This window comes from Actinomycetospora sp., from assembly GCF_036497245.1.
GTDB lineage: Bacteria > Actinomycetota > Actinomycetes > Mycobacteriales > Pseudonocardiaceae > Actinomycetospora.
In genome coordinates this window covers 1-46,285 of sequence record NZ_DASXJS010000138.1, presented here as the reverse complement: position 1 = coordinate 46,285, position 46,285 = coordinate 1, and the positions used below count along the sequence as shown (strand labels likewise).

Genomic DNA, 46,285 nt, shown 5'->3' with positions numbered 1-46,285 from the left:
CGTGCCGGTGCTGCTCCTGCCCGGGAACCACGACCCGGCGGACGCCGCCCTGGTGATGCGGCGGGCGGATTTCGCGCGCCGGGTCCCGTCGCACGTCACCGTCCTCGACCACGCGGGGGTCCACGAGATCGCTCCCGGCATCGAGGTGGTCGCGGCGCCGTGGAGCTCGAAGCGCCCGCTCTCGGACCTCGTGGCCGACCAGCTGCGGGCCCTCGAGCCCGCCCCGCCCGGCGTCGTCCGGGTGCTCGCGGGGCACGGCGCGGTCGACGTCCTCTCCCCCGACGCGCACGACCCGGCGGTGATCCACACCGACGCGTGCCGCGCGGCGCTCGCGGACGGCCGGGTGCACTACGTGGCGCTGGGCGACCGGCACTCCACCTGGGCGCTGCCGGGCGAGTCGCGCATCGGCTACTCCGGCGCGCCGGAGGTCACCGCGCACGACGAGACCGATCCCGGCAACGTGCTCGTCGTCGACGCCGACGCGGGCGGGGCCGCCGTCCGGCCGGTGCGCGTCGGGCGGTGGGCGTTCACCCGGGAGCGCGCGGTCCTCGACACCGACGACGACCTCGAGGCGCTCGACACCCGCCTCGGTGGGCTCCCCGCCCCGGAACGCACCGCGCTGCGCCTGGCGTGCGAGGGCACGCTCACGCTGCGGCAGCGGGCCCGCCTCGACGACCTGCTCGCCGGCCACGCGCCGGTGCTCGCCGCCCTTGAGGTCGACACCGCCGAGCTGGTCACCCGCCCGGACGACGCGGACGTCGAGGCCCTGGGCCTGTCGGGGTTCGCCGCCTCCGCCGCGGCCGACCTGGCCGCCGAGGCCGAGGACCCCGAGGCGCTCGACGCGCTCGCGCTGCTGCACCGGCTCGCCGCCGTCGGGGGTGAGCGGTGAGGCTGCTGCGCATCCGCCTGACGAACTTCCGCGGCGTGCACGACCGCGAGGTCCACCTCGCCGAGCAGGGCGTCACGGTGCTCGAGGGCGACAACGAGGTCGGCAAGACCTCCACCGTCTCGGCGCTCGACCTGCTCGTCGACTTCCGGGACAGCTCGACGGCGGCCGAGGTCCGCGCCGCGGCACCCGCGGGCCGCGACGCGGGCCCCGAGGTCGAGGCCGAGATCGTCACCGGGTCGTACCGCGTCGTCTACCGCAAGCGCTGGGTCCGCCGGAAGCTCACCGAGCTGACCGTCCTCGCGCCCACCGCCGAGCAGCTGACCGGGCGCGAGGCGCACGAGCGGATGCTCGCGATCCTCGACGAGACGATGGACCGCAGCCTGTGGCGGGCGCTGCGCGTGGAGCAGCACACCCCGCTGGGGCAGGCGGATCTCGGTGGCCAGGACGCGCTCACCCGCGCGCTGGACCGCGCGGCGTCCGGGGCGTCGGGCGCGGGTGGCCCGGTGGTCCCCGGCGCCGATGCCGCGGCCGAGGACCTCGTCGAGCGGGCCCTCGCCGAGGTCCGGCGCTACCACGGTGGCCACCACCGCCCGGTCGGCCCGCTGCGCGAGGCCACCGAGCGGCTGACGAACGCCCGGACGGAGGCCGAGGCGGCCGAGGCGTCGGTCGCCGAGGTGGAGCGCGACGTCACCCTGCGCGCCGACCTCGACCGGGAGGCGTCCTCGCTCGCCGTGGAGCGCCGCGGCCAGTCCGATCGGGCGCACGAGCTGGAGGACCGCTGGTCGGCGTTCGAGGCCCGCAGGCTCGAGGTCGCGGCGGCGGCCGAGCGGGCGGAGGCCTCGCGCGAGCGGGCCCGGCGGTCCACCGACCGGCAGGCCGAGCGCGCCCGGCTGATCGAGCGGGCCGACGGCGCCGCGCGCACCGCCGACGCCGCGGACACCGCGATCGCGACGCACGAGGAGCGCGACACGGCCCGCCGGTCCGACCGCGACGAGCAGCGGGCGGCCTGGGAGGCTGCACGCGCCGCCGCGACCGGAGCCGACACCGCGTCCCGCACCGCGGACGACGCGCTGGCCACCGCACGCGATCGCGCAGAGCTCGCGGACCTCTCCGAGCGCCTCCGCCGGGCCGAGGCGGCCGACACGGCCCGCCGCGAGGTGGAGCGCGCAGCCGCCGGGGGCCGGGTCGACGCCGCGGCGGTGGAGTCGCTCGAAGATCTCGACCGACAGGTGGTGCGGGCGGAGGCCGAGCTCGCCGCGGGCGCGGGCACCGTCGAGGTCGTCGGCCTCGACGGCGCGCACGGGGTGACCGCCGACGGCGAGCCGGTGGCGCCGGGCGAGACCCGCAACGTCCCCGTGGCCGGGCCCGTGACGATCGGCGTGTCGGGCGTGGTCGAGGTGCGGGTCCGCCCCGGGCTCGACGGCGCGGAGGCCCGACGCCGTGTGGAGCAGGCCCGCGAGGCACGCGACCGCGCCTGCGCCGACCTCGGGGTCACCGACGTGCCGGCCGCCCGAGCCGCCCGCCACGCCGCCGAGGACGCGGCCGGACGGACCCGCGAGCTCGCGGCGGTGCTCGAGCGCGAGCTGGGTGGGCGCACCACCGCCGAGGTCCGCGCCGAGGTCGACCGGCTCGCCGAGCGGTTGCGCCCGGAGCCCGTCGAGGAGCCACGGTCAGCCCGGCGCAAGGGCCGCCGGGAGCCCGCGGGTCCCGCCCTCTTCGACGACCCGGCCCGCGTCGACGATCCCGACGGCCCCGATGACGCGGCCCGGGCGGCGCGCACCGCCGAGCTGGACGGACTGCGCCGCGACGCGGCAGACGCCCGGGACGCGGCCGGGGACGCCCGCCGCGCGGCCGAGGAGGCCGAGCAGGCGTGGCGGCGCTACGACGATGCGGTCCGCGCCGCCGAGTCCGAGGTCGCCGCGGCCCGGACCACCGGCGCCGTCGCGCGCAGCGACGCCGACCGGCTGGCCGCCGAGCTCGCCGACGCCCGCGCCGCGCAGCCCGACGACGCGCTCGACGCCGAGGCCACCGACACCCTCGCCCGCGCGCGCCGCATGGAGGCCGACCACGAGCAGCGGGCCGCCGCGCTCGCCGCGGACGACCCGGACACCGTCGAGGCCCTCGTCGTGTCCGCCCGCCGGGCCACCGATGCGCTCACCGAGCGCAGCGCCGAGGTCGAGCGCCGGCGCGCCGAGGTCACCGGGCGGCTCCAGATGGCCGGGGGCGAAGGCAGGCACGACCGACTCACCGCCGCCCGCGACGAGCTCGCCGCCGCCGAGCGGGAGCACGCCTCCGTGGCCCGGCGCGCGGCCGCGGCGGCTCGCCTGCACACCACGCTCGCGCGCCACCGCGAGGAGGTCCGGCAGGCCTACGTCGCACCGTTCCGCCGCGAGGTCGAGCGCCTCGCGCGGATCGTGTTCGGCTCCTCGCTGGCCCTCGAGGTCGACCCCGGGCTGCGGATCGTCGCCCGCACGCTGAAAGGGGTGACGGTGCCGTTCGAGGCGCTCTCCAGCGGCGCGAAGGAGCAGCTCGGGCTGTGCGCGCGGCTGGCGGTCGCCGCGCTGGTCGACGCCGAGGACGGCGTGCCGGTGATGATCGACGACGCGCTCGGGCACTCCGACCCCGCGCGCCTCGAACGACTCGCGGCCGTGTTCACCGCCGCGACCACGGGGACCACCCACCAGGTCGTGGTGCTCACGTGCAGCCCGGCGCGCTACCGCGGGATCGGTGCCGCGCGGACCGTGGCGCTCTCCCCCTCGCTCCCGCCGCCCGCGGCGGTGCCGTCCCACGAGCCTGCGTCGTCCGCGGAGGTCGGGGCCGGTGAGGCGACCGGGTCGGCCGAGGACCCGCTGCGCGACACCGGCTGAGCTGCTTCCGCCTGCCCCTCCTTGATCACGAGCACACCAGGCACCCCACGAGCCCACTTCGCGTGCCTGATGTGCCCCTCGCTGCAGCGGGGTCGCGCCAGCCGACCACGCAGCACGCCCGGCCTTGATCACGAGCACTCCAGGCACCCCACGACCCCACTTCGCGTGCCTGATGCGCCCCTCACCGCCCGCCAGCTCCGGCCGGGGCCCGCGTGCCGGCACACCCCTTGATCACGAGCACTCCAGGCACCCCACGAGCCCAATTCGCGTGCCTGCTGTGCCCCTCGCGAGGCCTGATGTGCCCCTCGCGAGGCCACCGCGCCCCGCCCCGCCCACACCCACTCAGCGCGCGGGCAGCGCGATCGCCGTCACCAGGATCCCGCCGTCGACGGCCCACCGCCCGTGGAACGACGACACCACTGCCCCGTCCACGGTCGGCCCCTCGACGAGCAGGCGAGCCAGGAACGTCCCGTCCGGCGCCGGCTCGAGCTCGGCATCCTCGAACCCCAGCCACCGGCCGGTCAGCGGGAACCAGGTCTTGTAGACCGACTCCTTCGCCGAGAACAGCACCCGGTCCCAGGACACCTCCGGCCGGGCCGCCGACAAGCGCGCCAGCCCCGCCCGCTCGGACTCCGAGGACACCGCCTCGAGGACGCCGTCGGGGAGGGCGTCGTGGGCCTCGGCGTCGATCCCCACCGAGCGCACCGACGCGCGCCACGCCACCGCGGCGCCGCGGAACCCGCGGGTGTGCGTGATCGACCCGACCACCCCCTCGGGCCAGACCGGCGCCCGCTTCTCCCCCACCGGCACCGCCGCGGTCGGCGCCCCGAGCGAAGCCAGAGCCTCACGCGCGCAGGCCCGACCCGTCGTGAACTCCGCGCGCCGCGACTCGACGGCCCGCTCGACGGCGGGCGCCTCGCTCGGGTGCAGCGGGCCGGCATCGTCGTCGGAGACGCAGGCCACCGCGACGACGGGCGCGGGGAGCACCGACGACAGCAGCTCTACCGCCCCCACGGCGCACCCTTGGAGATGGCCCAGGCCGTGAACGGGTCGTGCTCCTGCTCCGGCGGCGCCGGGAGGATCTGGCGCAGCGGTCCGCGGACGAGGCCGTGGTTCTGCCACTCCCGCGGGTAGCCGACCGAGACTTCCTCGAAGCGCACCCCGTCCTCCCAGGTGGTCCGCGGGAGGTGCAGGTGCCCGTAGACGACGGCGGCCGCCTCGTACTCGAGGTGCCAGCGCGCCGTCTCGGCCGAGCCGCACCACAGCGCGAACTCGGGGTGGCGCAGGATGCGCAGCGGCAGCTCGGTGAGCGGCCAGTGGTTGATCAGCACCGTCGGCATCCCTGCCGGCCGCGCAGCCAGCCGGGCCCGCGAGATCCCGAGCCGCTCGGCGCACCAGGCCGGCGGACCCGGGTGCGGGTCGCTGGACATGAGGAACTCGTCGGTGCACACCACACCGGCCTCGCGGGCCACGTCGAGCGCCGCCCGGTCGTCGAGCCCGACCATGTCCGGACGCACGCGCCACGAATAGTCGTAGAGCAGGAACAGCGGGCACACGAGCGCGGGCCCGCCCTCGCCCTCCCACACCGGCCACTCGTCCTCGGGCGTGAGCACCCCGAGCGAGCGGCAGACCTCGACGAGGTGGGTGTAGCGCGCGGGCCCGACCGCGTCGACCTCCTCGTCCGACGGGGTCCACAGCTCATGGTTGCCCGGCACCCAGATCACGCGGGCGAAGCGTGCGGCGAGGATCGACATCGTCCGGCGCAGGTGCTCCACGCGGTCTCCGACGTCGCCGGCGACGATGAGCCAGTCCCCGGGGTCGGTGGGGTACAGGTCCTCGACGACCGCCTCGTTCTCGGTGCGGTTGACGTGGAGGTCGCTGGTCGCGAGCAGGCGTGGTGCCATCAGGTGATCACGATAGTCCGCCGGGATGGTGACCACCGAGTCCTGACCGAGACGTCCCCCGCCGACTTTGTCACGATGTGGCAGTGCCGCCGCGCCCCACGACCTCGCTCCCGATCCCGCAACGTCTGCGTTCGGCGATGGCGGAGACCGAGTACGACCGCGCCGGGCTCCTCGAGGGTCTGTCGGGCGATCAGCGGCGCATCCGGGTCGACGTGCTGCACGCGCTGTCCGGGGACGGGGTCGGTCTCGAGACGATGCGCGACGCCATCGACCGCGACCGGCTGGGCCTGCTGCTGCTCGAGCGCACGCTCAACCCCGAGGACGGCTGGTCGATGACCTCGATCTGCGCCCACACCGGCCAGGACCCCGAGGTCGTCTCGAAGTGGTTCCGCGCGCTCGGTCGCCCGGTGTCCACCGACTCCGACGAGGCGATCTACACCGACGAGGACGCCGAGATCGCGCAGCGGATCGAGCACTACCGCACCCTCGGCTTCGGCGACGAGGACATGATGCCGGTGGTCCGGGCGATCGGGCGCGGCGTGCTCAACATGGCCGATGCCCTCGGCTCGATGATCGGGGAGGCGCTGCTCGCGGCGGGCGAGCCCGACCCGGAGTCCGCGCTGCGCTACGCGATCGAGGCGCGCCGGTTCGCCGAGGAGGACGCGCTGCACCTCACCCATCTCGTGGCGGTCGCGCTCGCCGACCGCATCCGCTCGCACGCCATCGCGGTCGAGGAGTCCTCGGCGGGCCGGATGCAGGGCGCGCAGGAGGTCGCGGTGTGTTTCGCCGACCTGGTGGGCTTCACCGACCTCGGCGAGAACATCTCGGCGACCGAGCTCTCGGAGGTCGCCGAGGAGCTCGCGGCCTGCGCGACCGAGATCGTCGCCCGGCCGGTGCGGCTGGCGAAGACCATCGGCGACGCCGTCATGCTGGTCTCCTCGGACAGCGTCGCGCTGGTCCGGACGGCGGTGGAGCTGGCCCGACGCTGGGCCGACGCCGAGGACGGGCGCCCGGACGTCCGCGTCGGGATCGCGACGGGGATCGGTGTGCCGCACGCGGGCGACTGGTTCGGCCCGCCGGTCAACCTCGCCTCACGGGTGACGGCGACGGCGCGGCCGGGTCAGGTCGTGGTGACGGCGGCGGTGCACGACGCGGTGGTCGCCCAGATCGGTGAGGACGCCGAGTTCCGGTGGCGGGTCGCGGCGCCGCGGCGGTTCAAGGGCATCCGGGGGGCTCAGCGCCTCTACCGGGTGTCCGCCACGCCATGAGAGGAGCCGAGATCGACGGCGGTCCGCTCCCCAGCGACCGCCGCCGACCTCGGCAATCGGTATTCCCCGAACACCGATACCAACCGTCCGTCGGTAGGGACAACGGTGAGGCACAGAACACGTCCGCGTCCAGTGAGTACCCTCGATCACCACACGAGTTCACCCGGTGGAGTGCTATTCGGGCTGCTTCGCCGCCTGTTCGGCCGCTCGGAGACGCAAGAGGTTGACGGCGACGGTCATCGACGTGATCACGCCGAGCAGGAACACGACCGCGCCCGAGATCGTCGCGCCATTGAGGACGAGCAGGAGGCCCACCACCAGCAGCACGGCGGCGAGGGCCCAGCCACCGAGCAACAAACGCATCTGCGAGATTCCGAGCCTCGCCGCGAGGCGCTCCACCATGGGAGCACCCTACGTCAGACGGGGCTCCGGCCGTGCGCGGCGAGCCTGCGCTCCAGGTTCTCGAGCACCCCGCCGTGGATCCGGGCGAGGCCCTTCGGCGCGAACATCCGCTCGAAGAACCCGCCGATCCCGCTCGCCCCGTCCCAGTGCGTGTCGACCTCGACGGTCGCGGCGCCCGGTCCCTCGGGACGGACCCGCCAGGTGGTGACCATGCTGGAGTTGCGGTCGGTCTCGATGACGCCGCCGGACGGGTCGGCGGACACGTCGACGACCTGGTCCCGCTGCCGCTTCGAGGTCGCCTGCAGCACCCAGCCGACGACGCTCCCCGCGCCGCCGCCGCCGGACTCCACCCGGTAGTCGCGGTAGTGCTCGGTGAGGATCGCCGGGCGGGTCTCGCGGTAGTCCGAGAGCGCGCCCAGCACCTTCTCCGGGTCGGCGGCGATCGTGCGACTGACGGTGGCCCTCACCTGCGCCATGGCGGCTCCTCCCTCGGGGGCGCCCCGCTGGGCCCCGTGGTGATGCCCTGCCTACTCCCCCGACGCACCCCGCGCACCGGCCCCCGTCGTTTCGACCCAAGGGGCCCCTCGCTCGAGAGAACCGCCCAGGGGTGCCCCTCGCCGGAACGCCACGGCGGCCGAGCCCGCTGCGGTCAGCCCACGACGATCCCGGCCGGGCGCGGGCTCAGCCCCACCAGCCGGTGCCGGCCGCGCCGGGTCGCCGCCCCGACCGCGCCCGAGCCGGCATCGGCCGACGCCGCCGGAGCCGCGACAGGCGCCGGGGCCGCGATCGGCGCCGGACCGCCCGCCGGGTCCAGGGCGCGGACGAGGTCGGCGAACCGGGCCACCCGCACGGTGCGCCCGTCGGGCTCGGTGAGCACGGTGTCGTCGTAGCGGCGTCCCGGGTCCCCGTCGAGCCGCTCCCGGACGGCGTCCCGGACCCGCGTCGTCGTCGGGCGCAGCGTCGGCTCGTCGGCGAGCCGGGCCGCGCTGCGGTGGGCGAACACCGCCCGGCCGTAGGGCCCGGCGATCGTCAGCAGGAACCGGTTCCGGTCCACGTAGCCGGTCGGGCGGCCCTCCACGTCCACGAGCACCACGCCCGCGCAGTCCTGATCGTCGGCGAGCGCGGCGCGGACCTCGTCGCCGGTGGCGGTGTCCGCCACGACGGTGGCGGGGCGGGCGACGTCGCCGAGGGTCAGCTCGCGGTCGGGGCCGGCCGGAGTCGGCTCGGCGACCTCGACCTCCGGCTCGGTGGCCCGCAGCCGCGACCACAGGCCCGGGGCCAGCGTGGCCTCGACGGGCCGGGCCGACGGCTGGTCGGCAGCCAGGATCGGGCCGGAGGCGACCTGCACGCCCCGGCGGCGGAGCTCGCGCAGCAACGCCTCGTCGCGCACGCCGTCGGCCACGAGCACCGCGGCGCCCGCCCGGGCGAGCGTCGTCGCGGCCTCGAGGGTCGCCAGCGCGCAGGGGTCGCCCGCCCCGACGCCGACGAGGCAGGCCGGGTCGAGCACCAGCTGGTCGGGTGCCAACCGGACGATCTCGGGAGGGGCGAATCCGGACGCGGGCAGGGCGATCCCGAACCCGTCCCGTCGCGCCTGCCCGATCCCCTGCTCGAGCGCGGCCGTGGACGCGGAGCGGACACGCGGGCGCAGCAGCAACGACACCCCGGCGCCGCGGCCCGCACCGTGCAGCATCGCGGGCCGGACGGCGCGGAGCCGGTGCGGTGCCCACGCGACGGCGTCGGCGGCCACCGGCAGATGCACGGTCGCCGGCGAGGTGCCCGCCGCCCGGGCCGCCACGAGGACGTCGGCGATCTCCCGGTCGATGCGATCCTCGAACGGCTCCAGGCCGTCCTCGCCGGTGCCGCGGCCGGGCCGCAGCTCGCCGAGGGTGGCCACGAATCCGACGATGCGCGCCGAGGTGAGGTCGATCCTGGGGACGAAGGAGCTCCTCGCTCCGGTGGACGTGTGCGGCAGCGCCGCCGGCATGGGACCCGCCGTCACGGTGCCCTCCCCCGAGTGGTCGGTTCGGATGCACCGGAGTGGACCGTTCGCCCCAACACGTGTCACCCGACGTGGCGTGAACAGCGGTGAACGGTCATCGAGACGCGACCGATGGTGGGATGCCGCTCACGAACGCCGGTGGTGTCACCCGCCGTAGGTGTTGAGGACACGCAGCGCAGCCGGCCCGTCAACTGCCGGGACCACCACGGTCCGTGCCGCCGGTTCCAGCCGGGGAAGCACCGACCGGTACTGATCGAGGGGGATCCGGAGCAGGTCACACAGGAGCAGTCGCAGCAGGGTCTGGTGGGCGACGACGAGCACGCGCCCGTCGGGACGGTCCCGACACGCCTCGTCGAGCACCGGGCGGGCCCGGGCGATCGCGGCCGCCCCGGTCTCGCCGCCCGGCAGCGGACACGACGCGGGCGCGGCGAGGAAGGCCGTCAGCGCCTCCGGGAACTGGGCGGCCATCTCGTCGCGGGTGAGCCCGTCGCCCTTCCCGAAGTCGACCTCGACCAGCCGCTCGTCGACGACCGGGTCGAGACCCGCAGCTGCGGCGGCGGGGCCGGCGGTGCCCCGCGCGCGGGTCAGCGGCGAGGTGAGCACGGCGTCGAGTCCAGCTCCGGACGCCCAGCGGGCGAGCTCCTCGGCCTGGTCGTGACCCCGGCGGGTCAGCGCGACGTCGGAGCGTCCGGCGTAGCGGTTGTCGGCGTGCCACTCGGTCTGCCCGTGGCGGACCAGGACCAGTTCGGTCACACCCATCCCTTCCCCACGAGTGCCGCCTCGAAGCGGCCGTAGCGGTCCTCGACGGCCGGGTCCGGGGCCGGCTCGTAGGTCTCCGCGACGTGCACCATGGTGTCGCGGGCCGCAACGAGGTCGGGCTCGGCACCCCCGGCGTCCGCCGCGGCCCGGGCGAGCAGCGCCATCCCGACGGCCGGCTCGGCGGCCCGCGGGCGGACCAGCGGCACCCCCAGGACCGCGGCGCGGCGGCGGTTCCACCAGCCGTTGGCCGTCGCTCCGCCGCTGATCACCCGCCTCCCCGAGACCTCGGCCCCGATCGCGGCGAGGTGGGAGAACGCGAGCCGTTCGACGAACGCCACTCCCTCGGCGAGCCCGGCGAACGCCGCCGTCTCCCCGACCGCGTCGACCAGCGAGTCCAGCCCGCGGGGCCGTTCGCCGTCGAGCCAGAAGCCGACCGCTTCCGGCGCGTCGAACGGGAACCGCTCGCCCCGACCGCGCAGCGGCAGGACGACCGGGACGTCAGCGGGTGGGTCGGCCTCCAGGGCGGCGGTGACCGGGTCGAACCGCGCCGGGTCGACGACGTCGGCGAGTACCGCGGCCCCGACGTTGGACGCGCCGCCCGGGAGCCACCACCCGCCCTGCGGGCCGCGGTGGCAGTAGACGGTGCCACCCGGGTCGCGCAGCAGCTCCGCCGTCACGCCCTTCACGACGAGGGTGGTGCCCAGCACGGCGTTCCACTCACCCGGCGCGACCGCCCCGGCGCCGAGCTGGGCGGCGCACCCGTCGGTCATCCCGGCCAGGACGGGCGTGCCCACCGCGAGCCCGCAGCGCTCGGACGCCTCCGGCCCGACCCGTCCGAGCTCGGCGCCCGGGGCCACCACCTCGGGCAGCCGCCCCGGGTCGAGCCCGAGGGCGTCGAGGACGTCGGCGGGCCACCGGTCGCGACGCAGGTCGTAGCCGGTCTTGAGGGCGGTGGAGGTGTCGGTTGCCGTCGGGTGCCCGACGAGGTGCGCGGTGACGTGGTCGGTCTGGTGACGGACGCGGGCGTCGGGGTGGTCGGCGAGCAGCGCGAGCGCCGTGGGCAGCGCCCAGCTGTCCCCGACCCGGTAGCCCAGCTCCGCCCAGAGCGCCGCGCCCGCCTGGCGGACCGTGCCCGCATGCGCGCGGCCCCGGGCGTCGTCGTACATGACGCCCGGTGTCAGCGGGGTGCCGTCCGGCGTCGTGAGCACGACGGTGCCCGACGTGCCGTCGACGGCGACGCCGGCCACATCGGCCGCCCCGACGCCGGACCCCACCTCCGCGAGGACCTGATCGGCACCCGCACACCACGCCGCGGGGTCCTGCTCGTGGCGGGCGGAGCCGTCGTCACCACGCCACCGACGGCTCGAGAGCCGCTGGGACGCCGAGGCCCGGACCGTGCCGACGTCGTCGACGGCCACGGCCCGGACCCCCTGCGTGCCGAGGTCGACCCCGATCCAGATCCTGCTCACGCGGCGGCGGCCTCCCGGCGTCGCACGACCCCCGGGTCGATCCCGGAGCGGATCACGAGCGAGACCCCGGCGACGACCAGGTACATCAGGCAGTAGGCGATCGCGACGCCACCGCCGCCGAAGAGCGGGAACAACGCGGTGACGGTGAGCGGGCCGAGCAGGGCCGCGCCGCCGGCGCCGGTGTTGAGGATCGCCAAGGCAGCGCCCTTGTCCTTCACCGCCACCATCGAGGGCATCAGGGCCGAGAGCGGCACGAAGCCCGCGAGGACGATGCCGTACACGGCGCCCAGGATCGCGGTGAACAGGAAGTTCTGCGAGGCGACGGCCCCGAAGTACCAGAGCGGGGTGGCCACCGCGCAGCCCAGGCAGCCGAACACGGTGACCGTGCGCCGCCAACCGAAGTAGTCACCGAAGACGCCGAAGAACAGGTTGGCGCCGATGTTCGCCGCGTACGCGACGGTCGAGAGGACGGCGACCTCCGCGGTCGTCAGGAACCCGCCGCCCGGGGTGTCGGGGCCGAACACGAACGGGAACATCGCGAAGAACCCGTACTGCGGTGCGGTGTTGACCAGCCGGACGAAGAAGCCGGCGATCGTGCGCTTGTCGCGCCACAGGATGTCGATGCCCTCGGTCAACCGGGCGAGGCTACGGGGGTGCGCGACGGTCTCGTCGGCAATGGGCGCCAGGCCGTGCGGCTCGGTGACCGCGAAGCAGCCGATGGCCGCGCCGATGGCGACCAGCACCAGCGAGGCCACCAGCGTCGCGTACTCGCTGATCCCCAGCGGGCCCACGCAGATCGCGGCGAACGCGGCGCCCAGGGTCGGCAGCCCACCGGTGAACGCGAACCAGAACCAGCCGGCCGCCGACCCGCGCATCCGGGGCTCGGCGATCGTCTGGATCCAGACCAGGAACGAGAACGCGAACAGCGGGTAGGCCAGGCCGCGGACCGCGTAGACGGTGACGATCAGGGCGGCGTTCTGGGCGGGGATCGCGACGAACAGGAACACCACCTCCAGGACCACCCAGATCGCGGCGCCCAGCCACATCACCCGACGTGGACCCCAGATCGCGGACAGCGTGCCGGAGAACCACGAGGCCACGAGCGCGGCGACGCCGTAGAGCGTCACGGTCGCGAACGAGGCCTGGCTGCCCGAGAGGCCGCCGCCGGTGGGGTCGGCGAGGAAGGAGGACAGGAAGCTCGTCTCGACCCCGTCACCGATCATGAAGATCAGGACGCCGACGAAGCCCCAGCGCAGGGCGTGCGGGATGCCCCAGCGCTCGATGCCGACCAGCGGCCGCTCCGCCGCGGTTCCGGCAGGTGATGTCGTGCTCATGTCAGCGCCCCTCTACTTCGGTGTGCGGCGCCTCACATGTACCAATAGATCTGTGAACTTCACAAGCCCTGAGTGTTAGTTCGCGGACTTCGCCACCGTGACCCGCGCGTGCTCGCGCATCTCGAGGAGCAGGTCGTCGGACACCCCGGTGTCGATGACGAGCTCGTCGAACGCGGACAGCGGGCGCAGCTGGTGCAGGGCCCGTCGGGGCGCCTTCCCGGAGTCCATGAGCAGCACGCGGCGGGCCGCGGCGTCGAGCATGGCCCGCTTGACCATGACGATCTCCTGCTCCTGGTGATAGGTCATCGAGCCCGTCATCGACGAGGTCGACACGAAGGTCACGTCCACCGACATCGCCGCGACGGCCTCCACGCAGCCGATGCCGCCGAAGGAGTCGTGGGTGCGTGAGTAGTCGCCGCCGAGGGCGATCAGCCGGACCTCCGCCATGTCCTTGAGCAGCGCGATCGCCGGCAGATAGTTCGTCACGACGGTCAGCGGACTGACCGTGTGCAGGCGTTCGACCAGCATCAACGCCGTCGACGAGTCGTCGACCATGATCGACGATCCCGGCTCGACCATCGCCAGCGCGGCCTCGGCGATGGCGTTCTTCTCGCCCAGCCGGACCGCCCGGCGGTACTCCGAGTGCGCCTCGAACACCGAGGTCGGCTGGGCCGAGACCCCGCCGCGGTACTTGCGCACGAGCCCGCGGCGCACCAGCTCGTCCACGTCGCGGTGCACGGTCATGAGGCTGACGCCGGTGAGCTCCACGAGCTCGGCCGCGCTCGCCGACCCGTTGGCCAGCACGTGGTCGACGATGCGCTGCTGCCTCGTGGTGCGGGCGTGCACCGCGCGGGGCTGCGTCTGGTCGGCACTCACGGCCCCAGCATCGCGGACGGCCGGGCGCACCGGCGAGCGGCCGCGCCCGGCCGGCGTGAACTGGTTCACCATCGACGCTTCCGTGATCACAATTGCGATGTTAACTTCTCATCGATGCTGGGAGGCGATCGACGATGACTGTCCACCCACCCCCGGGCCCCACCGCGGTGGTCTTCGACCTCGACGGCGTGCTCATCGAGAGCGAGCACCTGTGGGAGGAGATGTGGACCCGGTACGCCGCGAACCACGGCGTCACCTGGACCGCCGAGGACACCACGCACGTGCAGGGCATGAGCGCGCCCGAATGGTCGGCCTACCTGGCCGAGCGCGCGGGCGGGCACGACGACGCCGCCACCTGCGAGCGGGCCGTCGTCGACAACATGGTCGAAGCGCTGGGCGGCGGCCGGATGGAGCCCTACGACGGCGCCGTGGCGATGGTCCGCGAGGTCGCGGACCGGGTCCCGGTCGCGCTCGCCACCTCCGCCCCGAGACGGCTCATCGACGCCGTGCTCGCCCGCAACGACCTGACCTCGTCGTTCCGCGCGACGGTCTCCTCCGCGGAGGTCGCGCGCGGCAAGCCCGGCCCGGACGTCTACCTCGAGGCCGCCCGCCGGCTCGCGGCCGATCCGGGCGGCTGTGTGGCGGTCGAGGACTCCAGCAACGGCATCCGGGCCGCGGCGGCCGCGGGGATGACCGTCGTCGCGATCCCGAATCCCACCTACCCGCCCAAGCCGGACGCGATCGCGCTGGCCCGCCGGATCGCCGACGGCGTCGGGGGCGCGCGCGACGAGATCGCGGCGCTCCTCGACGGCGCGACCACAGGAGCCGCCCGATGACCGCCACCGCCACCTCCGTGACCGCCACCTCCGCCGCCACGCCGACCACCCTGTCCGACCCCGCGACCTTCAAGCAGCGCTGGGTCGACGGGATGTGTGCGGCCTACTCGCGCACCGTCCGCAAGGCGCCCGACGCGTTCGGCGTGCTCTCCAACGCCGCCCCGCGCCGGGGCAAGGTCGCCGTGATCGTCGGCGGCGGCTGCGGGCACTACCCGGCGTTCGCGGGCCTCGTCGGCCCCGGGCTGGCCGACGCGGCCGTCGTCGGGGACGTGTTCACCAGCCCGTCGGCCGAGCAGGCCTACCGCGTCGCACGCGCCGTCGACGGCGGGGCCGGCGTGATCTTCTCGTACGGGAACTACGCCGGGGACGTCATGCACTTCGGCCTCGCCGGGCGCCGCCTGGCCGCCGACGGCATCGAGGCGCGCCAGATGATCGTCACCGACGACGTCGCGAGCGCGCCGCCGGAACGGGCGTCCGAGCGACGCGGCGTGGCGGGCGACTTCTTCGTCTTCAAGGTCCTGGGGGCCGCGGCCGAGCGGGGCGACGACCTGGCGACGGTCATGGCGATGGGTGAGCGCGCCAACGAGGTCACCCGGACCTTCGGCGCCGCGTTCGACGGCTGCACCCTGCCCGGCCAGTCCGATCCGTTGTTCACGGTCGCGCCCGGCTCCGTCGAGCTCGGTCTCGGCATCCACGGCGAGCCGGGGATGCGCACCGCCGACGCGATGGACGCCTACGAGCTCGCCGACGCCCTCGTCGACCAGCTCCTCCCCCAGGTCCCGCAGCTCGGGGACGGTCGCGTCGCGGTGCTGCTCAACGGACTCGGCTCGACCACCTACGAGGACCTGTTCGTCACCTACGGCCGCGTGCACGCCCGACTGCGGGAGGCCGGCCTGACGCCGCACCGTCCGGAGGTCGGCGAGTTCGTCACCAGCATGGACATGGCGGGGCTCTCGCTGACGCTGATGCCGCTGGACGACGAGCTCGCGAGCCTCTACGACGCGCCGTGCGAGACGCCGGGCTTCCGCCTCCCCGCGGGCGGGACTCTGGCCTCCGGCGGTGTCAGCGATGCGGCGTCGCTGACGCTGGACGTGTGTAGCTCCGCATCCTCGATCCGCGAGCTCGACGACACCGACCCCGACGCGGGCGGGATCGCCGCCGCCGCGCTCACCGCCGCCCTGGGTGCGGTGACCGAGCACGAGGACGAGCTCGGCCGCCTCGACGCCGTGGCCGCCGACGGGGACCACGGCCAGGGCATCGTCCGCGGCATGCGCGCCGCCGTGGCCGCCGCCCGCACCTCGGGCGCCGCCGGAGACACGGCAGGCGACGTCGGCACCGCCCTGCTCGCCGCGGGCACCGCTCTCGCGGACGCGGCGGGCGGCGCCTCGGGAGCGCTCTTCGGCGTCCTGCTCACCGAGACCGGTGGCCGGCTCCAGCCCCATGGGGACCGGGCCGTCACCACGAGCGACCTCGCCGACGCGGTCACCGCCGCCCAGGGCGCCGTCACCGGCCTCGGCGGCGCGCACCCCGGCGACAAGACCATGGTCGACGCGCTCGACTCCTTCACCCGGAGCCTGCGCGACCACGCCGAGAGCACCGACAGCACCAGTCGCGACGTCGCCGCCGCCTGGCGACAGGCGGCCGAGCAGGCCCGCACCGCGGCGGAACGGACCGCCGACCTCACCCCGGCCGTCGGGCGCGCCGCCCGGCTCGGCGACCGCGGTCGCGGCAGCCCCGACCCCGGGGCGACCTCGTTCGCCCTGATGGCCGTGGCCGCCGGTGGGGAGATCACCGCGCGATGTGGGGAGGAGAACCGATGACGGACAGAACGCTGCGCATCGCCGTCGCCGCCGACAACGCGGGCGTCGCCCTCAAGGACGCGCTCGCGGAGATGCTGCGCGACGACGAACGCGTCGCCCAGGTCACCGACCTCGGCGTCCCGGACGCCGAGGACGACCGTGCCTACCCGCTGCTCGGTCTCGCGGCCGCCCGGGCCGTCGCGGACGGGGACGCCGACCGCGCGGTCCTCGTCTGCGGCACCGGGATCGGCATGCAGATCTCGGCGAACAAGGTCGAGGGCATCCGCGCCACCGTGGCGCACGACAGCTACTCCGCCGAGCGGTCCATCACGTCCAACGACTGCCAGGTCCTGTGCCTGGGCGGACGCGTGATCGGCGCGGAGCTCGCGAAGAAGATCGTCGGGGAGTGGCTCGGCTACGAGTTCGACCCGACGTCGGCCAGTGCCACCAAGCTGGGCCACATCACCGCCTTCGAGCACGACCACCAGCTGCCGACGACGGCCGACGCGGCCTGCTGACCCCCGAGAGGAGCCACCCGACGATGCGTGTGCTCGCCGCCGGTGACCATTTCGTCGCCCCCGAACTGTTCGTCGAGGCCCTGCGCGACGAGCAGGATCTCGATGACTTCGACGCCACGACCCTCACCGCCGCCTGGCCGACCGAGCCGTTCGGGCCGGTCGGCTCCGGCGACTCGGTCGTCGACGAGGCCTCGGGCACCGAGGAGGACCTGATCGCCGCGCTCGACGGCGCCCGGGTGTGCCTGACCCAGATGGCCCCGTTCACCGCGCGGGTCCTCGAGGCCCACCCCGATCTGGAGATGGTCGCGGTGTGCCGCGGCGGGCCGGTCAACGTCGACCTCGCCGCCGCGGACCGCGCCGGGGTCGCCGTCGCGCAGGCCCCGGGGCGCAACGCCGCGGCCGCCGCCGAGTTCGCCGTCGGGATGATGCTCGCCGCGCTGCGACGCATCCCGATCGCCGACACCGAGCTGCGCGCCGGGCGCTGGCGGGGCGATTTCTACGCCTACGACGAGGCCGGGCTCGAGCTCGACGGCGCGACCGTCGGGCTCGTCGGCTACGGCGCCATCGGCCGGATCGTCGCGCGGGTGCTGAGGGCGTTCGGGGCGACCGTGCTGGTCGCGGACCCGTACACGGACCGCGCGACCGCCGCGGCCGACGGCATCGCGCTCGTGGACCTCGACGATCTGCTCGTGCGTTCGTCCGTGGTCTCCCTGCACGCCCGCCTGACCGACGAGACCCGCGGCATCATCGGCGCCCGCGAGATCGACCTGATGCCCCGCGGTGCGGTGCTGGTCAACTCCGCCCGCGGCGGGTTGCTCGACTATGCCCCGCTGCCCGAGGCGCTGCGCAGCGGGCGGCTCGGCGGACTCGCCCTCGACGTCTACGACGTCGAACCGCCCCCGCCGGACTGGCCGCTGCACAGCGCGCCGAACGTCGTCGCGACCCCGCACCTGGCGGGCGCCACCCGCCAGACGGCCCACCGTGCGGCCCGGATCGCCGCGAGCGAGGCGGCGCGCTACCTGCGCGGCGACCGGTTGGCGCACCCGGCGAACGAGACCGCGAAGCGCTTCGGGACCGTCGGGGTGACGTCATGATCATCGGGGTCGACGTCGGGACGTCGATGACGAAGGCCGACGCCTACGACGACGAGGGGCGCAAGCTCGCGTCGGCGGAGCGCGCCAGCACACTGCACCAGTACGACGACGGCCGGGTCGAGCAGGATCTCGAGGACGTGCTCGCCTCGGCGGCCGACGTCATCCGCCGCGTCGCCGCCGACGCGGGCCGGCCCCTCCGGGCCCTCGCGCTCACCGGCCAGGGCGACGGACTGTGGCTACGCGACCGGGACGGGTACGCCACCCGCCCGCCCATCTCCTGGCTCGACGACCGCGCGGCCGACGTCGTGCGCGCCTGGCAGGACGACGGCACCGTCCACGAGGTCTACCGGCGTACCGGCACCGGCCTGTTCCCCGGCTGCCACGCGCCGCTGCTGCGCTCGCTCGCCCGCGACGAGCCCGAGTCCCTGGAGCGCGCCGCGGTGGCCGGCTACTGCGTGGACGCACTGATCCAGCGCCTGACCGGCGAAATCACCGTCGACGCCTCGGACGCGTCGCTCCCGTTCCTCGACGTCGCGACCCGCCGCTACGACGAGGACGCGATCGCGGCCTGCGGGGTGTCCGCGTCGCGGCACCTGCTCCCCGACCCGGCCCCGCCCGGCACCGTGTTCGCCCTCGACGCCCGCGGTGCCGAGATCACCGGCCTTCCGGTGGGCACCCCGGTGACCGCGGGACCCTTCGACCTGCCGGCGTGCGCGGCGGGCGCCGGGCTCTCGCAGCCCGGCGACGGTCTGCTGATCATCGGCACCACGCTGGCCTGCGAGGTGTTCACCGACCGCGTGGACATGACCGCCGACGCCGCCGAGCCCGCCGGGATGTGGCTGTGCACGCCGGACCCGGCGACCTGGCTCCGGGCGATGCCCGCGATGGTCGGAACGGCCGGTCTGGACTGGATGCTCGAGTTCCTGGGGGTCGGCATCGACGCGCTCGGCGGGCTGCTCGAGGGCACCCGGCCCGGCGCCGGCGGGGTGTCCGCGCTGCCGTTCCTGTCCGTCTCGGGCGAGCGCGCCCCGTTCGTCGACACCCGGGCCCGCGGTCAGATCGAGGGCGTCACGCTCTCGACGCGGCGCGGCGACGTGGTGCGTGCGGTCTGCGAGGGGATCGCCTACACGGCCAGGCACTGCTTCGAGCGGGCCGCTTTCGCGGCGCCCGGGGACGGCCGGCTGGTGGCCTGCGGTGGCGGCTCGCGCTCCGGACCGTGGGCCCAGATCTTCGCCGACGTCCTGGACACCCCACTCGTCGTCCCCGACGACCCGGGGCTCGGGACCCGCGGAGCCGCGATCACCGCCCTGCAGGCGCTCGGCGACGACGTCGACCCGGCCTCGTGGGCGGCACCGTCACGGGTCGTGGAGCCGACCGCCGAGGGCGGGCAGTGCTACGCCGACGGGTATCTGCGCTACCGCGCCCACGTCGACACCGCCCGCGACTTCTGGGCCCGCCAGGCCCAGGGGTTCCGCCGTCCCGAGGAGCGACCACTCGCTGGTATGCACGCGTCATGACGCGCAGCCGCGAGCGGACCGGACTCGACGAGGCCCGCGACGCCGTCGCCGAGCACGCCCGGCGCCTGGTCGCCGACCACCTCGTCGCCGGGACCGCAGGCAACCTGTCGGTCCGCGTCGGTGACCTCGTCGCGGTGACCCCCTCGGGGGTCCCCTACGACACGATGACCGGCGAGGACGTGTGCGTGGTCGACCTCGACGGGGCGGTCGTCGACGGCGCGCTGGCGCCGACCAGCGAGCTGCCCCTGCACCTGCTCTGCTACGCCCGCCACGACGCGCGCGCCGTCGTGCACACCCACTCCGCGGCCGCCGTCGCCCTCTCGCTGCTGCGCGACGACGTGCCCCTCGTGCACTACCAGACCGCGATCTTCGGCGGGGCGGTCGCGGTGGCCGAGTATGCGCCGTTCGGCACCGACGAGCTCGCGGCGAACGTCTCCGCCGCGCTCGCCGGGCGCACCGCCGCGGTGATGCGCCACCACGGCACCGTCGTCCTGGCCGGGTCGCTGCGCGCGGCGTACGACGGCGCCGCGCACCTCGAGTGGCTCTGCGACGTGTGGCTGCGCGCCGCGGCGGTGGGCTCACCCCGGCTGCTCTCGCCCGAGCAGGTCACCGACGTCGCCGAGCGCCTCCGGAGCTACGGCCAGCGCTGAGCCCGTGGGTGGTGGGAAGCTCCCGCGGGCTCCCCGCGGCCTCCGGGGTGGCGTCACGGTGCGCACCGGACCGACCACCCGGGGTTTCGTGACCGGATCGAGTCCTGATCCGGGGTCATGATCGCGCGCCCGGGTGCGATGGAGAGGTGTGACTCGGGAACGGGCGGGGACCTCGTGGTGGCCCGCGCTGGCGATGGCGCGTGGGAACGCCGCCGCGGCGGGCGCGCACACCGTGGGGACCCAGCACGTGCTGCTCGCCCTGCTCGCGACCCGGGGAGAGGCCGCGGCGGTGCTCGACCGGGCCGGGGTCGACCGTGGCCGGGTGCTCGCCGCGCTCCAGGGGATCACCGGGGTCGGAGCGCGGGCGACGCCGGTCGACGTCGAGCGGGTGGCGATGTCACCTCGCGTCGGGGCGCTGATCCGGCGGGCCTCGCAGGGGGCACCGGGCGAGATCGCGGATCTCGCCGTCCTGGGCGAGCTCCTCGAGGAAGGCGGCGAACCGTCCCTCGTCCAACTCGTCCTGACCTCGCTCGGCGCGCGGCGTCGGGCCGTGAACGCCTATCGGACGGTCGCTCCCGTGTCGCCCGCCCGCATCGGCAACGCCGAGGGGGACCTCGTCGCGGGCTGAGGCCCGGCTCCCCTGTCGTGACGGCTCCGGCCCACGACGGCCCCGGCAAGGTCCGGGCGCGAGTGCGATACACCTGCCGACCACGGCGCCGCGGCCGAGCATGAGCGATCAGGTGGCCGAGTAAGCCCCTCGTGCCGGCGCCGCGTGGTGACGGCGACGCGCTCAGCCCGGCACCACCTGCTGGTCGAGCCCCTCGGGGGTCGCCCGCCACGCCACGATCGACTCGACGGTGACGACCACCGGCACCGTGAACGTCTCCCGCCACTGCGCGAAGGACTGACCACCGAGCATCGCCGCATACTTCGCCGCGAAGGCGGGCTCGGCGTCGTCGTCGGGAAGGGACTCGTGGGGGTCGCCGAGCGTCGCCCGGCCGCGCAGCAGGACGACGTCGCCGCCGTAGGAGGCGGTGTCGAGGTGCAGCGCGACGTGCGGCCGGGCCCGCAGGTGCGTGACCTTCGCGGTGTCGGGGCGGGTGAACACGGTGAGGACCGGGTCGCTCCACCAGAACCAGACCGGCACCGCGTGGGGGCGGCCCGACGGCGTCGTCGTCGCCAGCCAGATCACCGGCTCGTCCCGCAGCCGCTCGTCGGCGTGGGCCTGGCCGGGGATCCGCGAGCTCAGCAACGTCATGGCGCGGGAGGACAACAGGTCACGGGGCGCGCCACAAGTCACGCGGCCGCGAACGGACCGCCGGGCCCGAACGCGTGGGCCGCGAACCGCTCTCCCATCAACCGGTGGGTGGCGGCGTCGGGGTGCAGGCGGTCGGGCAGCGGGTGCTCGGCGGCGTCGCCCGCGCCGTACAGCGTGAGCCCGTCGAGCAGGTGGAGGTGGGGATCGTCGGCCGCGCGCTCGGTGACGATGCGGGTCAGCTCCTCGCGGATCGTGCGCAGCGTGAGCCGGCCCGCCGCGACCTCCGCCGGGTCACCGGTCGCCCGGAAGCGCATCGTGCCGTCACCGAAGTCGGCGGCCCCCGGCCCCGGGGTGTCCTCGTGGATCGGGCAGAGCACCGGCGTGATCACCAGCAGCGGTGTCGTCGGATGGCCGTCCCGGACGGCGTCCAGGAACCCGTGCACCGCAGGCGTGAAGGCCCGCAGACGCATGACGTCGGCGTTGGTCAGGTTGATCCCGATCTTGACGCTGACGACGTCGGCGGGCTGGTCGCGCATGGTGCGGGCGACGAAGGAGTCGAGCATCGCGCTGCCGCTGAACCCGAGATTGACCAGGTCGACCCCGCCGCGCGCGGCGGCGAGCGCGGGCCACGTCGTCGTCGGGCTCGCCGCGATCGAGCCCTGGCTGATCGAGCTGCCGTGGTGCAGCCACACCCGGCGCGTCCCGGTGGGGATGGTCTCGACGGGGGCGTCCGTGCGCAGGGCCACCAGCTCGGTCATCTCCTGGTGCGGCAGCCACACCTCGACGAGCTTGTCCCGCGACGGCAGGTCGGCGAACCGGACCGTGCCGAGCGGCCCCTCCCGGTTCTCGGTGACACCGGTCGAGAGGTCGGTGACCAGCGACGTGCCGCCGCTCGAGGTCTGCTGGTCGACCAGGTCGCCGTCGACGAGCAGGTCGTACCGTCCGTCGGGCCGCGGCGGCACGCCGGCGAAGGCGAGCGTCGTGCGCCGGGCGTCGACCTCGATCCGCGTCGCCGCGGTCCGGAACACCAGTCGCACCCCCGAGGGTTGGGACTGCGCCATGACGAGCTGCCGATCGGCCCGCGCGCGGGCCCACGCCGGAAGTCGGTGCGGCCGTACCCCGAGGTCGCCGCGTTCGAGGTCCAGCGCACCGCGCAGCAGACCGGGAACGATCTCCGTCGTGATGGTCGCTCCGCCGTCCTCGTCGATCACGGCGCACACCCTGGCGCGTCCCGCGGTCGGGCCGCATCCCGAATCCGGGTCGTCGGCAGCCCGGCGACCCACCATGATGATCGGGTGGAGTTCACCTACGCCGACTCGATCCACGTCGCGGCCGCCCCGCAGGCGGTCTACGACGTCGTCTCCGACGTGACGCGCACCGGCGAGTGGAGCCCGATCTGCGCACGCTGCGAGTGGGACGAGGGCGACGGGCCCCATGTCGGCGCGCACTTCACCGGGTTCAACGTCAAGCCCGACCGCGAGTGGGAGACCCGCAGCGAGGTGGTGGCCGCCGAGCCGGGACGGACGTTCCGGTGGGCGGTCAGCGGCGGACGGGTCATCTGGGGATTCGAGATCGCTCCCGACGGCGAGGGCAGCCGCCTGACCGAGACCTGGGAGTTCCCGCAGGTGGGCCGGGACTTCTTCCGGGAGCGCTTCGGCGACCGGGCCGACGAGGAGATCGCGATCCGGACCGCGGACGCACGCTCGGGGATCCCCGAGACGCTGGCGGCGATCAAGCGGCTCATCGAGGCCTGAGACGGGGGCGGCCCCGCCGCCCGAGGGGGACCGGGCGGCGGGACCTCGTCGGGCCTCTTGGGGGGCAAGTGGCCACGACGTGACGCAGATCGTCGCAGCTTCGTCCGAGCCCGAACAGACAGGCGCGCTCGGAGATTTTGTCTCAGTTTCGGGGGGGGTCGATGCCCTGCCGCCCGGTGCGGGCGAACCCCGGGTCGACGAGCGGACGGTCGAGTGGCGGTCAGGCGATCCGGGGGCGGTATCCCAGGACGCTCGCGGCGCCGTCCAGGTAGGCGTCCCGGTGCTCGGCAGGCACCCACGCGGCGGCCTGGTCCACGGTGAGCGGCGCCACGACGTCGTCCTCGCCCGCTCGGGCGGCGCTGGCGGCCTGCTCGCCCTGGGCTCGTGCTTCCTCGACGGTCGTCATGCCATCGAGGCTCGTCCCGACGACCGCCCGTTGTCCAGCAGGTTTCCTGCCACGTGATGCCGCCTGCACCCGCACCACGGCCCTGTGTGCTGCACTGATGGGTGTGCCGCCACTCGGGTTCCTCGTCTGTGGAGCACCCCTGGCTGCCCGGGCGGACGAGACCGCTCAGGCACTCGCGCGTCAGGGGTGGTCGCTCTCGGTGGGGGTCACCGACGCGGCTGCCGGGTGGATCACGGCAGGCGAGCTCTTCCGCGCTGCCGCGGTGCCCGCGGCGACCCAGCTCCGAGCGCCCCACGACGACCGCGAGGAGGACCGACCGGACCGGGCGATCGCCTTCCCGCTGACCTTCAACACCGCGAACAAGATCGCCCGCGGCGTCATGGACAACCACGTCACCGGCATCCTCTGCGACTGCCTCGCCACCGGCGCACCCGTCGTCGCGGTGCTGACCGTCGACGAGCGGCTCTGGGGGCATCCGGCGTGGTCCACGACGCTCGGCACCCTCACCGAGGCCGGCGTGGTGTTCCTGGACCCCTACTCGGGTCGCCCCGGCGAGCCCGCCCCCGTCCGTCCCGGGACCACCGACGAGGTCGTGACCGGCTTCGACCCCGCCTGGATCGTGAAGGCCGCGGCCTCGTCGTCGACGGCGACCGCCTGAGCGCCGGTGCCCGTTCCACGGTCCGCGACGTTCCGGGTCCGCCGGATCGCCCATCCGACCAGCGCGGCGGCCGCGACCGTCAGCACGACGCCGGAGATCGTGACGGCCTGCCCGAACTCCGCGGTCTGGTGGGCGCTCCAGTTCGACGAGGCGATGGTGCCGGTGAACAGCGCCGCGAGGATGGTGCCGCTGACGGCGATGCCGGCGCCGGAGCCGACCTCGGTGGCCGTGTCGGTCAGTGCCGCGCCGATCGAGGTCCGCTCCTTCGGCAGGCCACGGAGCACGTTGACCGCGGCGACGACGCCGGAGACGCGCAGCCCGGCGGCCACGAGGGCCAGGGCGATCGCGACCCACACGTACCCGAAGCCGTTCAACAGGGTGTAGAGGGCGAGCCCGAGCACGATCGCCACGGCACCGGCCCACGCGGCCCGGTCGAAGCCGACCCGTTCCACGAACGGACCGACGAACGGGCCCGCGGCGATCAGGACGACGACCTGCGGCAGCATCCCGACGGCGGCGAGGGCGGGCTGCCACCCCCAGTCCAGCTGGAGCTGCAGCGTCACGAGGTACCCGAGGCCCGCCGTCGCCACCCCGGCCGCGGCCTTGTAGGCCAGACCGCCGCTGACCAGGGGGCGGGCCACCAGCCCGAGGTCGAGCAGCGGGTGGCGCGCCGCACGCTCGCGCAGGACGAACAGGATCGCGCCCGCGACGGCCGCGGCGGTGGCCGTCCACGGCGCCCACGAGCCGGTGCCCTCGTTCACGAACAACGTGGGGGCGACGAGGGCGAGCACGATCGTCGCGGTGCCCAGCACCGCTCCGAGAACCTCGACCGGGTCGCGGTGGAGGTCCGCGGCGGTGTCCGCGGCGATGCCCACGCGCACGCCGACGATCGCGAGTGCGGCGATCGGGACGTTGACCAGCAGCAGGACCTGCCACGGGGCGATCGCGAGCACGAGGCCACCTGCGGTCGGTCCGATCGCGAGCCCGATCAGACCCACGGTCGAGATGAGGGTCGTCGCCCGGACGCGCAGGCCGTCCTCGTCGAACAACCGGAAGGCCAGGGCGATCGAGCCGGGGGTGGTCATCGCGGCCGCGACACCCATCACGGCCCGCACCGCGATCAGCTGCTCCGCGGTGGTGACGAACGCGGTCGCGAGGCTCGCGACACCGAGCAGCACCAATCCGACGAGCATGATCTTGCGACGGCCGAACCGGTCCGCGACCGCGCCGAACACCAGCATCAACCCGCCGAACACGACCCCGTACGCACCCGTCACCCATTGCAGCGCGACCGTCGATGCGTGCAGCTCGCGCCCGATCGTGGGCAGCGCGACGTTCAGGATCGAGTTGTCCAGCATCTCGAACAGGAACACCGCGGACAGGCCGGCGAGGGCCACCCACGCCTCGCGCAACGACCGGGGTGGGCCGGCCTGTGAGGTCACTGACGCCTCGGGCTCGTGGTCCGCGTGATCGGCGTGCTCGTGAGCGTCATTCACGAACACCGTTCTATATACGAACGTTGTTCGCGTCAAGACCGGGTGACCGGGGGAACCCGTCGGGGCCCGCCGCGCGTCGTACGCAGGCGGGCGTGGTGGCACGCTGTCGGCGTGTCCTCCGGCGTCGACGTGGAGTGCGCCGTCACGATCGACCGGGCGCGCGACGAGGTGGCGGCGTTCGCGAGCGACCCGGACAACGCCACCCGGTGGTACGAGAACATCAGGTCCGTGGAGTGGGAGACGCCTCCACCGCTCCGCGTGGGTTCACGCCTCGCGTTCGTCGCCTCCTTCCTCGGGCGACGACTCGCCTACACCTACGAGGTCCGCGAGCTCGACCCTTCCCGCCGGTTCGTCATGAGCACCGCCCAGGGCCCGTTCCCGATGGAGACGACCTATCTGTGGGAGGACAGTCCTGACGGCGGCACGCGGATGACCCTCCGCAACCGCGGCGAGCCCTCCGGTTTCTCCAAGGTCGCTGCACCGCTGATGGCCGCGGCGATGCGCCGGGCCAACAACAAGGACCTCGCCGCTCTGAAGGAGCTCCTCGAAGCCGGCGCTTGATCGAGCTCCGGTGGGTCCGACGGACCGACCGCACCCGGCGTCGCCCTGCACGCGCGGACCACACGTGGGGCGGTCCGGCCGCCCGCGGGGGGCACGGGCGGCCAGACCTGGCCGGTGCTCCTGGGGGCAGGAGCCCGGTCTGGCCATATATCGTGCCATGCCGAAATTCGGAATTCACAACCCCTGCCGTGACCGACCCCAGGGCCACGCCAGGTCGGTCAGCGATAGGTGGTGCAACGGCCTCGCGACGATGTCTCGGGCGGGTCGAACTGCCTCTCGACGACGTCGTGCGCGATCCGGTGGAGCGGCGTCCTGGTCCGGCGGGCGTACTGGCGCATCCGGGTGAAGGCCTCCTCCATCGTGACGCTGTGGCGCTCGGCGAGGCGGCCCTTGGCCTGTTCGATGGCGATCCGGCTGTGCAGGGCCTGCTGGAGCTGGGCGTTGACGGTGAGGAGGTGGAGCAGAGCCCGGCGATTCAGGATTCCGATGGTGGCGGCGGCGGCGAGCTGCTCCGCGACCAGCTGATCGGCATCGGCGAGGGCGCCGGGCCGCCGGCGAAGGAGGTTCAGGCAGCCGACGATCTCGGCCTGATGGGCGAGCGGCACGGCGTGCATCGATCGGAACCCGTCATCGCGGCCCGTCCGGGCGTCGTCCGCCCACGGAACCGGGCCGTGGGCCAGGTCAGGGCAGGACACGGCCCGACCGGCGCGAACGCACTCGTGGCTCGGGCCCTCGAGGGCGAGGCCCCGGGGCTGGTCGGCGTGCTCGACGCCGGGCGTGGCGGCCACCGAGACCAACTCGGCGCGGCCGTCGACCAGGAACACCCTCGCGGCGTCGACCGGAAGCAGTCGTGTACTGGCTCGGACGAGCTCGCGGGCGGGAACGACCGGGTCGTCGTCCCCAGCCCTGGCGTCGGTCAGCCCGAGGACGGCTTCGGCGATGGCGTGCGGCGTGCGGTGCGGGTCCATCTTGTACCTCGCAGTGGGTCCGCCGCGCCGGCGCCGTGGGTGTCACGACCCCGGCAGCGACCACCCCGAGGACGACCAGAATTGGCTGTCAAATCTTTCCGAATCGAGAAGCGTACCCGCGCGGACGGCGTCGGCAAACCGTGCCGGCGACCTCGCCAGGACAGATCGCGACGATCTCGTCAGGGAGAAACATGTATCCGTCGCATGTGCGCCTGGCAGAGGACGACCGGGGCTTCTGGGCACCCGAGCCGAATGCTTCGCTGAGGCGGGGGCCTCGCCGCTCTCGGGGCGTAGCGAGACCCCCGCGACCTCCCCGTGGCGCGAGGAGATCGTGTGCAATCAGATCAGGTGCCCGGCAGTGATCGGGAGCACTCTCGACCCACAGGCGTCGAGACGCGGCGGATGCACGACGAGCGGGCGCGGCGTCTCGCCGAGCGGACGGCCCCGCCGCCCGAGGGGGATCGGACGACCGAGCCTGGTCGGCTGCCCCAGGGGCCACCACGAGGAACCTCTGATCCAACCGTGATCGGCGGTAGGCTCTCGTAATGCGACCCCTCCGGTATTCCATCAACGTCACGTTGGACGGGTGTTGCGATCATCGTGCGATATCGCCGGTCGAAGATTTGCATCGTCACGCAGCGGAAAACATCGACCGGGCCGACGCTCTCCTGTTCGGCAGGGTGACGTACGAAATGATGGAGGAAGCCTGGCGGCCGACGACGCGGACGGAATCGACGCCTGAGTGGATGGATCCCTTCGCCCGATCGATCGACGCGGCGAAGAAGTACGTCGTGTCGGACACGCTGGACCAGGTCGACTGGAACGCGGAGCTCGTACGCGGACCTGATCTGGCACGGACCGTTCAGCAGCTGAAGGAGGAGCCGGGCCGGGGAATCTTCCTGGGAGGCATGAAACTCCCGCTGGCCCTGGCCGAGCTGGACCTGATCGATGAGTACGAGTTCGTGGTGCATCCCAGACTGGCGGGTCACGGGCCGACGTTGTTCGCGGGGCTGTCGAAGGTCATCGACCTGGAGCTCGTGAGCCGGGTCGAGTTGGGCTCGGGGGCGGTGGCGACGCGGTACGAGCCCAGGAGGTAGCCATGCGCCTGGGCACCCGTCCGGTCACCGACGTCCGCCGGGTGGATCACATGACCATGGTGTGCGCGTCGGGGATCGTCAGGCCGGGCACGGCGTTCGGTGCCACGAGAACGAGCACGCCGAGGGCGATCAGCACGAACGCGATCCCGTAGGTAGCGAAGGAGCGCCAGGGCACGGTCTTCTCGATCGCGATCAGAGCGGCGATCACCGCCATCCAGACGATGCTCATGATGCCGAGAGCGAAGAGCGCGAGCATGAGCGCCCAGCAACACCCGAGGCACCACCCGCCCAGCCTCAGGCCCATTCGCAGGCCGCCCGTCGGCCCGTCGCGCCAGGAGCCGAGAAGGAAGCCCAAGGGGCTACGACACTTGCTCAGGCAGACGTTCTTCAGCGGTGTCACCTGGTAGACGCCCGCGAAGATCACGGCCGCAGCGGCCAGCACCCGACCACCCTGATCCCAGGACAACACGTCTCCGCCGACGCGGCTGATGGCAGCAGCGATCAGCCACGCAACCGCACCGGCAGCCGTCCACGTCAGGAGGTAGCCCGCGGTGAACATCGGTGGCGCCGCCGAGGTCCGCGTTCTGGTCATCCGCGAGTAGAGCGCGACGGTCGGCGCGACCGACGGGAACATCATCGCCGCCATCATGACCAGCCAGACCAGCACGAACCAGCCGAATCCGCCGAGATCGGTCCAGGGCCCGTCGTCCATCCCGCGCATCTCGTCGACCGTCCACCACCAGCCGAGCCCGGCCAGCACGAAGAGCGACAGCACCAGGCCAAGACACGCTCGCGCCGCGAACAGAGCCGACCGTGGGCCGTCCTCGGGCGCCGACCGGCGGTCCGGAACGGTGGTCACCCCTTCAGGCCGCCCAGGAGAAGTCGGACGTCGACAAGCCCGTCCTGCCCTCGTAGCTGATCCCGAAGGCGTCGATCCGGGAGCGTCTGGCCTCGGCCATCGTGAGGTTCGACGCCACGGGGTGGAACATGCCGTCGAAGCGCACCGGCTCGCCGGACTCGACACCGAACGGCACGATATCTTCGATCTCGAACTCGATGCCGCCGGTGATCCGTACCGAGTGACGCAGGCCGTCGTGGTCGATCTCGATCGCGGCACGCTCGGCGCCGAGCATCTCCCCGATCAGCGGCGCCAGGGCGGCCATCGGCCCACCCAGCTGACCGCTGAACACACGGACGAGCTGCCCGAACTGGCCGTCGTCGGCCTCGTCGCCCACGAAGACGCCGACGCGCCAGTTGCCCTCGGTCATCACTTTCGGGGTGTCGATGATGATCGCAATCTTGCAACCCGCGATATCGGTTCCTTCGATCGAGCCTTCACGGATGTCGAACACCAGGCTCGCCCGACAGAAGTCGTAGGTGGCTCCATGATCGAAGGAGAGGTTGCAGGGGCACATCAGCTCGCAAGAACACGTCTCCACGTAGCTGCCCCGGAGGTTCCACGACATCGTCGTTCTCCCATACCCGTCCCGATCCAGGAAATGACTGTCCTGCGCCCTCTCTGAAGTGTCAAGGCATACCCCGACCTGACCCACCACGGACTCCGAACGCAATCGATGTCCTACCGTGGGTGACGAATCATGAAGAGGCGGGTCTCCTCAGGGCTTGAGGTGCTCGAGGAACCAGTCGCGAGCCGGGACCATGGAAGCGTCGAAGCCCTTGACGTAGGCGTCGAAATGCCCGCCGGGCAGCATCACGAGCTTCTTGGGCTCCCGGGCCTTCTGGTAGGTGGCCAGCGCGAGCTCGGTCGGGGTGAGGACGTCGTTCTCCGCGACGAGCAGGAGCAATGGGGTCGGGCTGATGCGCTCGACGATGCTGTCGGGGCTGTACTCGCGGAGCATCTCGACCGAGCGCAGGGTGATCTCGTTGCGCCAGGACGGGGCCCGCTCCTCGTGGGTCTCGGTGAACCACTGGTACGAGTCGGGGGTCGGCATCGCGGCCGGGCCGAGCGGGTCCTTGTTGACCGCGGGCACCAGCACCGGTGCCTCCCCGCGGTATCGGGCGTCGCGGTCGTCGTTGAACGTGTCCTGGAAGCCGCCGATGAAGTCCGAGCGGACCAGCGAGCGGATGTTCTCGTAGCCGTCGACCAGCGGCACCTGCGAGACGACCGCCTTCACGCGGCTGTCGAACGCGGCAACGGTCAGGGCGTGCCCGCCTGAGTAGCTCGACCCCAGACCCCGACCCGTGTCCGGTCGACCTCGGGCAGGGTCAGCGCGTAGGTGATGGCGTGGCGGTAGTCGCGGACCTGGGCGACGGGGTCGATCTCCTGACGGGGCTCGCCGTCGCTGGCACCGAAGTTGCGATTGTCGAAGACCAGGACGTTGAGTCCGGCCTCGGCGAACGCGGCGGCGTACTTGTCGAGGAACATCTCCTTGACCGCGGACAGCCCGTGAGCCATCACGATCACGGGAACCGTCGGTGACGCCGCCTCAGCGGGGTAGAACCAGCCCCGGAGTGTGGTTCCCTCGGCGTCGAACTCGATATCGCGACGCGTCATCGCGGGCCCTCCAACGGACGTAGCGGTCGACCCCGGAGGAGGAGCCTTCGCTCATCCCTGGGGCGCTGTGACCCCAGTCTCACGACGCCGACGGTCGGCGCGATGAACGGCAGCGCCAGCCCATTGGACGGGCGCGCCATCGCTGCCGTCAGCACGCGCGAGAAGCCGGTAGTCGGTCGGCGAGCTTCCGTGGTGGGCCTTGAAGGTCCGGCTGAAGTGGCTCGTGTCGGAGAAGCCCCATCGATGGGCGATGGACGCTACGGGGCGGTCGCTGTCGGCGAGTTCTTCCCGGGCCCGGGCCAGTCGCCGCACGCGGATGACCTCGCTGACGATCTGACCGGTGGCGTTGAAGATCCGGTGCACGGTGCGAACCGAGACGCCGTGGGCGTGGGCGATGGCCGCCGGGGTGACGGTGGCGTTGAGGAGGTGGCGCTCGATGTAGCGATCCATACCGGCGCGAAGAGCGGGCCGCGCCTCGGCCGTCGTCGGCAGGTCGTTGCCCGACCGCAGTGCCCCGATGAACAGCTCCAGGGTCGCGTTGCGAGCTGCGTTGACCGACGAGGAACCGAGCTCCGGGAGGGCCGCGCTCAGGGTGTCGAGGTAGGAGGTCAACAGACGGGTCGCCGACTTCGTGCCGTCGAGCATCACCCCGCCGGACATCCAGGCTCGGCCACTGACCTCGTCGAGTGCTGCCCGGGGGATCAGCAGGCTTCGCTTCGACAGGGGCTCCGACACCGCGAACCGTGCCGGCTTGGTGCTGTCCCAGACCACGGCGTCGCCCGCCTTCAGCCCCGCCTCGGCCTCCCCCTGGGCGACCGTCTCCCGCCCGGCCAGCGTGATCAGCACGACGACGAACTCACCGTCGGTGTCGGAGAGCTCCCGCCGGGTGCGGGTGCCCGAGCAGGGGCCGCAGGTGCAGTCGACGAGCGCGAGATCGTCGATCCACCAGCGTCGGACCGCGGCCTCGAACATCACGGCGCCGCGCTCGTGGGGAGGTACGGCGACCGACCACGGCAGGTGGGTCGTGGAGAGCATGTCCTGCCACTGCTCGGCCACGACGTCCGACGACTCTCCGTCGGTCCGCCAGGATTCCCCGCCTCGAGTCACGACCTGGTCCTCTCGCCCGACCCCGCCGTCCGGCCCCACCAGACGACCCACAGTAGGGAGCTCAACCTGCGGCTCACCAGAGTCATCGCGCTCCGCATCAAGCACGGCGCGGTGGCGCTACCGCTCGAGGGGGCGGTCTCACCGCCCGCGGGGGGTTGCAGACGGCGAGACCTGGCCGGCGCCCCCCAGGGGGTCGAGCCCCGACGTGTTGCACACCCTGGCACTCCGACGCGATTTCCGACACCACGAACTGTGGGCAACCGTATGGCGGGCGACAGGGCCCGATGAAAACCGGAATCATCGAGCAGGCGCGCACCGACCGGATCGACGGCGGATGAGAGGAAGGCCGTAGGTCTCTGACGACATAGACAGTTCGGGGCCGCTGCAACGCGAGTGAACCCGCCGGGGTTCGTAGGGGCATGAGCGATCCCAAGAAGCACTGTGATCAAACGGCAACGCTCGTCTCGCATGCTTCAGCGTGGAGCGCCGCCACCGCGGAGAAGTGGGACGCCCCGCCACCACCGAAGGACTCGTTGGCAGAACGCGATCTCACGACGGTCGAGCGTGCCACCGCGCTGCGATCAGCCCGTTATGGCTCTCACGCATATCCTGGCCCGGTCGGGGATCTCATCAAGACGAAGATCGAAGAGTATGTCATGGACGGCAGGCTGCTCGAACCATTCGACCTCGCGCGTCGCCTGATTCGCTCGATGCAGACGATGGAAACCCGGAGCCCACTCCCGCCGCGTGGCGGATACGACCACCTCCCGGCGGTCGCTGTCCCGGGTAGCGGTAGCCGGTGGCGCTATCAAACCGCCGCGGACGAGAATCGCGACTAAAGGGAGAGGCCAGGCCACCGCTCTCCTATCCATTGTCGCTCACGCGGCCCCTCTTCGGGAGTTCCGAGTTGAAAGCTCACGTGATCCTGTGCAGCGGTACAGGACAAGAGATCGTTTCGGTAGTGGTCGAGGACTACGACCCATACGTCGTCATGACCCTGCGAGAGATGACAGTGTCCTTGACCAGGGACGAATGCCGAATGACGGCCGATGCGTTGAGGGCGGCCTCGCTCAGACGTCCGAATCAGGCGGAGTCATGACGGCGTCCGAAGAGGTCACCGGACCGCGGATGGACTCGCCCATCAAGGAAGTCCTGCTCAAGGCAGGGCGGACGGCTCAGGCACGCTACCCAGGCGCGGTGGGTGAACTGCTCAGTCAAGAGCTCTTCTCATGGATGGTCTTCGGCCACCGGCTCGGCAGCGACTTGATCGTGCGGGTGGCTGCCGAGGTTCTTACCGAAGGTGTCGACGACGCAGGGCCGCTACCTGGGCCGACGGGCCGTCACGAGCGACGCTGCGAACACCCTGGACGCGTCGTACCTGCTGACCGTGAAGGAGGGGACGACGCCGTTACCGGTGGCCAAGCGGTGATGTGATCTTGAGAAGAGGAAGGCCGTAGGTCTCTGACCTGCGGCGGGAGCTCCTCCGACTGGACTCGAACCAGTAACCCTGCAAATCCTCGCGGGCGCTGCCGAACGAAGCTCACAGGTTCGGGGTTGGCCGCGCTGACCAGCGACAACAGGTCCGTACGCCCCCCAGCGCTACTGACCACTCGTGGTGCTTACCGACACGAATCCCATGGGTTGAACATGGGCCGCCGCGACGGCTGCGCTCCTAGACCACGGCCAGCGGCACCCCGCCGGTCAGCCCGCGGGGTGCCTGCGGCGGGAGCCCGCTGCCGATGCCTCTTCGGTGTGGACGGGCCTGCGTTCTGAGACACCGCCCCCGACCACCACCACTCCCCCGCACCCGGCTCGTTCGAGCTCGCGGAGGGCTCTCCTGAGGCCGGTGCCTGGGTCCAGGGCGGAGCGCCTGGCCGCCGGAGGCCGGTCCTCGGCCTGGTCGGCTCAATCCCGGACCGGAGGCTGCTGAAACGCCGGGTCCCACGGGGTGTCAGGCGGGGTGGAAGGGCTATCGCGGCCCACGCTGCGAGCCAGGGTCGATCCGGCGGTGAGGTGCTGGACAACCGCGTGCAGGTTGTGTCCGGCCTGACTGGTCGGGACCGGGTCGAGATCGACGGTGCGCAGCAGCCGGACGATTCCGTCGAGGACGTGGGCGACCTCGGTGGCGAGGTTGGGCTTGCCGCTCTCCGGGACTTCACCCGCGGCGTCCGGGGACTCCGAGCCCGCCCGCAGCGCGCTGGAGGCGTCGCGCAGGGCAGTCACGGCAACGATCTCGGCGTCGATTCCAGGGTCGCTCACGGTGCGAGACTTTGCCGTGCTTCCGGTGCCAGCCGCAGCACTTCGGGCTCCGCAGCGGCAAGTGGTGTCCCTGATGCTGCCGTCGTCGTGGTGCCCGGGCCCCGGGCCGGGCGCGCGCCCCGGGTCGAAGACAGGAGGGGAAGCGTGCGCGGCCCGGAAAGCGCCGCCGCCGCGAGCACGCCCAGGCCAGGTCGGCGGAACAGGTCGCCGGGGCTCGGGAACGCCGAGCGAACCGGTGGCAGCGCCGAGCACAGCTCCGCAAGGTCTCGCAGCTCAACCGCATCCAGTACTGCGGGCACACCATGAACGCCGAGGCGGGCGTGACCCTCGGAGTGATCGAGAACCACGACGGCACCCGCTCCGCCGCGTACGGCGGGCTCAAGACCTGCGGCTCGGTGTGGTGCTGCCCCGTCTGCGCCGCGAAGATCGCCACCCGCCGCGCCGACGAGCTCGCCACCGTGATGCGTGCCGTCGACGAGCTGGGCGGGTCAGCCTTCCTGCTCACCCTGACTATGCGCCACGACCGCGGCGACCGCCTCGGCCTCACCAGCGAGGAACGTTCACGTCGCAACCGGCTCGAGGAACGCCTCGCCGACGTCCAGGTGGCGGAGGCCAACGGCTGGGACGTCGACGAGCACCAGTCCGAAGCGGACGCGATCGAACTGGACTCCATCAAGGCCCGGGAAGGCTGCTGGGACGTTCTGACCTAGACGGAGACCTGGCGGACTAGTTCACCAAGATGGCGCACGAGGTGACCGGCGGGCACCGCAAGGAAGGCCGCACCCGCGGCGGACGCACCCCCATGCAGCTCCTCGCTGAGGCCGTCGAGACCTACGAGGAGACCGCGATGGCGCGATGGCGGGAGTGGGAGGCCGCGTCCGACGGGCGCCGGCAGCTGACGTGGTCCACGGGACGTCGCGACCTTCGGAGGCTGGCCGGCCTGGACAAGGAGGCCACCGACGAGGAGATCGCCGAGGAGGATGAAGACGCGGACGCTCGGCTCGCGGTGCCCGCAGACACATGGAGTTGGCTCATGTCGTCAGGACGGGCCTGCGCCTTGCTCGCGGTCGCCGAGGCCGAGGGCCTCGACGGCGCCACAGCGTGGCTGAGCGCGCGAGGGTGTTCGTGGCAACGAGCGGACGGGTCTCCGCCTCGGCGAGCATCAGAGGCCATCCCAGACGACCGGGCCCACCGAGACACGCCCGCGCACTCGGAGGATCGATGCACGACGCTCACCCGGGACGAGCGGTCGAGGTCCTGTACTTCGCCGGCTGTCCCAACCACGAGGCCTTCGTGCCTCATCTACGGCGTCTTCTCTCCGACGCCGGCGTCGACGCCCCGGTTGAGTTCGTCGAGATCACCGGCGACGGAGACGCTCAACAGCATCAGTTCCTCGGCTCGCCCACGTTGCGGGTCGGCGGCGTCGACGTCGACCCCTCGGCGGCGCACCGCGACGACTACGGCATGCAGTGTCGGCTCTATCTGACCGAGTGGGGCAGCCAGGGGACGCCACCTGACGAGTGGATTCTGCGTGCCCTGGACGCGCAGTAGGCGCGAACCTCACCGGAGGTAGCGGGCGGCTGGCGGCGCCATGGGCGGTGTAGCCGGGCGCTGAGCCTGGTCGATCGCGTCGGTCAGCGCCGCGAGCTTGTCGTTGAGGTGCGTGGTCAGTCCTATCCGGATGTCGGCTCGTCCGGCGATGTCGAGCAGGTCAGCCAGCCGCCGGCGGCACTCGTCGTCGAGCACCGCACCGTCACGGACCGACTGGGCGACCTCGGCGGTCCTCTCGGCCTGGCGGGTCAACGCTGCTTTCAGTCGGGGGTGCGGTGCGCGGGCCACGGACGTCTCGGCGTGCTCCGGGCTCATCGCGGCAACCCGCATGCGCGACTCCTTCTAGTGGTCAGGCGTTGCTTTCCACGCATCCGCAGCCGACGGCGGTCTCGTCGCTGGTGCAGCAGGCGTTCACTCCGCAGCAGGCGCGGTCTTCGGCGGTGGCGCACGAGCCCATGGGCTGGCTGACGACGCCGTCGGTGCCGTAGTCCGGGGAGTCCTCCTTGACGGTGTAGACCTCCCAGGGCTCGTTGCCGGGGCCGTGGACCCACACCTTGTCCTGGCGGGCGTAGCAGCAGGTGGTGTCGTCCTCGATCTGGGTGAACAGGCCCAGCTGGTCGAGGCGGGCGGTGGCGGCGTTGACCTCGCCGGTGGTCTCGACCTCGACCCCGAGGTGGTCCATCACCGTGGGCCGCTCCGCCTCACCTTCGAGCAGCACCAGCTTGAGCGGGGGCTCGGCGACGGCGAAGTTGGCGTAGCCGGGGCGGCGCTTGGCCGGCTCCACGCCGAACAGCGACGAGTAGAACTTCACGGACTCCTCGAGGTCGGAGACCCGCAGGGCGAGCTGCACACGTGACACGATGACCACTCCTTGCTTCGACGACTGTCGAAGCACACCTTGCGCCTTGCTTCGATAACCGTCAAGGTAGACGCATGTCGAAGCAACGGGGCGATGAGGAACGGGTCCTCGCTCAGCTCGCCGAGGTCGTGGGGTGCTGCTCGCCGCTGGCCCGCGAGCCGCTCTCGGCCGATCAGTCGGTGGAGCTGTCCCGGGTGTTCAAGGCCATGGGGGACCCGGTGCGGCTGCGGCTGCTCTCGCTGATCGCCTCCCATGCCGGTGGCGAGGCGTGCGTGTGCGACCTGACCGACGTGTTCGACCTGTCCGGCCCGACGATCAGCCACCACCTCAAGGTGCTGCGTGAAGCCGGGCTGATCACCGGACAGCGCCGCGGGACCTGGGTCTACTACCGGGTGCACCCCGAGCTGCTCTCGCAGGTCTCCGCGGTGCTGGTCCCCGCCGCCCCCGACGACCCCAGTGGCGTCGTCCCCGCCGGCATCGCGTCCCTGCCAGTGGTGGACCGGTGAGCGCCGAGACCACCACTGCAGCCGAGGCCGGGATGGTCGGGAGGCTCTCCACCCCCGACCGGTTCCTGCCGGTGTGGATTCTCGCCGCGATGGCCCTCGGGCTGCTCGCCGGCCGGTTCGTGCCCGGTCTCGCGGGCGGGCTCGACGCCGTCGCGATCGACGGCACCAGCATCCCGATCGCCCTCGGGCTGCTGGTGATGATGTACCCGGTGCTGGCGAAGGTCCGCTACGACCGCCTCGACATCGTCACCGGCGACCGTCGACTGTTGGTCACCTCGCTGGTCCTGAACTGGCTGCTCGGCCCCGCGCTGATGTTCGCCCTGGCCTGGCTGCTGCTCCCGGACCTGCCCGAGTACCGCACCGGACTGATCGTCGTCGGCCTCGCCCGCTGCATCGCGATGGTCATCATCTGGAACGACCTCGCCTGCGGCGACCGCGAAGCCGCCGCCGTGCTGGTCGCGCTCAACTCGGTGTTCCAGGTCGTCGCGTTCGGGCTGCTGGGCTGGTTCTACCTCTCGGTGCTGCCCGGCTGGCTCGGTCTCCCGACCACTGGGCTCGACGCCTCCCCGTGGACGATCGTCCGCTCGGTACTGATCTTCCTCGGGGTTCCGCTGGTGGCCGGCTACCTCACCCGCCGACTCGGGGAACAGGCGAAGGGCCGCGACTGGTACGAGTCCCGGTTCCTGCCCCGCATCGGGCCATGGGCGCTCTACGGGCTGCTGTTCACCATCGTGCTGCTCTTCGCCCTGCAAGGTCGCCAGATCACCAGCAACCCGCTGGACGTCGTCCGGATCGCGCTCCCGCTGCTGGCCTACTTCGCGATCATGTGGGCCGGGTCCTACGCCCTGGGCCGCGCCGCCGGGCTGAACTACGAGCGCACCACCACGCTCGCGTTCACCGCCGCCGGGAACAACTTCGAACTCGCCATCGCCGTCGCGATCGCCACCTGGGGCGCCACCTCCGGCCAGGCCCTCGCCGGGGTCGTCGGCCCGCTGATCGAGGTCCCCGTCCTGGTCGCCCTGGTCTACGTCTCCCTCGCCCTACGCCGGCGCCTGTTCCCCACCACCGCCGCGCTCGAGGAGACCCGTCATGGCTGAGGTGCCCGAGGTGCTGTTCGTCTGCGTGCACAATGCCGGGCGCTCCCAGATGGCCGCCGGCCTGCTCGCCCACCACGGCGGGGACCAGGTCCGGGTCCGTTCCGCCGGGTCCACGCCCCGCCGACGAGGTCGACCCCGCCGTCCGCGCGGTCATGGCCGAGCTCGGCATCGACCTCACCCACAAGGTGCCCACCCAGCTCAGCGACGACGACATCGATGCCCGGGTCCGAGCGCTGGTCGACGCCCTGCTCTCGCATCGGGTCTAGCCACCGGAGCTATGTGCGTCTAGCCTTACCGTGCGTGGAGGCTAACGAAGATGGCGTGATCGGCTTGCTGGGCGAGCCGAACCGTCGCGCGATCTTCGAGTTCCTCGCCCGCCGTCCCAGCTCGGTCGGCGAGATCGCCGAGCAGCTCCCGATCAGCCGGCCCGCGGTGTCCCAGCATCTCAAGGTCCTCAAGGACGGCGGGCTGGTCGTGTCTCGTCCCGAGGGCAACCGGCGGGTCTACAGCCTCAACCCCGACGGGGTGGCGGCGATGCGGGCCTGGCTCGACGGCGTCTGGACTGACGCTCTCGCGAGCTTTCACAAGTTCGCCGAACAGACCGTCGCCGACGAGACCGCAGGCGCCGAGCACCGCAACGAGGAGAAGCCATGACGACACCGATCCCGGCCATCGAAGGCAAGACCACCGTCAACCTCAGCCGTGACCGCGCGTTCGCGCTGTTCACCGGGTCGTTCGGCGCCTGGTGGCCGCGCCAGTACCACATCGGCGCCGCCGAGGTCGCCGACGTCGTCCTCGAGCCCCGCGAGGGCGGGCGCTGGTTCGAGCTCGGGGTCGACGGCAGCGAGTGCGACTGGGGCCGCGTGCTGGCCTGGGAACCCCCGGAACGGCTGCTGTTCACCTGGCAGATCGGCGGCGACTGGCAGTTCGACCCCGATCCCACCCACGCCAGCGAGATCGAGGTCCGCTTCCACGCCGACGGACCCGAGCAGACCACCATCGAGGTCGAACAGCGCCACTTCGAGCGCCTCGTCGGCGGCGAAGGCGTCTACGGCGCCATCGAGCACGGCGGCGGTGGCTGGGTCGCGCTGCTCGCCGCGTTCTCCCAGCTGGTGGCCTCCGAGACCGGCGGCGGCCGAGCGTGACCGACCCGGACTCGATGCGCCTGGCCCAGGACGAGCGCGCCGACCTGGCCGAGCTGCTGGCCGGCCTCAGCCCGGAGCAGTGGGACGCGCCCACGCTGTGCAGCAAGTGGCGGGTGCGGGACGTGGTCGCCCACATCATCAGCTTCGATGACCTCGGCGCGGTCGGGCTCGCCACCCGGTTCGCCCAGGGCTGGTTCGTGCTCGATCAGGTCAACGAGGTCGGCGTCCAGCACTACGCCGCACTGACACCCGATGAGCTGCTCGCCGGGTTCAAGAACCGCCTCCAACCTGCGGGCCTGACCGCCGGGTTCGGTGGGCGCATCGGCCTGGTCGACGGACTCATCCATCACCAGGACATCCGACGCCCGCTCGGACTGCCCCGCGACGTCCCCGCCGAGCGGCTCGTCGAAGCGCTGCCGTTCGGGCGCACCGCACCACCGATCCGGGCGTTCTGGCGAGCCCGGGGCCTGCGCCTGGTCGCCACCGACCTCGACTGGAGCGCTGGACGCGGTCCCGTCGTCGAAGGCCCCGCCGAGCCCCTGCTCATGGCTATCGCCGGACGCGCCCACGCTATCGACGAACTCGCCGGGCCGGGCCGGTCGACCCTGGCCGCGCGCCTGGGCGGATAGCTCGCGCGATAGCTCCGTGGCGACCTTGACAAGGGTTATGGCGTGGATCACTCTCGACCTACGGCCGAACTGGGGGTTCGCGTGACACTCGACAAATGGCGTCAGGGAGCATTCAACGTTCCCGGCGCTCGGCCCAATGTGGCCGCAGGCGGGACTTGACCCACTCACCACACTTGACTGGAGACGTTGAGTAGAGCCTCCCGTGAGGAGGCCGAGGCTTTGCGGACCGAGATGGTTCGCGCAGACGTAGAACTGTTCCGTGGGCTCAGCGCCTACTGGTCCGGCATGGCCGACATCCTCGATGCAGGCCAAGCGGACGACGAATCCGAAGCGCTCAAGACCTGTGTCGCACCGTTCGACCAGGTGCTCGTCCACTTGCGTTCGGTGCGCGAGCACGAGCAGCGAATCTTCGAGATTACGACTGACATCGAGTTCAGCGCGTACTTCAGCCGTCGACACGAGGTCATATCGAACGACACGGCTGCGTTTGTCGACGCGGTCGAACTCCTCGCAGCAGACGTGCGGGACGGCTTCTATCCCGCGAAGGGATGCGAGGAACTCAACGTCATCGTCGAGCGACTCATGTCGAACTTTGCGCGAGACGCCCGCATCGAGGGGGTGCTTACACGCTTCGAGATCGACAGCCAGAAGGACTCCGGAAGCTGACGACACGACACCTGTCGGCGATCGAGAGGGATCGCTGCCCGACCGCGTACTCGCGCCCGAGGGTGTGCATGCAGTGCGGGCAGGTGGTTACGATCTTGCGCGTCCTCGGCTCGCGCCCCTCGAAGACGGGGTCCACCCCCGACGACGAAGTCGACCCCGCCGTCCGCGCGGTCATGGCCGAGCTCGGCATCGACCTCACCCACAAGGTGCCCACCCAGCTCAGCGACGTCGACGCCGCCGACGTCGTGATCACCATGGGCTGCGGCGACGCCTGCCCCGTCGGACTGGGCCCCGAGCAGGTCCGCCCGATCCGCGACGACATCGACCTACGCGTCCGGGAACTGCTGACCGAACTCGTCGCCGCGCCGACCATGTGACTCGTGGCCGACACCGGTGCGGCACCAGTCAGCACCCGACGGGCGCTCACCGGCGCCGTCCTGCTGGACCTGGCCGTCAGCCCGTTGTTCGCCTGGAACGTCTTCACCGACAGCCTTCGTCGCGACCTCGGCGCGAGTGACGCGCTGCTGGCCGGGGTCTTCTCCGCCGGTCTGCTCGCCTTCTGCCTCGGCGTCCTGATCGGCGGACGCATCGCGGACACGATCTCCCCGCGCCGCCTCGCGCTGATCGCGCTGGTCGGCGCCGTCGCGGGGCTGCTCGGCACCGCAGCCGCCGAGTCGGTGGGCGTGCTGTTCGTGACGTTCAGCGTGCTGATCGGCGGCTCCACCGGACTGGGATACGCCACCGCCGTGCGAGTCGCAGGCACCGTGCCATCCAAGCGCGGGCTCGCACTCGGCATCGTGGTCAGCGCCTACGCCGCCGGGACAGCCGTCCTCGCCCCGGTGGCATCGGCGCTGCTGACAGCGGTGGGCCGCGCGTGGACCTTCGTCGTCCTGGCCGGTGCACTCGGCGCCGTCCTCGCCATCGCGGCGGTGCTCGTCCCCGACCTCCGACCGGTTCCCGATCCCGGGACAACGCCCGGCGGCCGGCGACCCCGCCCGAGCGCAGCCGTCGTCATGCTGTGGGCGGCCTTCGGCCTCGGCAGCGCTCCCGCCCTCGCCGCATTCGCCCAGGCCGGAGCCCTGGCCGGCACCGCGGGGTCCGTGGCCGTTGCGGTGGTCCTGCTCAACGTCGGCAACCTCGCCGGGCGGCTCGCCGCCGGCCCACTGTCCGACCGGATCGGACGCCGTGCCGCGCTACACGCCAACTCAGCATTGCTCGTGCTCGCCTGCATCCCGTTGGCCGCTGGAACCAGTGGCTCCCTCGCCCTGGTTGCCCTGCTCCTGCTCGGCCTCCAATACGGAGCCCTCTCGACTCTGACCCCGGCGGCCACCGCAGACGTCATTCCCGCCGAGAGGTTCGGCACCACCTACGGACTGGTCTTCACCGGGTGGGGCATCGCCGGGCTGCTCGCCCCGGTCACCGCCGCCGCCCTCGCCCTCGAGGTTGGCTACAACGGCGTGTACCTGGCGTTCCTCGTCGTCGCGGTTCTCTCGTGGGTCAGCGTCACGATGTACGCGGTGACGGTTCGAGTCAGGAGCACCAGCACCCACCGTTAGAGCAGCAGTAGCAGCCACCGGGGGGCAGCCACTCGATCGGCAGGTCGGGTACCTCGGCGCCCTCGACGACCTCCACCATCTGGAGGTTGAGGACACGCAGCGGTAGCCCTTCCTCGCTCCGACTCAGCCTCGATCCGACGGCGTAAACGCGCGAAGAGCCCTTCACGGTTGATAGGGCTTAGCGCCCGATGGTTGGAAAACGTAGCGACCAGATCGAGATACTGATCTGCGTCGTATCGGTAGTCGACGGGGAAGCGCCGCAGTTCGACGTCGGTGAAGCCCGGCGCGGCCTCAAGATCGTATTGACCGACATCGGGCAGCTGGTCGAGACGCAGCAGCCGCAGGTCGGGTGGAGTGTCGGGGTCCCAGCGCTCGTAGCAGCGCTGGGCTTCGGAGAAGAACGCGTCCGAGGGACCCGCGATGTGGACGGTATGGATCAGCGCAAGGAGTCCTGCGGGCCTGAGCAGGCGGGCAACTCGGGCGAGCCGGTTCGCTGGGTCGAGCCAGTGGAACGCGGTCGCGCTCACGATCAGGTCGAAGTCGGCTGCGGGGCGACGCCAGACCCCGACGTCGGCATGGAGAAGCTCGACGTTCGGGTAGGACGCCAGGTTTCGCCGGGCGACGCTCAACATCTCGGCGCCGATGTCGACAGCGAGGACCTGGTATCCACGCTTGGCTAGCGGCAGGGTGGCCTGACCCGTACCGCAACCGATCTCGAGGACGCGGAGCTTCGAGGGATCGTCATAGCTGCAGGCGGAGTCAATGGCGGCAAAGAGCGCGTCGAGCTAGACGGGGCGGGCCCGGTCGTAGAGCCGGACACCCGGCTTGGAAGGCCGCGACGGGCTCGTGGTCAGGGGTGTGACCTCAGCCGTGGCCCGGCGGGCCCTACCCCGCGTGACCGTGACTGACTGCCCCTCATCGCACGCCAACTGAACAGGACCGTGCGAGGTGAGCGCCCGTGGCCCGAGGACATGAGCTTGGAAACGGGATGGTCAGCCCTCCGACATGGCAGCGCGAGTGAGCCATTGGGCTTGTGTGATCGCGAGTTCGGCTGGCCCGGTCGGTTGGGTGAGGTGGCTGAGGACGAGTCGGGCGAGCCCGTCGACGAAGACGTCGAGGGCAGCGGTGCTGAGGTCGCGGTCGAGTTGCAGGGCGAGCATCTCGGCAGCAAGTGCCTGTTTCGCGCGTGTGAGTACGGCCTCGGGGCGCGCAGTGAGCAGAGGTAGCAGGCTTTCGCCGCGTGGGTCACCCGCATGGAGGACCGCTTTCAGTAGGACGTTGTGGGCGCCGTGGTCGAGGGCGTGTTGGACCGCAGCGCCGACCCCGGCCACGGGATCGGTGGGGTGGGCGCGGAGTTGCTCGCACGTCACGGCGAGGAACTCGTCGGTCTCGCGGTTGATCAGGGCGTTGCCGAGCTCGTCCTTGGTGCCGATCTCGTTGTAGAGGTGCTGGCGGCTGATGCCGGCCCGGCTGGCGACGGCGCCCATCGTGAGCGCAGACCAGCCCTCTGCGGTCGTGATGTCACGCGCGGCGTCGAGCAGCCGGTCGTGCAGGAGCACACGCATGTCTTCTCGGAAAGATCCAGCACCCGCCATGGCCACCAGGTTACATCCACCAGCAATCGTCTTCGCCCTTGACATTTGATAGGTAGATGTCAACACTGCCTTGGTCTGACCGGCGATGTTCATGGTTGGGAGAGGCGTCGATGGCGACGACGACAGAACCGTCTGAGGAACGACGGGTGCTCAGCGAGGACGAGTCCCGGGCGATCCGGCGGGGCGTGCCGCACCCTCGGGTGCCGATGCCGGCGGTGGCTCTCCCGACTCTGGGGGTGTTCCTCGGGGCGTTGGCGCTCTGGGTCGGCGCCACCTGGCTGGTGCTGGCGAACGTGAGTTCGTGGTGGCTGCTGCTGACCATCCCGGTGCACGCCGCGGTGACGTTCTTGATGTTCACGGTGCTGCACGAGAGCGCCCACCTGGCCGCTGGCCGCATCCGGTGGGTCAACGAGGTGCTGGGGCGGCTTTCGATGATGTTCGTGGTGGCCTGGGCGTCGTTCCCGATCCTGCGTTTCATCCATATCGAGCACCACCGCAACACCAACGAGGATCGCCTCGCCGACCCCGACGCGTGGTCCGAGCTGGGGCCGTCGTGGCTGTTGCCGCTGCGCTGGATGACCCAGGATCTGTATTACTTCCGCTTCTACACCCCGCTGATGCCCCGTCGTCCCCGGGCGGAGGTCGCCGAGCAACTTGCGGTATTCCTCGCCGTCGCTATCGCCTTCGCGGCGCTCGTGGTCACGGGGCACGGCTGGCAGCTGCTGGTGATCTACCTGATCCCGCAGCGCCTCGGGATCGGCGTGCTGGGCTGGTGGTTCGACTGGCTGCCTCACCACGAGCTCGAGGCCACCGCGAAGTCCAACCGATTCCAGGCCACCCGCATCCGGGTCGGCTGGGAGCGGGTGATGAACCCGCTGATGCTCTACCAGAACTACCACCTGGTGCACCACATTCACCCGACCATCCCGTTCTACCGTTACGTGCAGGTCTGGCGACGCACAGAATCCGACTTCCTCGACCGCGGCGCCCCGATCGCGACCGCGTGGGGGAGCGAACTCTCCCCGGCCGAGTACCGGGCGTGGCGCCGCATCACTGAGAACTTCGACCGCGACGCCGACCTCCCCCGCCGGCTACACCGGCTGCGCGTGGCCGAAGTCCGCCGGCTCACCTCCGACTCCGTCTCGATCACCTTCGAGGTGCCCTCGGAACTGCGCGAGACCTTCCGCTTCGCCCCCGGACAGAACGTGACCGTCGCAACTGACATCGACGGCGAGACCGTGCAGAGGAACTACTCGATCTGCACAGTCGCCGGCTCCGGAGTGTTGCGCGTGGCGGTCCGTCTCGCCGAGCAGGGCCGCTTCTCGACCCACGCCAACACCCGTCTCGCCGTCGGCGACGAGTTGGAGGTCACCCCGCCCAGCGGCCAGTTCACCCTCACCCCGGACCCCCACACGCGCCGCCACCTCGCTGCGGTCGCCGCCGGCAGCGGGATCACCCCGGTGATCTCCATCCTCGCCAGCGCCCTGGCCGCTGAGCCCGGCAGCCGGGCCACCCTGCTCTACGCCAACCGCGACACCGGATCGACGATGTTCGCCGACGAACTCGCCATGCTCACCCGCCAGTTCGAAGGCCGGCTCAAGATCGTCCACTACCACTCCCGAGCCGACGCCGACCGCGCCACCTCGACCGAGCACGAGGACATCGTCGCCGGCCGCCTCAATGCCGACCGACTCCGCGCCCACCTCCGCGATGCGCGCCTGCAAGACGCCGAGTGGTTCCTGTGCGGCCCCTCCGCGCTGCTCGACGACGTGCAGACCGTCCTGGACGAGCACGACACCCCCACAAGACAGGTCCACCGAGAGCTGTTCGTCGCCCCCGACGACCAACTCGACGAAAACGACCTTGCCGACGTCGTCCCCGCGACCGTGACCGTCACGTCCGGCGGGGAAAAGACCCAGCTCCACAGTGAAGGCACAGCCTCCATCCTCGAGACCGTCCTCGACGGCGGCGTCGACGTGCCCTACCTGTGCACCGGCGGCATCTGCGGCACCTGTCGGGCCACCATCACCAACGGCACCGTTCACATGCAGCAGAACTACGCCCTCTCCGACGACGAGATCGAAGCCGGAAATGTGCTGACCTGCCAATCGCGCCCCACAAGCCCTGACGTCGCTGTCGACTACGACCGATGAGCAAGTTCAGGCGGCGACTGGGCAGGAGCTTCCAGTGACGACCGAGGCCTGAGTCGGAAGCCGTTGACCATCAACAAGCCAGCCGGGCACAACCTGGGTCCGAGGAGCAGAGGCGTGCGGGGCATCCTCGTCGGTCATCGCGCGGACCGTGGCCCGGTCGATGTCCGGGTCGAGAGCCGCGTACCGATTGAGGTCGAAGACGGGCACCGCCTGCTCATAGCGCCGCCGGAACTCCTCGTAGGTCAGGTCGATAGGAATCTGGAGCCGG

At 72.3% G+C, this 46,285-nt stretch carries 51 protein-coding genes and 2 pseudogenes; 28 read left to right on the top strand and 25 right to left on the bottom strand.

Going from position 1 to position 46,285, the window contains the following annotated elements; genetic code table 11:
* The coding region (locus tag VGI02_RS14690; protein ID WP_414638275.1) for a metallophosphoesterase family protein at nucleotides 1–889 on the top strand (889 nt) is incomplete at its 5' end.
* On the top strand, nucleotides 886–3,756 hold the full coding sequence (locus tag VGI02_RS14685) for an AAA family ATPase (protein ID WP_331628132.1): 2,871 nt from the start codon (nucleotides 886–888) through the stop codon (nucleotides 3,754–3,756). The genes VGI02_RS14690 and VGI02_RS14685, both read left to right, overlap by 4 nt.
* 342 nt (nucleotides 3,757–4,098) lie before the next feature.
* Here the strand turns inward: VGI02_RS14685 and VGI02_RS14680 are convergent, their stop codons facing one another.
* Together VGI02_RS14680 and VGI02_RS14675 are read right to left on the bottom strand one after the other, a co-directional pair.
* A complete protein-coding gene (locus VGI02_RS14680) occupies nucleotides 4,099–4,770 on the bottom strand; it encodes a 4'-phosphopantetheinyl transferase family protein (RefSeq protein ID WP_331628131.1) in 672 nt (223 codons plus the stop codon).
* The gene (locus tag VGI02_RS14675) at nucleotides 4,758–5,660 is read right to left on the bottom strand and encodes a metallophosphoesterase family protein (protein WP_331628130.1); all 903 of its coding nucleotides are present in this window, start codon (nucleotides 5,658–5,660) and stop codon (nucleotides 4,758–4,760) included. Before VGI02_RS14675 ends, VGI02_RS14680 begins: the two co-directional genes overlap by 13 nt.
* 137 nt (nucleotides 5,661–5,797) lie before the next feature.
* Here VGI02_RS14675 and VGI02_RS14670 point away from each other — a divergent pair, with 137 nt between their 5' ends.
* Nucleotides 5,798–6,928, top strand: a complete 1,131-nt coding sequence (locus VGI02_RS14670; protein WP_331628129.1) for an adenylate/guanylate cyclase domain-containing protein — start codon at nucleotides 5,798–5,800, stop codon at nucleotides 6,926–6,928.
* Between the two features lie 174 nt (nucleotides 6,929–7,102).
* Here VGI02_RS14670 and VGI02_RS14665 read toward each other — a convergent pair whose 3' ends face one another.
* The 7 genes from VGI02_RS14665 to VGI02_RS14635 form a co-directional block, all read right to left on the bottom strand.
* The gene (locus VGI02_RS14665) at nucleotides 7,103–7,330 is read right to left on the bottom strand and encodes a hypothetical protein (protein ID WP_331628128.1); all 228 of its coding nucleotides are present in this window, start codon (nucleotides 7,328–7,330) and stop codon (nucleotides 7,103–7,105) included.
* A 14-nt stretch (nucleotides 7,331–7,344) separates the two neighbouring features.
* Complete coding sequence (locus VGI02_RS14660; RefSeq protein WP_331628127.1) at nucleotides 7,345–7,806, bottom strand: SRPBCC family protein; 462 nt, start codon at nucleotides 7,804–7,806, stop codon at nucleotides 7,345–7,347.
* A gap of 173 nt (nucleotides 7,807–7,979) precedes the next feature.
* A complete protein-coding gene (locus VGI02_RS14655; RefSeq protein WP_331628126.1) occupies nucleotides 7,980–9,329 on the bottom strand; it encodes a hypothetical protein in 1,350 nt (449 codons plus the stop codon).
* Between the two features lie 144 nt (nucleotides 9,330–9,473).
* Nucleotides 9,474–10,082 carry a histidine phosphatase family protein gene (locus VGI02_RS14650; RefSeq protein ID WP_414638274.1) on the bottom strand — a complete coding sequence of 203 codons (609 nt, stop codon included), beginning with the start codon at nucleotides 10,080–10,082 and terminating at the stop codon, nucleotides 9,474–9,476.
* The gene (locus tag VGI02_RS14645) at nucleotides 10,079–11,557 is read right to left on the bottom strand and encodes an FGGY-family carbohydrate kinase (RefSeq protein ID WP_331628124.1); all 1,479 of its coding nucleotides are present in this window, start codon (nucleotides 11,555–11,557) and stop codon (nucleotides 10,079–10,081) included. Before VGI02_RS14645 ends, VGI02_RS14650 begins: the two co-directional genes overlap by 4 nt.
* The gene (locus VGI02_RS14640) at nucleotides 11,554–12,891 is read right to left on the bottom strand and encodes an RbtT/DalT/CsbX family MFS transporter (protein WP_331628123.1); all 1,338 of its coding nucleotides are present in this window, start codon (nucleotides 12,889–12,891) and stop codon (nucleotides 11,554–11,556) included. The genes VGI02_RS14645 and VGI02_RS14640 overlap by 4 nt, the downstream gene beginning before the upstream one ends.
* 75 nt (nucleotides 12,892–12,966) lie before the next feature.
* Nucleotides 12,967–13,767 carry a DeoR/GlpR family DNA-binding transcription regulator gene (locus VGI02_RS14635; protein ID WP_331628122.1) on the bottom strand — a complete coding sequence of 267 codons (801 nt, stop codon included), beginning with the start codon at nucleotides 13,765–13,767 and terminating at the stop codon, nucleotides 12,967–12,969.
* A gap of 134 nt (nucleotides 13,768–13,901) precedes the next feature.
* Here VGI02_RS14635 and VGI02_RS14630 point away from each other — a divergent pair, with 134 nt between their 5' ends.
* The 7 genes from VGI02_RS14630 to VGI02_RS14600 all read left to right on the top strand — a co-directional run bounded on the left by VGI02_RS14630 (nucleotide 13,902) and on the right by VGI02_RS14600 (nucleotide 20,809).
* Nucleotides 13,902–14,603 (top strand): HAD family hydrolase, encoded by a 702-nt coding sequence (locus tag VGI02_RS14630; RefSeq protein WP_331628121.1) that lies wholly within the window; start codon nucleotides 13,902–13,904, stop codon nucleotides 14,601–14,603.
* Complete coding sequence (locus VGI02_RS14625) at nucleotides 14,600–16,423, top strand: dihydroxyacetone kinase family protein (RefSeq protein ID WP_331628120.1); 1,824 nt, start codon at nucleotides 14,600–14,602, stop codon at nucleotides 16,421–16,423. Before VGI02_RS14630 ends, VGI02_RS14625 begins: the two co-directional genes overlap by 4 nt.
* Before the next feature lie 11 nt (nucleotides 16,424–16,434).
* Entirely contained in the window at nucleotides 16,435–16,920 is a 486-nt protein-coding gene (locus VGI02_RS14620; RefSeq protein WP_331628136.1) for a ribose-5-phosphate isomerase, read from the top strand.
* Nucleotides 16,921–16,943: 23 nt separating this feature from the next.
* Nucleotides 16,944–18,014 carry a 2-hydroxyacid dehydrogenase gene (locus tag VGI02_RS14615; protein WP_331628119.1) on the top strand — a complete coding sequence of 357 codons (1,071 nt, stop codon included), beginning with the start codon at nucleotides 16,944–16,946 and terminating at the stop codon, nucleotides 18,012–18,014.
* Complete coding sequence (locus VGI02_RS14610; RefSeq protein ID WP_331628117.1) at nucleotides 18,011–19,531, top strand: FGGY family carbohydrate kinase; 1,521 nt, start codon at nucleotides 18,011–18,013, stop codon at nucleotides 19,529–19,531. The genes VGI02_RS14615 and VGI02_RS14610 overlap by 4 nt, the downstream gene beginning before the upstream one ends.
* Nucleotides 19,528–20,181, top strand: a complete 654-nt coding sequence (locus VGI02_RS14605) for a class II aldolase/adducin family protein (protein ID WP_331628116.1) — start codon at nucleotides 19,528–19,530, stop codon at nucleotides 20,179–20,181. The genes VGI02_RS14610 and VGI02_RS14605 overlap by 4 nt, the downstream gene beginning before the upstream one ends.
* Nucleotides 20,182–20,329: 148 nt before the next feature.
* Entirely contained in the window at nucleotides 20,330–20,809 is a 480-nt protein-coding gene (locus VGI02_RS14600; protein WP_331628114.1) for a Clp protease N-terminal domain-containing protein, read from the top strand.
* A 162-nt stretch (nucleotides 20,810–20,971) separates the two neighbouring features.
* Here the strand turns inward: VGI02_RS14600 and VGI02_RS14595 are convergent, their stop codons facing one another.
* Nucleotides 20,972–21,439, bottom strand: a complete 468-nt coding sequence (locus VGI02_RS14595; protein WP_331628113.1) for a pyridoxamine 5'-phosphate oxidase family protein — start codon at nucleotides 21,437–21,439, stop codon at nucleotides 20,972–20,974.
* A 38-nt stretch (nucleotides 21,440–21,477) separates the two neighbouring features.
* Nucleotides 21,478–22,650, bottom strand: coding sequence for an SGNH/GDSL hydrolase family protein (locus VGI02_RS14590; RefSeq protein ID WP_331628112.1), 1,173 nt, complete (start codon nucleotides 22,648–22,650; stop codon nucleotides 21,478–21,480).
* Between the two features lie 84 nt (nucleotides 22,651–22,734).
* On the opposite strand from VGI02_RS14590, the gene VGI02_RS14585 reads away from it, so the two are divergent.
* Complete coding sequence (locus VGI02_RS14585) at nucleotides 22,735–23,193, top strand: SRPBCC family protein (protein WP_331628111.1); 459 nt, start codon at nucleotides 22,735–22,737, stop codon at nucleotides 23,191–23,193.
* Nucleotides 23,194–23,413: 220 nt separating this feature from the next.
* Here VGI02_RS14585 and VGI02_RS14580 read toward each other — a convergent pair whose 3' ends face one another.
* Nucleotides 23,414–23,599, bottom strand: a complete 186-nt coding sequence (locus VGI02_RS14580; protein ID WP_331628110.1) for a hypothetical protein — start codon at nucleotides 23,597–23,599, stop codon at nucleotides 23,414–23,416.
* Here VGI02_RS14580 and VGI02_RS14575 point away from each other — a divergent pair.
* A pseudogene (locus VGI02_RS14575) lies at nucleotides 23,598–24,077 on the top strand (flavoprotein); the annotation flags it as partial. The gene VGI02_RS14580 and the pseudogene VGI02_RS14575 overlap by 2 nt on opposite strands.
* 56 nt (nucleotides 24,078–24,133) lie before the next feature.
* Here the strand turns inward: VGI02_RS14575 and VGI02_RS14570 are convergent.
* Nucleotides 24,134–25,753 (bottom strand): MFS transporter, encoded by a 1,620-nt coding sequence (locus VGI02_RS14570; protein WP_527249130.1) that lies wholly within the window; start codon nucleotides 25,751–25,753, stop codon nucleotides 24,134–24,136.
* Between the two features lie 111 nt (nucleotides 25,754–25,864).
* On the opposite strand from VGI02_RS14570, the gene VGI02_RS14565 reads away from it, so the two are divergent.
* Nucleotides 25,865–26,314, top strand: a complete 450-nt coding sequence (locus VGI02_RS14565; RefSeq protein ID WP_331628109.1) for an SRPBCC family protein — start codon at nucleotides 25,865–25,867, stop codon at nucleotides 26,312–26,314.
* A gap of 218 nt (nucleotides 26,315–26,532) precedes the next feature.
* Here VGI02_RS14565 and VGI02_RS14560 read toward each other — a convergent pair whose 3' ends face one another.
* Entirely contained in the window at nucleotides 26,533–27,282 is a 750-nt protein-coding gene (locus tag VGI02_RS14560) for an ANTAR domain-containing protein (RefSeq protein WP_331628108.1), read from the bottom strand.
* 545 nt (nucleotides 27,283–27,827) lie between these two features.
* Here VGI02_RS14560 and VGI02_RS14555 point away from each other — a divergent pair.
* A complete protein-coding gene (locus VGI02_RS14555; protein WP_331628107.1) occupies nucleotides 27,828–28,379 on the top strand; it encodes a dihydrofolate reductase family protein in 552 nt (183 codons plus the stop codon).
* A 46-nt stretch (nucleotides 28,380–28,425) separates the two neighbouring features.
* Here VGI02_RS14555 and VGI02_RS14550 read toward each other — a convergent pair whose 3' ends face one another.
* The 5 genes from VGI02_RS14550 to VGI02_RS14530 form a co-directional block, all read right to left on the bottom strand.
* A complete protein-coding gene (locus tag VGI02_RS14550) occupies nucleotides 28,426–29,139 on the bottom strand; it encodes a DUF2182 domain-containing protein (protein WP_331628106.1) in 714 nt (237 codons plus the stop codon).
* Nucleotides 29,140–29,242: 103 nt separating this feature from the next.
* Entirely contained in the window at nucleotides 29,243–29,845 is a 603-nt protein-coding gene (locus VGI02_RS14545) for a DUF1326 domain-containing protein (RefSeq protein WP_331628105.1), read from the bottom strand.
* Nucleotides 29,846–29,995: 150 nt separating this feature from the next.
* Nucleotides 29,996–30,514: an alpha/beta hydrolase family protein gene (locus VGI02_RS14540; RefSeq protein ID WP_331628104.1), complete on the bottom strand. Its 519-nt coding sequence runs from the start codon at nucleotides 30,512–30,514 to the stop codon at nucleotides 29,996–29,998.
* 23 nt (nucleotides 30,515–30,537) lie between these two features.
* Nucleotides 30,538–30,894, bottom strand: coding sequence for an alpha/beta hydrolase (locus VGI02_RS14535; RefSeq protein WP_331628103.1), 357 nt, complete (start codon nucleotides 30,892–30,894; stop codon nucleotides 30,538–30,540).
* Between the two features lie 51 nt (nucleotides 30,895–30,945).
* Nucleotides 30,946–31,950, bottom strand: a complete 1,005-nt coding sequence (locus VGI02_RS14530; RefSeq protein WP_331628102.1) for a helix-turn-helix domain-containing protein — start codon at nucleotides 31,948–31,950, stop codon at nucleotides 30,946–30,948.
* A 470-nt stretch (nucleotides 31,951–32,420) separates the two neighbouring features.
* On the opposite strand from VGI02_RS14530, the gene VGI02_RS14525 reads away from it, so the two are divergent.
* On the top strand, nucleotides 32,421–32,840 hold the full coding sequence (locus tag VGI02_RS14525; protein WP_331628101.1) for a hypothetical protein: 420 nt from the start codon (nucleotides 32,421–32,423) through the stop codon (nucleotides 32,838–32,840).
* Nucleotides 32,841–33,301: 461 nt separating this feature from the next.
* Nucleotides 33,302–33,430 (top strand): hypothetical protein, encoded by a 129-nt coding sequence (locus VGI02_RS14520; RefSeq protein WP_331628100.1) that lies wholly within the window; start codon nucleotides 33,302–33,304, stop codon nucleotides 33,428–33,430.
* A 476-nt stretch (nucleotides 33,431–33,906) separates the two neighbouring features.
* On the opposite strand, the gene VGI02_RS14515 is transcribed toward VGI02_RS14520, so the two are convergent.
* Entirely contained in the window at nucleotides 33,907–34,260 is a 354-nt protein-coding gene (locus VGI02_RS14515; RefSeq protein ID WP_331628099.1) for a hypothetical protein, read from the bottom strand.
* Nucleotides 34,261–34,580: 320 nt separating this feature from the next.
* On the opposite strand from VGI02_RS14515, the gene VGI02_RS14510 reads away from it, so the two are divergent.
* Nucleotides 34,581–34,970, top strand: coding sequence for a hypothetical protein (locus VGI02_RS14510; RefSeq protein WP_331628098.1), 390 nt, complete (start codon nucleotides 34,581–34,583; stop codon nucleotides 34,968–34,970).
* Between the two features lie 511 nt (nucleotides 34,971–35,481).
* Nucleotides 35,482–35,811: a DF family (seleno)protein gene (locus VGI02_RS14505; protein WP_331628097.1), complete on the top strand. Its 330-nt coding sequence runs from the start codon at nucleotides 35,482–35,484 to the stop codon at nucleotides 35,809–35,811.
* 9 nt (nucleotides 35,812–35,820) lie between these two features.
* Here VGI02_RS14505 and VGI02_RS14500 read toward each other — a convergent pair whose 3' ends face one another.
* The gene (locus tag VGI02_RS14500) at nucleotides 35,821–36,141 is read right to left on the bottom strand and encodes a hypothetical protein (RefSeq protein WP_331628096.1); all 321 of its coding nucleotides are present in this window, start codon (nucleotides 36,139–36,141) and stop codon (nucleotides 35,821–35,823) included.
* A gap of 19 nt (nucleotides 36,142–36,160) precedes the next feature.
* Nucleotides 36,161–36,670 carry an ArsI/CadI family heavy metal resistance metalloenzyme gene (locus VGI02_RS14495; protein ID WP_331628095.1) on the bottom strand — a complete coding sequence of 170 codons (510 nt, stop codon included), beginning with the start codon at nucleotides 36,668–36,670 and terminating at the stop codon, nucleotides 36,161–36,163.
* 74 nt (nucleotides 36,671–36,744) lie between these two features.
* Between VGI02_RS14495 and VGI02_RS14490 the strand changes: the two genes are divergently transcribed.
* From VGI02_RS14490 to VGI02_RS14450, 9 genes and pseudogenes are all read left to right on the top strand, one after another.
* A complete protein-coding gene (locus tag VGI02_RS14490) occupies nucleotides 36,745–37,176 on the top strand; it encodes an ArsR/SmtB family transcription factor (protein WP_331628094.1) in 432 nt (143 codons plus the stop codon).
* Nucleotides 37,177–37,208: 32 nt separating this feature from the next.
* Nucleotides 37,209–38,273 carry an ACR3 family arsenite efflux transporter gene (gene arsB / locus VGI02_RS14485; RefSeq protein WP_331628134.1) on the top strand — a complete coding sequence of 355 codons (1,065 nt, stop codon included), beginning with the start codon at nucleotides 37,209–37,211 and terminating at the stop codon, nucleotides 38,271–38,273.
* Nucleotides 38,266–38,494, top strand: a pseudogene (locus VGI02_RS14480) (arsenate-mycothiol transferase ArsC); the annotation flags it as partial. The gene arsB and the pseudogene VGI02_RS14480, both read left to right, overlap by 8 nt.
* Before the next feature lie 100 nt (nucleotides 38,495–38,594).
* The gene (locus tag VGI02_RS14475; RefSeq protein WP_331628093.1) at nucleotides 38,595–38,927 is read left to right on the top strand and encodes an ArsR/SmtB family transcription factor; all 333 of its coding nucleotides are present in this window, start codon (nucleotides 38,595–38,597) and stop codon (nucleotides 38,925–38,927) included.
* A complete protein-coding gene (locus tag VGI02_RS14470; protein ID WP_331628092.1) occupies nucleotides 38,924–39,418 on the top strand; it encodes an SRPBCC family protein in 495 nt (164 codons plus the stop codon). The genes VGI02_RS14475 and VGI02_RS14470 overlap by 4 nt, the downstream gene beginning before the upstream one ends.
* Complete coding sequence (locus VGI02_RS14465) at nucleotides 39,415–40,047, top strand: maleylpyruvate isomerase family mycothiol-dependent enzyme (RefSeq protein WP_331628091.1); 633 nt, start codon at nucleotides 39,415–39,417, stop codon at nucleotides 40,045–40,047. The genes VGI02_RS14470 and VGI02_RS14465 overlap by 4 nt, the downstream gene beginning before the upstream one ends.
* A 285-nt stretch (nucleotides 40,048–40,332) precedes the next feature.
* Nucleotides 40,333–40,713 (top strand): hypothetical protein, encoded by a 381-nt coding sequence (locus VGI02_RS14460; protein WP_331628090.1) that lies wholly within the window; start codon nucleotides 40,333–40,335, stop codon nucleotides 40,711–40,713.
* 83 nt (nucleotides 40,714–40,796) lie between these two features.
* Nucleotides 40,797–41,090, top strand: a complete 294-nt coding sequence (locus VGI02_RS14455) for a low molecular weight phosphatase family protein (protein WP_414638270.1) — start codon at nucleotides 40,797–40,799, stop codon at nucleotides 41,088–41,090.
* A gap of 3 nt (nucleotides 41,091–41,093) precedes the next feature.
* On the top strand, nucleotides 41,094–42,269 hold the full coding sequence (locus tag VGI02_RS14450) for an MFS transporter (protein ID WP_331628089.1): 1,176 nt from the start codon (nucleotides 41,094–41,096) through the stop codon (nucleotides 42,267–42,269).
* Here VGI02_RS14450 and VGI02_RS29135 read toward each other — a convergent pair.
* Both VGI02_RS29135 and VGI02_RS14440 read right to left on the bottom strand, forming a co-directional pair.
* Nucleotides 42,266–42,955 (bottom strand): methyltransferase domain-containing protein, encoded by a 690-nt coding sequence (locus VGI02_RS29135; RefSeq protein ID WP_414638276.1) that lies wholly within the window; start codon nucleotides 42,953–42,955, stop codon nucleotides 42,266–42,268. The genes VGI02_RS14450 and VGI02_RS29135 overlap by 4 nt on opposite strands.
* A gap of 306 nt (nucleotides 42,956–43,261) precedes the next feature.
* Nucleotides 43,262–43,828 (bottom strand): TetR/AcrR family transcriptional regulator, encoded by a 567-nt coding sequence (locus VGI02_RS14440; protein ID WP_331628087.1) that lies wholly within the window; start codon nucleotides 43,826–43,828, stop codon nucleotides 43,262–43,264.
* Between the two features lie 182 nt (nucleotides 43,829–44,010).
* Between VGI02_RS14440 and VGI02_RS14435 the strand changes: the two genes are divergently transcribed.
* The gene (locus tag VGI02_RS14435; RefSeq protein WP_331628086.1) at nucleotides 44,011–46,017 is read left to right on the top strand and encodes a fatty acid desaturase; all 2,007 of its coding nucleotides are present in this window, start codon (nucleotides 44,011–44,013) and stop codon (nucleotides 46,015–46,017) included.
* Between the two features lie 6 nt (nucleotides 46,018–46,023).
* Here the strand turns inward: VGI02_RS14435 and VGI02_RS14430 are convergent.
* The coding region (locus VGI02_RS14430; protein ID WP_331628085.1) for a hypothetical protein at nucleotides 46,024–46,285 on the bottom strand (262 nt) is incomplete at its 5' end.

Bases quoted from the DNA above. Each gene is read 5' to 3' on its own strand.
- VGI02_RS14670 (WP_331628129.1), top strand. From the start codon at position 5,798: ATGGCGGAGACCGAGTACGACCGCGCCGGGCTCCTCGAGGGTCTGTCG.
- VGI02_RS14580 (WP_331628110.1), bottom strand. From the start codon at position 23,599: ATGACGACCGTCGAGGAAGCACGAGCCCAGGGCGAGCAGGCCGCCAGC.
- VGI02_RS14470 (WP_331628092.1), top strand. From the start codon at position 38,924: ATGACGACACCGATCCCGGCCATCGAAGGCAAGACCACCGTCAACCTC.
- VGI02_RS14630 (WP_331628121.1), top strand. From the start codon at position 13,902: ATGACTGTCCACCCACCCCCGGGCCCCACCGCGGTGGTCTTCGACCTC.
- VGI02_RS14535 (WP_331628103.1), bottom strand. From the start codon at position 30,894: ATGACGCGTCGCGATATCGAGTTCGACGCCGAGGGAACCACACTCCGG.
- VGI02_RS14640 (WP_331628123.1), bottom strand. From the start codon at position 12,891: ATGAGCACGACATCACCTGCCGGAACCGCGGCGGAGCGGCCGCTGGTC.
- VGI02_RS14505 (WP_331628097.1), top strand. From the start codon at position 35,482: ATGCACGACGCTCACCCGGGACGAGCGGTCGAGGTCCTGTACTTCGCC.
- VGI02_RS14665 (WP_331628128.1), bottom strand. From the start codon at position 7,330: ATGGTGGAGCGCCTCGCGGCGAGGCTCGGAATCTCGCAGATGCGTTTG.
- VGI02_RS14500 (WP_331628096.1), bottom strand. From the start codon at position 36,141: ATGCGGGTTGCCGCGATGAGCCCGGAGCACGCCGAGACGTCCGTGGCC.
- VGI02_RS14615 (WP_331628119.1), top strand. From the start codon at position 16,944: ATGCGTGTGCTCGCCGCCGGTGACCATTTCGTCGCCCCCGAACTGTTC.
- VGI02_RS14625 (WP_331628120.1), top strand. From the start codon at position 14,600: ATGACCGCCACCGCCACCTCCGTGACCGCCACCTCCGCCGCCACGCCG.
- VGI02_RS14525 (WP_331628101.1), top strand. From the start codon at position 32,421: ATGAGCGATCCCAAGAAGCACTGTGATCAAACGGCAACGCTCGTCTCG.
- VGI02_RS14460 (WP_331628090.1), top strand. From the start codon at position 40,333: ATGGCCGACATCCTCGATGCAGGCCAAGCGGACGACGAATCCGAAGCG.
- VGI02_RS14490 (WP_331628094.1), top strand. From the start codon at position 36,745: ATGTCGAAGCAACGGGGCGATGAGGAACGGGTCCTCGCTCAGCTCGCC.
- VGI02_RS14555 (WP_331628107.1), top strand. From the start codon at position 27,828: ATGCGACCCCTCCGGTATTCCATCAACGTCACGTTGGACGGGTGTTGC.
- VGI02_RS14675 (WP_331628130.1), bottom strand. From the start codon at position 5,660: ATGGCACCACGCCTGCTCGCGACCAGCGACCTCCACGTCAACCGCACC.
- VGI02_RS14660 (WP_331628127.1), bottom strand. From the start codon at position 7,806: ATGGCGCAGGTGAGGGCCACCGTCAGTCGCACGATCGCCGCCGACCCG.
- VGI02_RS14545 (WP_331628105.1), bottom strand. From the start codon at position 29,845: ATGTCGTGGAACCTCCGGGGCAGCTACGTGGAGACGTGTTCTTGCGAG.
- arsB (WP_331628134.1), top strand. From the start codon at position 37,209: ATGGTCGGGAGGCTCTCCACCCCCGACCGGTTCCTGCCGGTGTGGATT.
- VGI02_RS14595 (WP_331628113.1), bottom strand. From the start codon at position 21,439: ATGACGTTGCTGAGCTCGCGGATCCCCGGCCAGGCCCACGCCGACGAG.
- VGI02_RS14605 (WP_331628116.1), top strand. From the start codon at position 19,528: ATGACGCGCAGCCGCGAGCGGACCGGACTCGACGAGGCCCGCGACGCC.
- VGI02_RS14610 (WP_331628117.1), top strand. From the start codon at position 18,011: ATGATCATCGGGGTCGACGTCGGGACGTCGATGACGAAGGCCGACGCC.
- VGI02_RS14560 (WP_331628108.1), bottom strand. From the start codon at position 27,282: ATGGACCCGCACCGCACGCCGCACGCCATCGCCGAAGCCGTCCTCGGG.